The sequence below is a fragment of the Aliiroseovarius crassostreae genome, assembly GCF_001307765.1.
In the GTDB taxonomy this organism is placed as follows: Bacteria; Pseudomonadota; Alphaproteobacteria; order Rhodobacterales; family Rhodobacteraceae; genus Aliiroseovarius; species Aliiroseovarius crassostreae.
Genome location: NZ_LKBA01000001.1, coordinates 1 through 56,453 on the forward strand (window position 1 = coordinate 1; position 56,453 = coordinate 56,453).

The 56,453-nt window shown below is 58.2% G+C and carries 55 protein-coding genes (1 of these 55 running past the window's edge); 28 read left to right on the forward strand and 27 right to left on the reverse strand.

The features are described from left to right. Positions 1-161 precede the first annotated feature (161 nt). Entirely contained in the window at positions 162-668 is a 507-nt protein-coding gene (locus AKJ29_RS00115) for an FxsA family protein (protein WP_055187165.1), read from the reverse strand. 105 nt (positions 669-773) lie between these two features. Here AKJ29_RS00115 and AKJ29_RS00120 point away from each other — a divergent pair, with 105 nt between their 5' ends. The 3 genes from AKJ29_RS00120 to AKJ29_RS00130 are packed head-to-tail and all read left to right on the forward strand — an operon-like array spanning position 774 to position 3,085. Continuing rightward, positions 774-1,433: a Tim44/TimA family putative adaptor protein gene (locus tag AKJ29_RS00120; protein ID WP_055187166.1), complete on the forward strand. Its 660-nt coding sequence runs from the start codon at positions 774-776 to the stop codon at positions 1,431-1,433. Further along, entirely contained in the window at positions 1,430-2,488 is a 1,059-nt protein-coding gene (mltA, locus tag AKJ29_RS00125; protein WP_055187167.1) for a murein transglycosylase A, read from the forward strand. The genes AKJ29_RS00120 and mltA overlap by 4 nt, the downstream gene beginning before the upstream one ends. A 3-nt stretch (positions 2,489-2,491) precedes the next feature. Beyond that, positions 2,492-3,085 (forward strand): Smr/MutS family protein, encoded by a 594-nt coding sequence (locus AKJ29_RS00130; protein WP_055187168.1) that lies wholly within the window; start codon positions 2,492-2,494, stop codon positions 3,083-3,085. Here the strand turns inward: AKJ29_RS00130 and AKJ29_RS00135 are convergent. From AKJ29_RS00135 to AKJ29_RS00155, 5 genes are all read right to left on the reverse strand, one after another. Continuing rightward, positions 3,082-4,185, reverse strand: a complete 1,104-nt coding sequence (locus AKJ29_RS00135) for an alpha/beta hydrolase (RefSeq protein ID WP_139231425.1) — start codon at positions 4,183-4,185, stop codon at positions 3,082-3,084. The two genes, AKJ29_RS00130 and AKJ29_RS00135, sit on opposite strands and share 4 nt — an antisense overlap. Before the next feature lie 230 nt (positions 4,186-4,415). Further along, positions 4,416-5,723 carry an ATP-dependent protease ATPase subunit HslU gene (hslU, locus tag AKJ29_RS00140; protein ID WP_055187170.1) on the reverse strand — a complete coding sequence of 436 codons (1,308 nt, stop codon included), beginning with the start codon at positions 5,721-5,723 and terminating at the stop codon, positions 4,416-4,418. After that, positions 5,720-6,277 (reverse strand): ATP-dependent protease subunit HslV, encoded by a 558-nt coding sequence (hslV, locus tag AKJ29_RS00145; protein ID WP_055187171.1) that lies wholly within the window; start codon positions 6,275-6,277, stop codon positions 5,720-5,722. The genes hslU and hslV overlap by 4 nt, the downstream gene beginning before the upstream one ends. Positions 6,278-6,382: 105 nt before the next feature. Then, positions 6,383-7,417 carry a ferrochelatase gene (hemH, locus tag AKJ29_RS00150; RefSeq protein WP_055187172.1) on the reverse strand — a complete coding sequence of 345 codons (1,035 nt, stop codon included), beginning with the start codon at positions 7,415-7,417 and terminating at the stop codon, positions 6,383-6,385. A gap of 70 nt (positions 7,418-7,487) precedes the next feature. Next, complete coding sequence (locus tag AKJ29_RS00155) at positions 7,488-8,318, reverse strand: methyltransferase domain-containing protein (protein ID WP_055187173.1); 831 nt, start codon at positions 8,316-8,318, stop codon at positions 7,488-7,490. 30 nt (positions 8,319-8,348) lie between these two features. Between AKJ29_RS00155 and AKJ29_RS00160 the strand changes: the two genes are divergently transcribed. From AKJ29_RS00160 to AKJ29_RS00175, 4 genes are read left to right on the forward strand one after another with little or no spacing between them, the layout of a single operon-like run. Next, positions 8,349-9,065: a ComF family protein gene (locus AKJ29_RS00160; protein ID WP_055187174.1), complete on the forward strand. Its 717-nt coding sequence runs from the start codon at positions 8,349-8,351 to the stop codon at positions 9,063-9,065. A gap of 37 nt (positions 9,066-9,102) precedes the next feature. Then, a complete protein-coding gene (gene grxC, locus AKJ29_RS00165) occupies positions 9,103-9,366 on the forward strand; it encodes a glutaredoxin 3 (protein ID WP_055187175.1) in 264 nt (87 codons plus the stop codon). Continuing rightward, positions 9,366-10,184: a carbon-nitrogen hydrolase family protein gene (locus AKJ29_RS00170; RefSeq protein WP_055187176.1), complete on the forward strand. Its 819-nt coding sequence runs from the start codon at positions 9,366-9,368 to the stop codon at positions 10,182-10,184. The genes grxC and AKJ29_RS00170 overlap by 1 nt, the downstream gene beginning before the upstream one ends. After that, the gene (locus tag AKJ29_RS00175) at positions 10,185-10,643 is read left to right on the forward strand and encodes a MarR family winged helix-turn-helix transcriptional regulator (protein ID WP_055187177.1); all 459 of its coding nucleotides are present in this window, start codon (positions 10,185-10,187) and stop codon (positions 10,641-10,643) included. It begins immediately after the preceding gene. 90 nt (positions 10,644-10,733) lie between these two features. Here the strand turns inward: AKJ29_RS00175 and AKJ29_RS00180 are convergent, their stop codons facing one another. Both AKJ29_RS00180 and ubiG read right to left on the reverse strand, forming a co-directional pair. Further along, positions 10,734-10,934: a hypothetical protein gene (locus tag AKJ29_RS00180; protein WP_055187178.1), complete on the reverse strand. Its 201-nt coding sequence runs from the start codon at positions 10,932-10,934 to the stop codon at positions 10,734-10,736. 96 nt (positions 10,935-11,030) lie between these two features. Next, complete coding sequence (gene ubiG, locus AKJ29_RS00185; RefSeq protein WP_055187179.1) at positions 11,031-11,777, reverse strand: bifunctional 2-polyprenyl-6-hydroxyphenol methylase/3-demethylubiquinol 3-O-methyltransferase UbiG; 747 nt, start codon at positions 11,775-11,777, stop codon at positions 11,031-11,033. Between the two features lie 50 nt (positions 11,778-11,827). On the opposite strand from ubiG, the gene pip reads away from it, so the two are divergent. Beyond that, positions 11,828-12,814 carry a prolyl aminopeptidase gene (gene pip / locus AKJ29_RS00190; protein WP_055187180.1) on the forward strand — a complete coding sequence of 329 codons (987 nt, stop codon included), beginning with the start codon at positions 11,828-11,830 and terminating at the stop codon, positions 12,812-12,814. A gap of 119 nt (positions 12,815-12,933) precedes the next feature. On the opposite strand, the gene AKJ29_RS20645 is transcribed toward pip, so the two are convergent. Then, positions 12,934-13,122 (reverse strand): hypothetical protein, encoded by a 189-nt coding sequence (locus tag AKJ29_RS20645; RefSeq protein WP_235477215.1) that lies wholly within the window; start codon positions 13,120-13,122, stop codon positions 12,934-12,936. 162 nt (positions 13,123-13,284) lie between these two features. Between AKJ29_RS20645 and AKJ29_RS00195 the strand changes: the two genes are divergently transcribed. The 6 genes from AKJ29_RS00195 to infB all read left to right on the forward strand — a co-directional run bounded on the left by AKJ29_RS00195 (position 13,285) and on the right by infB (position 20,513). Further along, positions 13,285-13,899 carry a class I SAM-dependent methyltransferase gene (locus tag AKJ29_RS00195; protein ID WP_055187181.1) on the forward strand — a complete coding sequence of 205 codons (615 nt, stop codon included), beginning with the start codon at positions 13,285-13,287 and terminating at the stop codon, positions 13,897-13,899. A 74-nt stretch (positions 13,900-13,973) separates the two neighbouring features. Further along, positions 13,974-14,999, forward strand: a complete 1,026-nt coding sequence (gene rhuM / locus AKJ29_RS00200) for a RhuM family protein (protein WP_055187182.1) — start codon at positions 13,974-13,976, stop codon at positions 14,997-14,999. A gap of 159 nt (positions 15,000-15,158) precedes the next feature. Further along, entirely contained in the window at positions 15,159-15,743 is a 585-nt protein-coding gene (gene rimP, locus AKJ29_RS00205) for a ribosome maturation factor RimP (RefSeq protein ID WP_055187183.1), read from the forward strand. A 2-nt stretch (positions 15,744-15,745) separates the two neighbouring features. Continuing rightward, positions 15,746-17,362, forward strand: a complete 1,617-nt coding sequence (gene nusA, locus AKJ29_RS00210; protein ID WP_055187184.1) for a transcription termination factor NusA — start codon at positions 15,746-15,748, stop codon at positions 17,360-17,362. A 23-nt stretch (positions 17,363-17,385) separates the two neighbouring features. Beyond that, entirely contained in the window at positions 17,386-18,024 is a 639-nt protein-coding gene (locus tag AKJ29_RS00215) for an RNA-binding protein (protein WP_055187185.1), read from the forward strand. Beyond that, complete coding sequence (infB, locus tag AKJ29_RS00220) at positions 18,021-20,513, forward strand: translation initiation factor IF-2 (RefSeq protein WP_055187186.1); 2,493 nt, start codon at positions 18,021-18,023, stop codon at positions 20,511-20,513. Before AKJ29_RS00215 ends, infB begins: the two co-directional genes overlap by 4 nt. A gap of 158 nt (positions 20,514-20,671) precedes the next feature. On the opposite strand, the gene AKJ29_RS19790 is transcribed toward infB, so the two are convergent. The 4 genes from AKJ29_RS19790 to AKJ29_RS00235 all read right to left on the reverse strand — a co-directional run bounded on the left by AKJ29_RS19790 (position 20,672) and on the right by AKJ29_RS00235 (position 23,862). Beyond that, entirely contained in the window at positions 20,672-20,812 is a 141-nt protein-coding gene (locus tag AKJ29_RS19790) for a hypothetical protein (protein WP_175502291.1), read from the reverse strand. A gap of 265 nt (positions 20,813-21,077) precedes the next feature. Then, positions 21,078-21,476 carry an 8-oxo-dGTP diphosphatase MutT gene (gene mutT / locus AKJ29_RS00225; protein ID WP_055187475.1) on the reverse strand — a complete coding sequence of 133 codons (399 nt, stop codon included), beginning with the start codon at positions 21,474-21,476 and terminating at the stop codon, positions 21,078-21,080. Positions 21,477-21,658: 182 nt separating this feature from the next. Then, positions 21,659-22,960, reverse strand: a complete 1,302-nt coding sequence (gene argJ / locus AKJ29_RS00230) for a bifunctional glutamate N-acetyltransferase/amino-acid acetyltransferase ArgJ (protein WP_082392462.1) — start codon at positions 22,958-22,960, stop codon at positions 21,659-21,661. 11 nt (positions 22,961-22,971) lie between these two features. Then, positions 22,972-23,862 carry a peptidylprolyl isomerase gene (locus AKJ29_RS00235; protein ID WP_055187187.1) on the reverse strand — a complete coding sequence of 297 codons (891 nt, stop codon included), beginning with the start codon at positions 23,860-23,862 and terminating at the stop codon, positions 22,972-22,974. Between the two features lie 179 nt (positions 23,863-24,041). Here AKJ29_RS00235 and secA point away from each other — a divergent pair, with 179 nt between their 5' ends. The 3 genes from secA to AKJ29_RS00250 all read left to right on the forward strand — a co-directional run bounded on the left by secA (position 24,042) and on the right by AKJ29_RS00250 (position 29,806). After that, entirely contained in the window at positions 24,042-26,735 is a 2,694-nt protein-coding gene (gene secA / locus AKJ29_RS00240) for a preprotein translocase subunit SecA (protein WP_055187188.1), read from the forward strand. 214 nt (positions 26,736-26,949) lie between these two features. After that, on the forward strand, positions 26,950-28,131 hold the full coding sequence (locus AKJ29_RS00245; RefSeq protein ID WP_055187189.1) for a hypothetical protein: 1,182 nt from the start codon (positions 26,950-26,952) through the stop codon (positions 28,129-28,131). Between the two features lie 115 nt (positions 28,132-28,246). Further along, entirely contained in the window at positions 28,247-29,806 is a 1,560-nt protein-coding gene (locus AKJ29_RS00250) for a phosphate ABC transporter substrate-binding/OmpA family protein (RefSeq protein WP_055187190.1), read from the forward strand. Between the two features lie 83 nt (positions 29,807-29,889). Here AKJ29_RS00250 and radC read toward each other — a convergent pair whose 3' ends face one another. From radC to dnaK, 3 genes are all read right to left on the reverse strand, one after another. Further along, a complete protein-coding gene (gene radC / locus AKJ29_RS00255) occupies positions 29,890-30,630 on the reverse strand; it encodes a RadC family protein (RefSeq protein ID WP_139231427.1) in 741 nt (246 codons plus the stop codon). A 105-nt stretch (positions 30,631-30,735) separates the two neighbouring features. Continuing rightward, positions 30,736-31,881 carry a molecular chaperone DnaJ gene (gene dnaJ / locus AKJ29_RS00260; RefSeq protein ID WP_055187192.1) on the reverse strand — a complete coding sequence of 382 codons (1,146 nt, stop codon included), beginning with the start codon at positions 31,879-31,881 and terminating at the stop codon, positions 30,736-30,738. Positions 31,882-31,944: 63 nt separating this feature from the next. Then, positions 31,945-33,867, reverse strand: coding sequence for a molecular chaperone DnaK (gene dnaK, locus AKJ29_RS00265; protein ID WP_055187193.1), 1,923 nt, complete (start codon positions 33,865-33,867; stop codon positions 31,945-31,947). A gap of 206 nt (positions 33,868-34,073) precedes the next feature. On the opposite strand from dnaK, the gene AKJ29_RS00270 reads away from it, so the two are divergent. After that, positions 34,074-34,676 carry an alpha-ketoglutarate-dependent dioxygenase AlkB family protein gene (locus tag AKJ29_RS00270; RefSeq protein ID WP_055187194.1) on the forward strand — a complete coding sequence of 201 codons (603 nt, stop codon included), beginning with the start codon at positions 34,074-34,076 and terminating at the stop codon, positions 34,674-34,676. Positions 34,677-34,690: 14 nt separating this feature from the next. Here AKJ29_RS00270 and AKJ29_RS00275 read toward each other — a convergent pair whose 3' ends face one another. Together AKJ29_RS00275 and AKJ29_RS00280 are read right to left on the reverse strand one after the other, a co-directional pair. After that, positions 34,691-35,308, reverse strand: coding sequence for an SH3 domain-containing protein (locus tag AKJ29_RS00275; protein WP_055187195.1), 618 nt, complete (start codon positions 35,306-35,308; stop codon positions 34,691-34,693). Beyond that, a complete protein-coding gene (locus AKJ29_RS00280) occupies positions 35,305-36,126 on the reverse strand; it encodes an ABC transporter permease (RefSeq protein WP_055187196.1) in 822 nt (273 codons plus the stop codon). Before AKJ29_RS00280 ends, AKJ29_RS00275 begins: the two co-directional genes overlap by 4 nt. A 141-nt stretch (positions 36,127-36,267) precedes the next feature. On the opposite strand from AKJ29_RS00280, the gene cysQ reads away from it, so the two are divergent. From cysQ to AKJ29_RS00315, 7 genes are all read left to right on the forward strand, one after another. Next, positions 36,268-37,065, forward strand: a complete 798-nt coding sequence (gene cysQ, locus AKJ29_RS00285) for a 3'(2'),5'-bisphosphate nucleotidase CysQ (RefSeq protein WP_055187197.1) — start codon at positions 36,268-36,270, stop codon at positions 37,063-37,065. A 28-nt stretch (positions 37,066-37,093) separates the two neighbouring features. Beyond that, positions 37,094-37,897 carry a 3-deoxy-manno-octulosonate cytidylyltransferase gene (locus AKJ29_RS00290; protein WP_055187198.1) on the forward strand — a complete coding sequence of 268 codons (804 nt, stop codon included), beginning with the start codon at positions 37,094-37,096 and terminating at the stop codon, positions 37,895-37,897. 259 nt (positions 37,898-38,156) lie between these two features. Then, the gene (gene galU / locus AKJ29_RS00295; protein ID WP_055187199.1) at positions 38,157-39,050 is read left to right on the forward strand and encodes a UTP--glucose-1-phosphate uridylyltransferase GalU; all 894 of its coding nucleotides are present in this window, start codon (positions 38,157-38,159) and stop codon (positions 39,048-39,050) included. Positions 39,051-39,056: 6 nt separating this feature from the next. Beyond that, positions 39,057-40,115 carry a glycosyltransferase family 2 protein gene (locus AKJ29_RS00300; protein ID WP_055187200.1) on the forward strand — a complete coding sequence of 353 codons (1,059 nt, stop codon included), beginning with the start codon at positions 39,057-39,059 and terminating at the stop codon, positions 40,113-40,115. A 153-nt stretch (positions 40,116-40,268) separates the two neighbouring features. Beyond that, positions 40,269-41,279 (forward strand): glycosyltransferase family 2 protein, encoded by a 1,011-nt coding sequence (locus tag AKJ29_RS00305; protein WP_055187201.1) that lies wholly within the window; start codon positions 40,269-40,271, stop codon positions 41,277-41,279. Continuing rightward, entirely contained in the window at positions 41,276-42,973 is a 1,698-nt protein-coding gene (locus AKJ29_RS00310; protein ID WP_055187202.1) for a DUF5927 domain-containing protein, read from the forward strand. The genes AKJ29_RS00305 and AKJ29_RS00310 overlap by 4 nt, the downstream gene beginning before the upstream one ends. 26 nt (positions 42,974-42,999) lie before the next feature. Then, positions 43,000-44,415 carry a sulfotransferase family 2 domain-containing protein gene (locus tag AKJ29_RS00315; protein ID WP_055187203.1) on the forward strand — a complete coding sequence of 472 codons (1,416 nt, stop codon included), beginning with the start codon at positions 43,000-43,002 and terminating at the stop codon, positions 44,413-44,415. A gap of 69 nt (positions 44,416-44,484) precedes the next feature. On the opposite strand, the gene AKJ29_RS00320 is transcribed toward AKJ29_RS00315, so the two are convergent. The 9 genes from AKJ29_RS00320 to AKJ29_RS00360 form a co-directional block, all read right to left on the reverse strand. Continuing rightward, positions 44,485-44,949 (reverse strand): PTS sugar transporter subunit IIA, encoded by a 465-nt coding sequence (locus AKJ29_RS00320; protein ID WP_055187204.1) that lies wholly within the window; start codon positions 44,947-44,949, stop codon positions 44,485-44,487. A 36-nt stretch (positions 44,950-44,985) separates the two neighbouring features. Further along, entirely contained in the window at positions 44,986-45,561 is a 576-nt protein-coding gene (hpf, locus tag AKJ29_RS00325; protein ID WP_055187205.1) for a ribosome hibernation-promoting factor, HPF/YfiA family, read from the reverse strand. Between the two features lie 231 nt (positions 45,562-45,792). Beyond that, positions 45,793-46,569, reverse strand: a complete 777-nt coding sequence (lptB, locus tag AKJ29_RS00330; protein WP_055187206.1) for an LPS export ABC transporter ATP-binding protein — start codon at positions 46,567-46,569, stop codon at positions 45,793-45,795. Continuing rightward, positions 46,569-47,066, reverse strand: coding sequence for an LptA/OstA family protein (locus tag AKJ29_RS00335; protein WP_409360013.1), 498 nt, complete (start codon positions 47,064-47,066; stop codon positions 46,569-46,571). The genes lptB and AKJ29_RS00335 overlap by 1 nt, the downstream gene beginning before the upstream one ends. Further along, positions 47,066-47,680: an LPS export ABC transporter periplasmic protein LptC gene (lptC, locus tag AKJ29_RS00340; protein ID WP_055187207.1), complete on the reverse strand. Its 615-nt coding sequence runs from the start codon at positions 47,678-47,680 to the stop codon at positions 47,066-47,068. The genes AKJ29_RS00335 and lptC overlap by 1 nt, the downstream gene beginning before the upstream one ends. Positions 47,681-48,075: 395 nt before the next feature. Next, positions 48,076-48,687 (reverse strand): ribonuclease D, encoded by a 612-nt coding sequence (locus AKJ29_RS00345; protein ID WP_055187208.1) that lies wholly within the window; start codon positions 48,685-48,687, stop codon positions 48,076-48,078. A gap of 78 nt (positions 48,688-48,765) precedes the next feature. Then, entirely contained in the window at positions 48,766-49,638 is an 873-nt protein-coding gene (locus AKJ29_RS00350) for a dimethyl sulfoxide reductase anchor subunit family protein (protein ID WP_055187209.1), read from the reverse strand. After that, on the reverse strand, positions 49,638-50,372 hold the full coding sequence (locus tag AKJ29_RS00355; protein ID WP_055187210.1) for a 4Fe-4S dicluster domain-containing protein: 735 nt from the start codon (positions 50,370-50,372) through the stop codon (positions 49,638-49,640). Before AKJ29_RS00355 ends, AKJ29_RS00350 begins: the two co-directional genes overlap by 1 nt. After that, positions 50,372-53,197: a molybdopterin oxidoreductase family protein gene (locus AKJ29_RS00360; protein ID WP_055187211.1), complete on the reverse strand. Its 2,826-nt coding sequence runs from the start codon at positions 53,195-53,197 to the stop codon at positions 50,372-50,374. The genes AKJ29_RS00355 and AKJ29_RS00360 overlap by 1 nt, the downstream gene beginning before the upstream one ends. Before the next feature lie 230 nt (positions 53,198-53,427). Here AKJ29_RS00360 and AKJ29_RS00365 point away from each other — a divergent pair, with 230 nt between their 5' ends. The 3 genes from AKJ29_RS00365 to lpxK form a co-directional block, all read left to right on the forward strand. Further along, a complete protein-coding gene (locus AKJ29_RS00365; protein ID WP_055187212.1) occupies positions 53,428-54,363 on the forward strand; it encodes an alpha/beta hydrolase in 936 nt (311 codons plus the stop codon). 84 nt (positions 54,364-54,447) lie between these two features. Then, positions 54,448-55,677: a 3-deoxy-D-manno-octulosonic acid transferase gene (locus AKJ29_RS00370; RefSeq protein WP_055187213.1), complete on the forward strand. Its 1,230-nt coding sequence runs from the start codon at positions 54,448-54,450 to the stop codon at positions 55,675-55,677. Positions 55,678-55,688: 11 nt separating this feature from the next. Next, positions 55,689-56,453, forward strand: partial view of a tetraacyldisaccharide 4'-kinase gene (gene lpxK / locus AKJ29_RS00375; protein ID WP_055187214.1) — the 5' portion only. It continues 225 nt past the right edge of the window; only the first 765 of its 990 coding nucleotides appear in the window; its start codon is at positions 55,689-55,691; the stop codon falls past the right edge of the window.

The window sequence follows — 56,453 nt, forward strand, 5'->3', positions numbered from 1 at the left end:
GGCCGCCAACAACCTTGCCCGGCTGCCGAGGTTGCTGGCGGTATGAAGGGAAAGATGGCCCCAGAAGCGAGCCGTGGGCGCGCCGACAGACATGACACTTCAGTCGAACCGGACCTGACGACGGGAAAGCGTTCCGGCTCAGCGACTATTTCAGCGACCTGTTAGTGCTTGGTCCAGCCCGAGGGGTCTTTTTCGACATGATGGGTGGGGCGTTTGTCGGGGGACACATCGGTAAATTCGCCATCAATCACATCGTCGCCACGGCCTGACTGTGGGCGGGTTTCGCTGAATTCAGTCTGGGCTCCCATGGTGAAGCTTTGAACTTTCACTTTTGATTTCAGATGGTTGAAAACTGCGCGCCGCACCGCAGGGATGAGAAGCGCAAAGCCAACCGTATCTGTGAAAAACCCCGGCGTGAGCAGAAGCGCCCCGGAAAACAGGATCATCGCACCATGGGCCAGAGGTTCGGTCGGGTCCTGTAGCTGACCAAAGCTGTTGCGCAGATCCGCCATCGCCATCGCCCCCTGCGCGCGCATCAACTGGGTGCCGATCACCGCAGTCAAAACCACGATCAGAAGGGTCGGCCACAGACCAATCAGACCTCCAACCTGAATGAACAACGCGATTTCGATCAGCGGAACCGCTATGAACAGGGCAAAGAGCCACATGATACACCTCGTTTATTCGTTTGGCGTGGTGGACTTGTCCGCCAGCAGTACTTACATATGTTTCCGGTTAACGTGTTTCCAGAGCGTCCAGAAAATGAGGTCCCTATGAGTTCTCCCCTGATCCAGCTTTTGGTGCTGGCCGGCATTGCGCTATTCCTGATCCTGCGCCTGCGCGATGTGCTGGGCACACGCGAAGGATATGAAAAACCGCAGGTAACGCGGCAGGACAATCCACGCACTACGCGGGAGAGTTTCGAGGTCATCGAAGGTGGAGCGGACAGTGATATCACCGACCACGTAGAAGAGAACTCGGAGGCCGCCCGTGCGCTGGTGGCGATGAAGGCGCTTGAGCCTGATTTCTCGGTCGGAGAGTTCCTGGGCGGGGCGCGCGGCGCTTACGAAATGATCCTGATGGGATTCGAAGCAGGTGAAATGGCGGATATCAAGCCGTTCCTGTCGGACGATGTTTATGAAAGCTTTGCCATGGTGGTCGAAAGCCGCCGTGAGCAGGGTCTGACAATCGAAGCCAGTTTTGTTGGCCTGCGCGAGCTGAAGCTGGAAGATGCCACCTTTGATCCCGCCACAAATGAAGCTGAAATCACGGTGCGATTTGTAGGCGAGCTGACCTCGGTTGTGCGTGACAATGGCGGTGAGATCATCGAAGGCAACCCCAATGAGGTGAAGCGCCAGAAAGATATCTGGACCTTTGCCCGCAAGATGGGCACCGACAACCCGAACTGGCAGCTGGTGGCCACTGGCGGATGATCTTTCGGGGGCTGGCATGTGCGCTGGCCCTTTGGGGCGGCCCTGCGTTTGCAGGTCTCGGGGATCAATTGCCCAGCGATGCGCGCGTATCCGTGCTGGAGTTCACCGAGCTGAAAGGCTGGGCCGCTGACGACCATGATGCGGCCCTTTCCGTTTTCATCGACACTTGCATTGATCTGGATGAACCGCTTTGGGCGCCGCTTTGCGCGGTGGCACAGCGCCATTCGCTGAGCGGAGGGGCCGGCCGCGCTTTCTTTGAGCTGTTTTTCCGCCCGGTGCTGATCGAGAACGGGATGGATCCGCTGTTCACCGCTTATTACGAGCCGGAGATTGCGGGATCGCGCCTCAGGACCGAGACCTATCGCTATCCTGTCTATCGCAAACCCAGCGGTCTTCCCAAAGGGCAGGCCTGGCACACCCGGCGCGAGATCGAGGAAGGCGGCGCGCTGGTTGGGCTTGGGCTGGAAATTGCCTGGGTGGCGGATCCGGTTGACCTGCAATTCCTGCAGATCCAGGGCTCGGGCCGCATTCGCCTGACCGATGGCAGCGCCATCCGTTTGGGATATGGGGGAAATAACGGCCACGCGTTCAAATCGCTTGGGAAAGAGATGGTGCGGCGCGGGATTTATAATCCACATCAGGTTTCGCAGGCGGTGATCCGCAACTGGGTCAAACGCAATCCGGTGGACGGGCATGATCTTCTCATGTCCAACAACTCTTATGTATTTTTCCGTGAACTGGAACAGCTGCCCCGTGACAAAGGCCCTCTGGGGGCGATGAACCGATCCATCACCGCGCAGCGGTCGCTGGCGGTTGATCCGAAATATACGCCCCTGGGGGCGCCAGTCTGGCTGGAGAAATCGGGGACAGAGCCATTCAGCCGTCTGATGGTGGCGCAGGATACCGGGTCGCGGGTCAAGGGCGCGCAGCGGGCGGATATTTTCTGGGGCACGGGGAAACAGGCGGGCATTCTGGCGGGTAAGATCCGTGACGGTGGGCGGATGTATGTTCTGATGCCGATCCAGCGCGCCTTTGCGCTTGAGGTTGAAGAGTGATCCATGGCCCGACGTCCGCGCAAGCTGAATGAAGAGGAAAAGGCGCTTTGGCAGAAAGTGGCTGAGAACACGCAGCGCCTGCACCCTGCCCGACCGGAAATAGGCACTCTTCCTGCGGAAAACACAAGGCCGGCCCCGAAACCCCCTGAGGTCAAGGCCCCTCGTTTTCGGATTGGAGAGGCCGCAAATCCCCGCAATGCGGGGCATGATCTTGCCCCCCCTGTGTCGGATCAGATCGCGCAGCAACGTCTGGCCATGGACAAGAAAACCTTTGGACGGATGAAGAAGGGGCGCCTGTCACCCGAAGCCCGGATTGACCTGCATGGCATGACAATCGCCCAGGCCCACCCGATCCTGACCCGCTTTATTCTGGAGGCGGTGGCGGATCAACGGCGGCTGGTTCTGGTGATCACCGGGAAGGGCAAGCACCGGGACGAGGGCGGACCCATTCCCGTGCGTCACGGGGTGCTGCGTCATCAGGTGCCGCATTGGTTGCATATGCCGCCGCTGAAACAGCATGTGTTGCAGATATCAGAGGCGCATCTGAAACATGGCGGCCAAGGGGCCTATTACGTCTATCTGCGCCGGTTGCGTTAGCCATCGTCCGGCTGGCTGGGGTTGCCAATCACCAGCTTGGTGGCGTTCTGCACAACAAGAACCGTTCCCGGCAACAGGTTCGGACCGCGTGTCTTGCCGATTGTCCCAACCAGATCAGGAACCGAGAGGATCAGTTTGAGAAATCCGGGGGAGGACAGCGCGACATTGTGATCCGCCAGCCCGTCCGAAAAGGCGGAGATATCGACAAGTGTCACATCCAGATCCGCAAGGAGGCCAATATCTTCGGCATTTCCGAGCCGGGCAGTTTGCCCGGTCAGCCCGGCCGACAGGCGCAGCGCCTTATCCTTGGTTGAGCTAAAAATATAGAAAGGCTGCGGCAGTTTCCCGATCCGCTTGGCCTGCTGGCGAAACAGGTCAATATCAATATCCGGTGACAACAGAAGGACACCGCCAATCCGCCGCATCACCGATGTTTCATTGGAAATTGCCAGCTGACGCAGGCTTTCCATGGTCAGAAGTGCGCCCATCGAATGACCAATCAGGATCACCTCTTTCACGCCGGAACGCAGCGTGGCGCGGATCAGCTCTTCCAGCCCGTCGCGGGCATAGAGCATGCTGTCCCGATCATAGCCATATCCCAGCGGGTGCCCGGCGCTGGGCCAGGAATAGTGGATTGGCAGAAAGGGCAGATCCAGGTCTTCGACCAATTGGGCAAAACGATAGAGCCCTTCGGAGAAAGTGTTGTTGAACCCATGCACAAAGATGGTCGCAACCCGCTCATCCCCCGTGCGACCCTGCAGCGCCTTTTGCAGTGCCTTGGTAAAGCTGCTGCTGTCCCGGTAGCTGGCGAAATCGTCGACGAGGAAATGCTTGGCGGGGTCCGGCGTTGCATTGTAAGGCCAGGTCACGCTGCCGGTTTCACGCTCGGGGGGAACGGAGACATCCACCCGCCCAAAGACCAGTTCTTCGCTGCGACTTCCAGTAGGACGGCCAATGAGCAGGTCGAACTCACGCGTGGTGCCGATAAAGATCTTCTGCACATTTCCGACCTCACCCGCGCCGGCATATAGGGTGATTTCACCCCGTGGGGCGCAGGCCATCAGTGGAAAGAAGATGAAAACCAGAATGAGGCGGCGCACGGTCAATCACTCTCTAAAGTGTTTCGGAACAGGCAAGAGATACAGGAACATATCGAAATGCCCACGTTATTGATCTCTTTCACCGCGTTCCGGTCTTTCCCTGCGACAGGTTAAAACCGAAACGCATTCAGCGGAATAGAAATGAGTATAGCTGAGAAATGAAAAAACGCCGCCCTGATCCGGGCGGCGCGTTCATTTGTCTGAAACTTGTGCCTGATCGGGCGCAGATGTCAAAGGACGTACCGGCTCAGATCTGCGGATTTCATCAAGGAGCCCAGGTTGTCATCGACAAAGGCACGATCCACGGTGACAATTTCGCCGCTGCGATCCGGGGCCGAGAAGCTGAGCTCCTCAAACACGCGTTCAAGCACGGTATAAAGGCGCCGGGCACCGATATTTTCCACGTCCCGGTTCACGTCAGCGGCGATCTTGGCAAGGGCCGCGATACCGTCCTTGGTGAACTCCACATTCACGTTTTCCGTGCCCATAAGCGCGGTGTATTGCAGCGTCAGGGCATTGTCGGTTTCAGTCAGAATGCGCACGAAATCTGCTTCGGTCAGGGCGCGAAGCTCAACCCGGATCGGAAGACGCCCCTGCAGTTCCGGCAGCAGGTCAGAGGGTTTGGCAATGTGAAATGCCCCCGAGGCGATGAACAGGATATGGTCGGTCTTGACCGCCCCGTGTTTGGTCGAAACGGTGGTGCCTTCGATCAGCGGCAACAGGTCGCGCTGCACGCCTTCGCGTGACACATCCCCGCCGCGGGCCTCCTGACGGGCGCAGACCTTGTCGATTTCATCAAGGAAAACAATGCCGTTCTGCTCCACCGCTTCCAGGGCGGCCTTGGTGACGGTTTCGTCATCCAGAAGCTTGTCGGCCTCTTCCCCCAACAGCACGTCATAGCTTTCGCGCACGGTCATCTTGCGCCGCGTGGTCCGCCCGCCAAAGGCCTTGCCGAACATATCCCCAAGGTTCAGCATTCCCATGCCCTGCCCCGGCTGTCCCGGCATGTCGATCATCTGCATCGGGTTGGAATTGTCCACCACGTCCAGCTCGATCATCGTGTCGTCAAGCAACCCGTCCCGCAGTTTCTTGCGAAACATCTCGCGCGTGGCATCGCGGGCATCACTGCCGGCAATTGCTTCGATCACCCGCTCTTCGGCGTTTTCTTCGGCCCGCGCGCGCACATCTTCGCGCATATGGTCACGGGTCTGGATGATGGCCGCATCCACCAGGTCTCGGATGATCTGTTCCACATCCCGGCCCACATATCCCACCTCGGTGAATTTCGTGGCTTCGACCTTGATGAACGGTGCGCGCGCCAGCTTTGCCAGCCGACGCGAAATCTCGGTTTTGCCGACGCCGGTCGGCCCGATCATCAGGATGTTTTTCGGATAGACCTCATCGCGCAGATCTGCAGAAAGCTGCTTGCGGCGCCAGCGATTGCGCAGCGCCACGGCAACCGCGCGCTTTGCATCGTTCTGGCCGATGATGAAGCGATCCAGTTCGGATACGATTTCACGGGGGGTCAGGTCGGTCATTTGCTGATTTCCTCAACCGTCAGATTGCCATTTGTATAGACGCAGATATCCGCCGCAATCGCCATGGCCTTGCGCGCGATGCTTTCCGCGTCCAGATCGCTTTCCATCAATCCGCGGGCCGCCGCGAGGGCAAAATTGCCGCCAGATCCGATGGCCGCCACATCATGTTCCGGCTCCAGCACATCCCCTGCCCCGGTGATCACCAGAAGCTCGCTCCCGTCGGTCACGATCAGCATCGCTTCGAGTTTTTGCAGGTATTTGTCAGTGCGCCAGTCCTTGGCCAGCTCAACAGAGGCGCGCGCCAGTTGTCCGGGCGTGGCTTCCAGCTTGGCTTCCAGACGTTCAAGCAGGGTAAAGGCATCGGCGGTTGATCCTGCAAAGCCTGCCACCACATCAAATCCGCCGGGGCTGAGCCTGCGCACTTTGCGCGCGGAGCCTTTGATCACGGTCTGTCCCAGGCTGACCTGCCCGTCGCCTGCCACAACCACCTTGTCCCCTTTGCGCACCCCAATGATCGTGGTGCCGTGCCAGCCGGGAAAGTCCGTATCCGCCATAATGCCTCCAAATCCGTTTCCTCCTATATGGAGGTGGGGCACGGGGCAGACAAGTTCTTGTTCCTGAAAAGCTGTGTCGCGAACCGGGGGTGGCCGTGATACGCCTTAGTCGAGCCAACCCCGCAGGTTGCGTTCCGCCACACCGACCAGCGCCTTGATATGGGCGTCATCATCATTCAGGCAGGGGATATAGGTGAACGTTTCACCGCCCGCCTCAATGAAGGCTTCCTGGATCTCTTCCTGAATTTCCTCAAGGGTTTCAATGCAATCAGCCGAGAAGGCCGGAGCGATCACCGCGATGTTTTTCTTGCCGGATTTTGCCAGCCGCGCCACTTCTTCGACCGTATAGGGTTTCAGCCATTCCTCGGGACCGAACACGGATTGAAAGGTGGTTGTGATGTCTGTGTCGCTCCAGCCCAGCCGCTCGCGCAGCAGGCGGGTGCTTTTCTGGCACTGGCAATGATAGGGGTCGCCTTCGGTCAGGTAGCGGATCGGCATGCCGTGATAGGACACAACCAGAAGATCTGGCCGTGTGTCGAGCGCCGCATATCCCCGCTCAACTGACTGCGCCAGCGCGTCGACATAGGCCGGGTCGTCGAAATAGGGCTCGATGGTGCGCGATGCAGGTTGCCACTTCTCTTCCATCAGGGCGCGGAAAAACTGGTCATTTGCGGTGCCCATCGTGGCCCCGGCATATTGTGGGTAAAGCGGGAAAAACAAGACCCTATCACAGCCGTTAGAGACCATTTCAGACAGTTTCGACTTGGTGGATGGATTGCCATATCGCATACAGAAATCCACCATCACCCGATCGCCGTAAAGTTCTGCCAGTTCAGCCTGCAGCTTGGCCACCTGCTGCTTGGTGATGGTCATCAGCGGGCTTTCCCCAAGCTCCTCATTCCAGATCGACTTATAGGCTTCGCCCGAGGATTTCGGACGTTTGGTCAGGATAATGGCCTGCAGAATCGGCTGCCATTTCCAGGCCGGGTAATCAATCACCCGCTTGTCAGACAGAAATTCGTTCAGATACCGACGCATTGACCAGTAATCATAGCCATCCGGGGTGCCCAGATTGGCAAACAGAATGCCCACTTTCCGAGGTTTGATGGCGGGGTGGTCTGTGGGTTTCTCCATGATCATTGGCTTGCTCCTGCGCGCATATTCTTGATCTCAGATAGCGGCTTTTCGGGGTGGGTCAATTGCTTCGGCTCTATTTCGGGAGTTTTGTCTCATCTGTGCCAAGGGCATCGGCCAGCCTTGCGGCGGCGGATCCCGGTCGAAGCGGTTTGGGTTGGCTGTCATCCGGCGCCCATCCGGTCAGGGTGATGAATTCGAAAGTTGCCGAAATGCGACCCTGTTCTGCCGGAAAATGCGATTTGTAATGCTGATCGGCGGCGATGAAAAAGCGGCGCGGCAGTGGCTGGGGGTTGCGGGCGGCAAGCGCGTTCCGCTCTCCCATCAGGCGCAGATCCGCCATCAGTGCAAACAGGTCCTTATAGGATACGGTTCGCGGGGCGCTGTCTGCCACCGGAAGGGCGAACCCAGCGCGCTGCAGCAAGGCTCCCAAATCGCGGATTTCCCCCATGGGGGCCACACGAGGAGAAAGCCCGCCCATCATTTTGGTCTCTGTTTCAGCCAAGACAGCGCGCAGTTCGGCCAGGGTTTGCCCGCCGAAACACACGCCGAGAAACAGGCCATCGGGTTTTAGGGCAAGCCGTGATTGGATGAGTTGTCCAACCGGATCATTGGCCCAGTGAAGCCCCATCGCGTGGATCACCAGATCATAGTGACCCGCCTTCAGCGGCAGATCATCCCGGTCATCGACAAGGGTGGCTTGGGGGAAGGCGGGCCCCCAGATCTGTGGGAAACCGGTGACAATGGCGATGTTTTTAAACGTTCTGTTAACCATATCCAGGCGATCATGGACCTCGTCCACTGCAAGGGATTGCAGGAACATCCCATCCGCATGGGACCGGGCCCGGTTGCGGGCCAGGCGTTCGGGGTCGGTAAGGGCGTGGGGCATCTGGCTTGCTCTGGTCATAAGCTGGGACCATAGAAGGAGAAACAGGAAATGCAATCCGCGCTTCGTCTGTTGTATCCGCCTCAATGCGTGTGCTGCGGTGATCAGGTGGAAAGCGAGTTTGGCTTATGTGGCGCCTGTTGGCGGGACACCCCGTTTATCGAAGGGGTGGTGTGTGATCTGTGTGGTGCCCCCCTGCTGGGAGAAGACGACCATCATGTCAGCCATTGTGATGATTGCCTGAAAACGGACCGCCTCTGGGCGCATGGGCGGTCGGCCTTGCAGTATCGGGACAATGCCCGGCGCATGGTGTTGGCATTGAAACATGGCGATCGGACCGATCTGTCGCGCCCGGCGGCGGGTTGGATGGCGCGGGCAATTGCCCCTGTCCTGCCCCAAAATGCGCTGATTGTGCCAATTCCAATCCACTGGACCCGCCTTCTCAAACGACGGTTCAATCAGGCGGCGGAGCTTGGCAGGGCCCTGTCGGACCGGCTGGACCTGGAGTTTGCGCCCGATCTGCTGATCCGCCCGCGGCGCACATCTGTCCATGATGGGCTGTCGACGGATGAAAGGTTTGAAAACATGAAAGGCGCGATCAAACCCCATCCGAAACGGCGGCGCACCCTGTCTGGACGCCACATCCTTCTGGTGGATGACGTGATGACATCCGGGGCCACTTTTTCTGCAGGAGCGGACGCTTGCCTTGATGCCGGGGCCGCGTCGGTCACCGTCTTGTCATTGGCGCGCGTTGCGAAAGAGCCCTGACATCCTATATATCCTTGGCAACAGACCGAGGATAGTCATGCAACCCGTTACCATTTACACCAGCGCCCTATGTGGCTTCTGTCACGCGGCAAAGCGCCTTTTGAAGCAGAAAGGCGTGTCCTTTGATGAGATCGATGTGGGGTTTGATCCGGCGCGTCGGCAGGAAATGATGGCGCGTGCAAATGGGCGTCATACCGTGCCGCAGATCTTTATTGGCGACAATCATGTTGGCGGATGTGACGACCTTTATGATCTGGATCGCGCCGGTAAGCTGGATGGCGCCCTGACCGGGGGGCTGTGATGAAAATCGGGTTGGTGCAAATGACCTCGGGTGAGGATATGGGCGCCAACCTGACCTCAACCCGCAATGCCTTGCGCGCGGCGGCGGCAGGTGGGGCCGGGTTTGTGTTGACGCCAGAGGTCACCAACCTGCTTTCCTCATCGCGCAGAACGCAGGAAGCGCAGATTTCCCACGAAGAAGACTGTGCATTCCTGCATGAAATTCGGGAGGAGGCCCGGGCGCTGGGCATCTGGGTGTTGCTGGGATCGCTTGCGGTGAAAACCCATGACCCGGACGGGCGGTTTGCCAACCGATCCTTCCTGATTTCGCCGCTTGGCCAGATCACGGCCAGGTATGACAAGATCCACATGTTTGATGTCGAGATCAATGCGCAGGAAAGCTATCGCGAAAGTGCCCATTACAGGCCCGGTGAGCAGGCCGTTCTGGCCGAGACGGATTTCGCGCGGATCGGCATGACGATCTGTTATGATATCCGGTTTCCGCATCTCTACCGGCAATTGGCGCAAAACGGTGCCGAGATCCTGACCGTGCCCGCTGCCTTTTCCCCGGTAACGGGTGCTGCCCATTGGGAAACGCTGCTGCGCGCGCGGGCGATTGAAACCGGTTGTTTCGTGCTGGCGCCCGCTCAATGTGGGCAAAATACTGAAAAGCGTGCGACATTTGGACATTCACTGGTGGTTGCGCCCTGGGGGGAAATTCTGGCAGATGGGGGGAAGAAACCCGGCGTCACTCTGGTCGATATCCACCTGAATGAGGTAAAGCGGGCCCGGGCGCGTGTGCCCTCTTTGACCCATGATCGCAAATATGAAGGCCCCTGAATGTCCGACCAAAGCACAAATCAAAGCAGGGATAACCTTTCTGTCGCGCTGTTCAGCGAGATGTTCATGGCTGATCAGCTGGCCCGCAACCGCCTGTCGAAAGCTCTGCCCAAGGGGATGGAGCTGAGCCATTTCTCTGTTCTGAATCACCTGGCACGGTCAGGGGAAGAGAAAAGTCCGGCGCAGCTGGCCAAGGCGTTCCATGTGACCCGTGGCGCGATGACCAACACGCTGAACAAGCTCGAATGGGCGGGGCATATCCATATCCGCCCCGACTGGGATGATGCGCGGCGTAAGTTCGTTACCATCTCTCCTGCCGGGCGGGCGGCGCGGGATGCGGCGCTGCAATCCATCACTCCGATCATTGGCAATATGGTGACAAAAATCGGCAAGGACCGGGTGAAGCAGGCCCTGTCGGTGCTGCGTGAAATGCGGCAATTGCTGAGTGAGGCGGAATGACGTCGCTGGCGTTTTCCAGCGATCTCCCCGCGATCTCATGATGCATTTCGGTTGGTGCGTGTTTGCGACACTGCCCGGTCGCGCAACGCCTTAGTCCTTTCCAGCCTTGCGCCGCATGCGCCGGATTGACCGGCTCATAATTTTCTGACGCTCCGCGATCGTTTCGTCCAGACTGCGTCGCTTGCGTTCAATCCGTTCTTCCAGAACCAGCAACCGCGCGCGCTCTTCCGGCGTGACATGGTCGCGCCAGGAGCTGTGGGTGCGGATCAGGTTCTCGGTTTTGTCGCTCATCTTCTGTGGGTGTATGTGTACAGTGAGTGGCGCTGTACAGAAAGCAAACAGTTTTACTTGAGTTCATGGAAAGCCGTTTGTTTTCAAGTTATTACACTAGTATTTCCTGGGCTTCACACTGGCAGTCACATAATTCACCGACAGGTCCCGATCCGAGATCGACCATTGCCAGGAAACCGGGTTGAACACAAACCCCTTGCGGTCCACCACCCGCAACATGCTTTCTGCCAGCAGGTCCTCAAGCTCATCAGGGGTGATGAATTTCGACCATTCATGTGTGCCTTTGGGCAGCCAGCGCATCACATGTTCGGCGCCGACGATGGCGACCATGAAACTTTTCGGATTACGGTTGATGGTGGAGCACAGGAGCAGCCCGCCGGGTTTGAGCAGGTTCTGGCAGGAGATCAGGAACGCCAGCGGATCGGCCACATGTTCGATCACTTCCATATTCAGCACCACGTCGAACCGTTCGCCCGCCTCTTCGATCGCTTCGGCGGTGGTGTGGCGATAGTCGATCTCAAGCTCCATCTCTTCCGCATGCGCCCGGGCCACCGGGATATTGCGTTCGGTGGCATCCGCCCCCACCACATCCGCACCCAGCCGCGCCATCGGTTCCGACAAAAGCCCGCCGCCACAGCCGATATCGAGAATGCGCAGCCCGGCAAAGGGCTTGTCATCGGACAGGTCCCGGCCAAACTCTGCCGCGATCTGGCTGGTGATGTAATCCAACCGCACCGGGTTCATCATGTGCAGCGGTTTGAACTTACCGGTCGGGTCCCACCACTCCGCTGCCATGGCGGCGAATTTCTCCACTTCGGACGGGTCAACAGAGCTCTGGGTCATCTCACGTCTTTCTGATAGCAGGGGCCTGAATGGCGTTATATAGTATTTCCATGGACAAGGCCGCAGGAAAAAACAGCACAGCCGGAGGGCTGTATCCCCCGATTGAACCATATGATCGGCATATGCTGGATGTGGGGGATGGTCACAAGCTTTATGTTGAGCAAAGCGGCAATCCGCAGGGGATGCCGGTGGTGGTGTTTCACGGTGGACCGGGGGGTGGCAGCTCCCCTCAGATGCGCCGGTTTTTTGACCCGAATGCCTATCGGATTGTCCTGTTTGACCAGCGCGGATGTGGCCGGTCGCGCCCGCATGCCGAGATTGACGCCAACACCACCTGGCATCTGGTGGCTGATATCGAGCATATCCGCCTGACCCTTGGCATTGATCGCTGGATTATTTTTGGCGGCAGCTGGGGCGCAACGCTTGCGCTGATCTATGCGCAGGCCCATCCGTCACGGGTGGCGTGGCTGGTGTTGCGCGGGGTGTTTCTGGCGCGCAAGGCTGAGCTGGATTGGTTTTATGGGGGTGGCGCGGGGCGGTTCTGGCCTGAGCTGTGGGATGACTTCACGGCGATGGTGCCGCCTGACGAACATGAGGATCTGATTGCTGCCTACAACCGCCGCCTGTTTTGCGGCGATTACGCGCAGGAGGTGCGGTTTGCCAAGGCCTGGGCCGGGTGGGAAAACGCACTTGCCTCGATCCAGAACCGGGGCCACATGGTGGATGCGCCGGCAGATTACGCCCGTGCCTTTGCCCGGCTTGAAAACCACTATTTCGCCAATGGGGCCTGGCTGGAAGAGGGGCAGATCCTGCGCCATATGCCAAAGATTGCCCATGTGCCCGGCACGATTGTGCAGGGGCGTCATGACATGATCTGTCCGCCCGTATCGGCTTATGAATTGCACAAACGCTGGCCCAGCTCGACCCTGCGCATGATCCATCTGGCCGGGCACGCGCTGTCAGAGCGTGGGATCACGGATGAGCTGACTTACACGATGGACAAGCTGGCGCGCCAACGCGACACGCTGGGTGTCTGACGCTGGCTTTGGTGCGCCCGCGCAGGCCATTCTGTGCGCCCTGCCCTATTGTGCAAATCCGCCTCTCTGCGCAGACTGGTGGGGCAGCCAATCTGGATGGGAGGAGAGACCATGGCAGATCAGCCCAAAATCGAGGCACGTGACAACGGCCCCTTGTGGCCAAGGGTCTCAGCAGCCTGGAAACCGCAGCCGGTCAGGCGGAAGAATGCAAGCCGGTCATGGGCCTCTGCCGTTGTGGCCTGTCGGGCAACAAACCCTTCTGTGACGGGTCGCACCGCGACGCGGGGTGGAAAAGCGATGACTGACACCCATCTCCTCTGCAAATTGCATTTGCAGCTTGATTAAAGCGTTTCGACTTATTGTTGGGTCACCACAATAGGTCGAAACGCCCACTACATATAATTGTTTCGCGCGTTTCGAGTTCACGCTGTGGCTCAACGTAAACTCGAAACGCTTTAAAGGAGAGGCGCATGATCGCGGCGGATAAATTCTGGAACAAGGTTGCCGAGAAGTATTCTCGCGATCAGATCAAGGATATGGCGAGCTATGAATACAAGCTGGCCAAGACGCAGGAACATATGCGGCCGGACATGAAGGTGCTGGAATTTGCCTGCGGCACCGGGTCGACCGCGCTGATCCATGCGCCCCATGTGGCCGAATATCACGCAGTGGACCTGTCGTCCGAGATGATCCGTATCGCGCGGGCCAAGGATGGCGCGGACAAGATCAGGTTTGAGGTGGGCGATTTCACCACCATGGCGCTGGAGCCGGAAAGCGTGGACATGGTGCAGGGCCATTCGATCCTGCACCTGCTGGACGATCCTGCCGCCGCGATCCGCAAAGCCTATGACACGTTGAAACCCGGCGGGGTGCTTGTCACCTCCACCGCCTGCCTGGGCAAGCTGTGGTGGCTGAAACTGGCCCTGCCGATTGCGCAGATGCTGGGCAAAGCACCCTCCGTGACATGGTTCACCGAAGACGCCCTGCGCCAGATGATGCGGGACGCGGGGTTTGAGATTGTCGAAGACTGGAAACCCGAAGGGGGCATTACCGCACTATTTCTGATCGCGAAGAAGCTGGGGTGACGAGCGATATCGGCCTTTTCTATCTTTAAGAAAGCCGATAATGTTCACTTAAAGTTCCTTAGGAGTTTCATCGTATGACCACCCCGGATGAGCCAATTCGCCTTGTTGAGGATGAAGGCACCGGAGACCGGTTTCTGGTTTTTGGAACGGATAAGGGTATTCAGCTTGATATCCGTTTCGAAGGCGAAACCCTGTGGATGACGCAGGCGCAAATTGCGGAGTTGTTTGGTCGGGATCAGTCGGTGATTTCTCGTCACATTATCAATGTGTTCGAGGAGGGTGAGCTTGATGAACAGACTTCTATGCAAAAAATGCATAGAAGTCTGGGGCGTCCAGCGACGATCTATAATTTGGACCTTGTCATTTCAGTTGGTTACCGAGTGTCCTCTGCTCAGGCGACCCTATTCCGGCGCTGGGCCACGGGCATCTTGGTGCAATATGCCAAGAAGGGTTTTGTGGTTGATGCTCGCCGTTTGAAAGATCCTGAAAACACGGATCGCCTGAAAGAACTGCGCGAAATCATTCGGGACATTCGTTCGGATGAGGCCAATGTTTATCGAGAACTTAAGCAGATCTGCGCGATGTGCTCTGATTACGAGGCTGGATCTGCAAAATGGGTCGAATTCTACAAAAATACCCAAGCCAAACTGATCAATGCCGTGGTGTCGCATACGCCTGCAGAGGTCATTATGGATCGCGCAGACGCAGATCATCCAAATATGGGGCTGACCCATTGGACACATGACAATATTCGCAAGTCCGATGTAACCGTGTCCAAGAACTATTTGGCGGAGGCGGAGCTTAAAGAGCTGAACCGCCTGACCACAATCTTGTTGGATATTTTTGAGGACCAAGTTGACCTTGGCCGCTTGGTTTCCATGGATGATGCAGAGGTGCTTTTGGTTAATCAGCTTAAAAATCTGGGGCGTGTGGTGTTGCGTGGTGGTGGTTCCGTCAGCAAGCAAAGTGCGGATGCGCATGCCCATCGGGAATATGCCAAGTACAAAGAGGTGAAAAAGCTGGCGCGTCACAAAAAGGCTGATAAAGAGATTGCAGAACTTTCCAAGGAGGCAAAGCGGCTTCCCCGTACGAAACGTTGACCCCCCTTGCATTTCCCGCCAATCCCGCCTATATCCCAATTCAACAGCGGCGCGTCGGGGTCCAAACTCGAAGCTCCACCGGTAAGACGAACGGGCCTGCTGGCCCGTTTTTTGTTTTTGGGGGATTGGTATCCCGATGACCCCCGATAGGAGAATACAGTGACCGAACTGGTTGCCAAAACCGCAATGGATCAGCGCCTCGCCGGCATCGTCGGCCCGGTGATCGAAGGCATGGGATTTGAACTGGTGCGCCTGCGTCTGCAGGGCGGCAATACGCCGATGCTGCAGATCATGGCCCAGCGTCCCGATGGCGGGATCGAGGTGGATGAATGCGCCGAGATCTCAACCGCGATCAGCGCCGTGCTCGACGTGGAAGACCCGATCGAGGATAATTATACGCTTGAGGTCGGATCCCCCGGCATCGACCGCCCGCTGACCCGGCTCAAGGATTTCGACGCCTGGCAGGATTACACCGCCAAGATCGAAACCACCGAACTGATCGACGGGCGCAAGCGCTTTAGGGGCACCCTGATGGGCACCGAAGGCAATGAAGTGCTGATCGAAATTGAAAACCAGGGCGAGATGGTCACCATCGGCCTTGACTTTGACTGGCTGGCGGAGGCCAAGCTGATCATGACCGATGAGCTCATCCGTGATGTGCTGCGTGCGCGCAAGGATGCGGGCCAGATCGACGAAGCCCAATTTGACGAAATTCAGGAAATCACCGGTTCCGAGGAGGACTGACCATGGCAATCACGTCTGCCAACCAGCTTGAACTGCTGCAAACCGCCGAGGCCGTGGCCCGCGAAAAGATGATCGACCCGGCGCTGGTGATCGAAGCGATGGAAGAAAGCCTCGCACGGGCCGCCAAATCGCGTTACGGCGCGGAAATGGACATCCGCGTGTCGATCGACCGCAAGACTGGCCGCGCCACCTTTACCCGCGTGCGCACCGTTGTGGCGGATGAGGAGCTGGAGAATTACCAGGCCGAACTTACCGTCGATCAGGCCAAGCAATACATGGAAAACCCGCAGGTGGGCGACGTGTATTCGGAAGAGGTTCCGCCGGTTGAGATGGGCCGCATCGCCGCCCAGTCCGCCAAGCAGGTGATCTTGCAGAAAGTGCGCGAAGCGGAACGCGATCGTCAGTTCGAAGAATTCAAAGACCGCGTTGGCACCATCATCAATGGTCAGGTCAAACGCGAAGAATATGGCAATGTCATTGTCGACGTGGGCACCGGCGAAGCGATCCTGCGCCGCAATGAAAAGATCGGTCGTGAAAGCTATCGCCCGAATGACCGCATTCGTTGCTATGTCAAGGATGTGCGCCGCGAAACCCGTGGTCCGCAGATCTTCCTGTCGCGCACCGCGCCGGAATTCATGGCTGAGCTCTTCAAGATGGAAGTGCCGGAAATTTATGACGGCGTGATCGAAATCAAGGCCGTGGCCCGTGACCCCGGTTCGCGCGCCAAAATCGCCGTGATCTCCTATGACAGCGGCATTGATCCGGTGGGGGCCTGTGTTGGTATGCGCGGCTCGCGCGTGCAGGCGGTTGTGAACGAGCTGCAGGGTGAAAAAATCGACATCATCCCGTGGAACGAAGATCAGCCGACCTTCCTTGTGAACGCGCTGCAACCGGCCGAAGTGTCGAAAGTGGTGCTGGATGAAGAAGCCGGGAAGATCGAAGTTGTTGTGCCGGATGAGCAACTGTCGCTGGCCATTGGCCGCCGCGGTCAGAACGTGCGTCTGGCGTCCCAGCTGACCAACCTCGATATCGACATCATGACCGAGGCAGAAGAGAGCGAGCGCCGCCAGAAGGAGTTTGCCTCCCGCACTGCGCTCTTCATGGATACCCTGGATCTGGACGAGTTCTTTGCCCAGCTTCTGGTGGCTGAAGGCTTCACCAACCTCGAAGAGGTCGGCTATGTCGAGCTGGATGAACTGCTGGTCATTGACGGCGTTGATGAAGGCACCGCACAGGAATTGCAGGCCCGCGCCCGTGATTATCTGGAAGCTCAGGCTGCCAAGGCCCTCGAAAACGCCCGCGCGATGGGGGCTGAGGACAGCCTGATTGCATTCGAAGGTCTGACCGCGCAGATGGTTGAGGCCCTGGCAGAAGACGGTGTGAAGTCGCTGGAAGATTTCGCAACCTGCGCTGACTGGGAACTGGCCGGTGGTTGGACCACCGTGGATGGCCAGCGCGTAAAGGATGATGGCTCGCTTGAGAAATTCGGCATCTCGTTGGAAGAGGCACAGGATATGGTCATGACCGCCCGCGTCATGCTGGGCTGGGTGGACCCGGAGGAACTGTTGCCCGAAGCCGAGGAAGGTGACGAGGAAACCACCGAGGAGTCTGAGGCCTGATTTCAGGTCTCAGAGGTCGGCGCATGACGCGCGGTGGATCAAAATCGCGGCCCCAGGAGCCGGAACGCAAGTGCATCGCCACGGGCGAAAGCCAGCCAAAAGCGGGGCTGATCCGCTTTGTGGTGGGGCCTGACGGCATGGTGGTGCCTGACCTTCTGGGCAAGCTGCCCGGGCGGGGCATTTATGTGGCTGCCAACCGGGCGGCCATTGCCACGGCGATCAAGAAAGGGCTGTTTTCGCGCGCTGCGCGCCAGCCCGTGACGGTGCCGGATGGGCTCCTGGATCTGCTCGAAAAGGGCTATGCCGACCGGGTGGTCCATCTGATCGCCATGGCGCGCAAAGCAGGTCAGGCGGTGGCCGGATATGAAAAGGTCAAGGACTGGCTGGCCAAAGATGAGGCCAAGGTTCTGATCCAGGCAATTGACGGGTCCGACCGTCAGAAATCGAAATTACGCCCCCCACGGGAGCGTGACCGTTACATCAACTGCCTGACCGGGGATGAGCTCGGATTGGCGTTTGGACGGGAAAATGTGATACATGGTGCTCTTGCTGCTGGTGGTTTGGCCTCTCGTGTTGTAGAGGAAGCCAAGAAATTGACAGCCATGCGGGCGCTAGACAGCGGCGGTGACAAGGGTCACCGGAAAGGTACGAAGACCAGATGAGCGATAATGACGGCAAAAAGACCCTCGGCCTGCGCGGAAGCCGCCCAGGTCAGGTGAAGCAGAGCTTCAGCCACGGGCGCACCAAGAATGTCGTGGTCGAAACGAAACGCAAACGCGTTGTTGTCCCCAAGCCGGGTGCAGCTGCGGGTGGTGCTGCCTCGCCCGCAAAAGGTGATCCCAAGAAACGCCCCGGTGGAATTTCCGATGCGGAAATGGAACGCCGCCTGAAGGCGCTGCAGGCTGCCAAGGCCCGCGAAAGCGAAGAGGCCGCCAAGCGTGCGGCTGAGGAAAAGGCCCGCGAGGAGGAGCGTCAGCGCCGCCGCGAGGAGGCCGAGGCCAAAGAGCGTGAAGAGCGCGAGCGCGAAGAGGCGCTGAAAGCCAAGGCTGAGGAAGAAGCCCGCAAGAAACGCGAGGCCGAAGAGGCCGCCAAGCGTGCCAAGACGGCTCCGAAACCGGATCCTGCTGCGGCGCAGGCTGCCGAGGCGCGCACGGCCAAGACCCCTTCTTCGACCACCCGGTCCAAGAAAGATGATCGTGGCAATGCCGACGCCGCCCGCCAGACCCGCGGCAAGGGTAAAGGTGACGACAACCGCCGTTCAGGCAAGTTGACGCTGAACCAGGCCCTGTCCGGTGATCGCGGTGGCCGCCAGAGGTCGGTTGCTTCGATGCGCCGTCAGCAAGAGCGTGCCCGTCAGAAAGCCATGGGCAATGTTGAACGTGAAAAGGTCGTGCGTGACGTGCAGGTGCCTGAGGCCATCGTGGTGTCAGAGCTTGCCAACCGGATGGCGGAACGCGTGGCGGACGTGGTCAAGTCGCTCATGAAAATGGGCATGATGGTTACGCAGAACCAATCCATTGATGCGGATACTGCGGAACTGATCATCGAAGAATTTGGTCACAAGATTGTTCGCGTTTCGGACGCTGACGTTGAAGACGTGATCGATCAGGTGGAAGACAAAGAGGAAGACCTGCAGCCGCGCGCTCCGGTCATCACCATCATGGGCCACGTTGACCATGGTAAGACCTCGCTTCTGGACGCCATTCGCGATGCGAAAGTGACCGCCGGTGAAGCTGGTGGCATCACCCAGCATATCGGTGCCTATCAGGTGAAAACCGATGATGGCGTCACGCTGAGTTTCCTCGACACGCCGGGTCACGCGGCCTTTACCTCGATGCGCGCCCGTGGGGCCCAGGTGACGGATATCGTTGTTCTGGTTGTGGCCGCGGATGACAGCGTCATGCCGCAGACAATCGAAGCCATCAACCATGCCAAGGCCGCTGAAGTGCCGATGATTGTGGCGATCAACAAATGCGACAAACCCGCTGCCGACCCGGACAAGGTGCGCGCTGAGCTTCTGCAATATGAAGTGATCGTTGAGAAAATGTCGGGTGAAGTGCAGGATGTTGAAGTGTCCGCCATCACCGGTCAGGGTCTTGATGAGCTTCTGGAAGCGATTGCGCTGCAATCTGAAATCCTTGAGCTTAAAGCCAACCCGGATCGTGCCGCCGCAGGCGCCGTGATCGAAGCCCAGCTGGATGTTGGGCGTGGTCCGGTTGCCACCGTTCTGGTGCAGAACGGGACGCTGAAACAGGGTGATATCTTTGTTGTGGGCGAACAGTGGGGCCGTGTGCGTGCGCTGGTCAATGACAAAGGTGAGCGCGTGAAAGAAGCTGGCCCGTCAGTGCCGGTTGAGGTGCTTGGCCTCAACGGGACCCCGGAAGCCGGTGACGTTCTGAACGTTGTGGAAACCGAAGCGCAAGCCCGCGAGATCGCGGAATATCGCGAACAGGCCGCCAAGGACAAACGCGCCGCCGCCGGTGCTGCGACCACGCTGGAGCAGATGATGGCCAAGGCGAAAGCCGATCAGGATGTGGCGGAACTGCCGATCCTGGTGAAGGCCGACGTGCAGGGCTCTGCCGAGGCGATCGTTCAGGCGATGGAGAAGATCGGCAATGAAGAGGTGCGCGTGCGCGTGCTGCACTATGGCGTGGGCGCGATCACGGAAACCGATATCGGCCTTGCCGAAGCGTCGGGTGCGCCGGTGATCGGCTTTAACGTTCGTGCCAATGCGCCAGCCCGCAACAGCGCCAACCAGAAGGGTGTGGAGATCCGTTACTACTCGGTCATCTATGACCTTGTGGATGATGTGAAAGCGGCGGCCTCGGGTCTTCTGTCTGCGGAAGTGCGCGAGAACTTCATCGGTTACGCCGAGATCCGCGAAGTGTTCAAGGTGTCGGGTGTCGGCAAGGTTGCTGGCTGTCTGGTCACCGAAGGTGTGGCCCGCCGGTCCGCTGGTGTGCGCCTGCTGCGCGACAACGTGGTGATCCACGAAGGCACGCTGAAGACGCTGAAACGCTTCAAGGATGAGGTCAAGGAAGTGTTGTCCGGTCAGGAATGCGGTATGGCATTTGAGAACTACGACGACATCCGTCCGAATGATGTGATCGAGATCTTCGAACGCGAAGAGATCGCCCGCAGCTTGGACTGATCCGGTTTGATACCAACGCAAAAGGCGCCCCGTTGAGGGCGCCTTTTTTGTTTCAGCAGCGCATTCCGTCAAAGGCAGTGATCAGTTCCCTGCATTTCGCGCCAGGCTTTTGTGACAAGCCTTTCACGAAACGCTTTGCGTGACGCAGGCCGGATATGTCAGGCCGCTTTGTCCTGCGTCACGGGATGCCCGACCATCAGCCTGCCATCAACACGCACGACCATGCGCCCATCTGTCAGCATTTTCACATATTGGCCCTGTGCCATGATACGGCTGCCAATCATAATTGTTCTCAACATGACCACATCCCCCATAGTCATTCTGGCACCTTTGGAAAAACGCGTGGCATGCGTTTGTTCCGAAAGGTCGCAATATTAAATCCTTCACACTCTATCGGTTTTTCCGGGTCTCAGGATGAAACCAATACGCCTTGGGTTGATGGAGTTGGTGTAATACAAAACCTAGCGTTGTGTAGGGTTTTCTTAAAATTCGCTATTTGGGGGGGTATTGAGCGGAAATTCGCGCCAATTCGGGGCATTGGCAGCGATTTTCGGAGAGGTCGGGTCACAACCAGTCGCGCAAAATGGGAATCAACGGCAGGTCCGCTGGCGGCATGGGGTAGTCGCGCAGGGCTTGCGGGCGCACCCATTTCAGCACTTGTCCCTCACGGGGGTGCGGTTGCCCGTTCCATTTGCGGCAGGCAAAAACCGGCATCAGCAAGTGGAAATCATCATAGGAATGGCTGGCGAAGGTCAGGGGCGCGAGGCAGGAAGACCAGGTGTCAATGCCCAGCTCCTCATGCAACTCGCGGACCAGCGCGGCCTCCGGCGTTTCCCCTGGCTCGACTTTGCCGCCGGGAAATTCCCAAAGACCGGCCATGGATTTGCCTTCCGGGCGCTGTGCCAACAGGACCCGCCCGTCAGCGTCAATCAGGGCCACGGCAGATACGAGGACGGTTTTGATGCTCATCTGATTTTCCAAATACGCGGTAACAAAACCAGAATACTAGTTTTCTGGTTTTGTTAAGCAAAGGTTAAAGCGTTTCGATTTTAACCTGAGGCGGGGAAAACCGAAACACTGTCTGAGATCTCAATCTCGTGGGCGTTTCGAAATAAACATGTGTCACAAGTTTATCCCGAAACGCTTTAAGACCGGTAGTCGGCGTTGATCTGGATATAGGCATGGGTCAGATCGCAGGTCCAGACCGTGCTTTTGCCGTCCCCAAGGCCGAAATCGACGGAAATCACGATCTCATCTCCTTTGAAGCAGGCTGCACCGTCTTCCTCGCGGTAATCCGGAGAGACCCAGCCTTTTTCAGCAACCAGCACATCGCCAAAGGAAATCGACAGCTTGTCGCGTTCCGCATAAGCGCCGGATTTTCCGATCGCTGCCACGATGCGGCCCCAGTTCGGGTCCTCACCAGCGACCGCGGTTTTGACCAAGGGTGAGTTGGCAATGGCCAGTGCGTGGGTCTTTGCGTCGGCGTCGTTTCTGGTGCCGGTCACGCGAATCTCGACGAATTTGGTGGCCCCTTCGCCATCGCGCACCACCTGATGCGCCAGATCCAGCATCACCTCGTTCAGCGCAGAGCGGAAAGCCGCGTTGCTCTGGTCAACCTCAATGTCAGACGCGCCCGTCGCCGCCAAGAGCAGCGTGTCCGAGGTCGAGGTATCGCTGTCCACCGTGATGGCGTTGAACGTGGTGTCGGTCAGGTCCGACAGCATCGCCTGCAGGTCATCCTGCGCCACTTTCGCATCGGTGAAGATGAACACCAGCATGGTGGCCATGTCCGGGGCAATCATGCCTGATCCCTTGGCGATACCTGCGATATGCACGATGCGATCACCGATTTTCACCTCGGCCTTGGCGCCCTTGGCAAAAGTATCGGTGGTGCGGATGGCCTGGGCGGCGCTTTCCATCGCATCCGGAACCAGCAACCCTTTCAGTTCATCAATTTTGGCAATGATCCGATCATGCGGCAGCGGCTCTCCGATCACGCCGGTGGAGGCGGTGAACACGCGGTTGGCCGGGACGTTCAGCGCGTTTGAAACCGCCCCGGTGATCGCCTCGACCGAGCCGGTGCCTGCTGCACCGGTAAAGGCGTTGGAATTGCCCGCATTGACCAAGAAGGCCGCCCCTTCAGCCGTGTCTCCGCCCAGCTTGGACTGGCAATCCAGAACGGGAGCCGAGCGGGTGGAGGATTTGGTGAAGGCACCGGCAATGGTGGTGCCCGGTGCGAGCTCCGCCAGCATCACATCCAGACGGTCCGCATATTTCACACCGGCCTTGGCCGCTGCAAACCGCACGCCTGCGATAACCGGAAGGTCAGGAAAGCTGGCCGGTGCAAGCGGTGAGATTGCATTCACGTGGTTCTTTGCGGCCGCAAGCTTTTTCTTCAGCTTTTTGACCTTCTTTTTCAATGCTTTGATCTGGTCTGACTTGCCCATGATACTTCCCTTTATTTCCCGAGCAGAGACAGGTTGCCAAGTGTTTCGGGATCAACGGTTTCCAGGTCGATCCGTTTGATCGTGGCCGCTTCGAGCAGGCCTTGCACCGCCTGTTCGACCGCGTCGTTTTCGATTTTCGCAGTCAGTTCCTCACGCACTTCATCAAGGGTGGGGGCCCCTTTGACGCGACTGTCATTCAGCTTGACCACATGCCAGCCAAACTGGGTTTCAACCGGGGCTGAGACCTGACCGGGTTCAAGGGCCACCACGGCCTCTTCGAACGGTTTGACCATCATACCCAGCCCAAACCAGCCCAGCTCGCCACCATTGGGACCCGATGGGCCGGTGGAAAACTCCTTGGCCAGTTCGGCGAAATCCGTGCCGGCTTCCAGCTTGGTGAGCAGTTCCTTCGCGGCCTCTTCGGTCTCAACCAGAATATGTGAGGCGTTGTATTCCGGGCTGGGCTCGGCGTTGGCAAAGACCTCGTCATAAGCGGCCTGAAGGGCCTCTTCGGTGACGGCAGTTGCAATCACCGCGTCGATTTTTTCTTCGGCCACCATGGCGCGGCGCTGGTTTTCAAGCTCCAGCTCGGCGCGGCGGCTGAGTTCGCCCATGGCCTGCCCCAGAACGGTCTGCTGGATCACCTGTTCCAAAAGCCCCTGCAGCAGCACTTCGTTGGGCAGGGTCTGATATTGCTGTGGCAACGCCTGACGGGCGACGATCAGGTGGCCGAGGGTGATGTCATCGCCATTCACTGTGGCCAGAACGGTGGATCCGGTGGCGTCGATCTTTGCCACTTCCGGGGTCTCCTGCGCGTCGCTTGCAGTTTCTTGTGCAAGGGCCGGAACCGCCAGCATGGCAGCGAGGGCGGTTCCCAGCAGGATTGCGTTGCGTTTGACCATGGAATTCTCCTTCCAAGCGCGCCGGGGGCCCCGGCAACATTGACTATTTTGCACCTGACGCTTACATCGCTTTGAGGCTTGAGTGCGCTGGTTCTCATGCCCCTAGATAGGGGGCGGAGCGGGGACGGGCAAGAACCCTCTGGTCTGACCAGCGACAAACCGTATTGAGGCACAAAAATATGCTTGGAAAAATCGCGCGCGCCGTGTTTGGCACCCCTAATGATCGCAAGATCAAGGCGATCCGCCCGATCGTGGCAAAGATCAACGCGCTTGAAGAAGAATTTGCAGCCCTTTCGGACGATGAGCTCAAGGCAAAGACCGAAGAATTCCGATCCCGCGTGGCGGAGGGCGAGAAACTGGATGCCCTGCTGCCCGAAGCCTTTGCCAACTGTCGCGAGGCGGCCCGGCGTGCGCTGGGGCTGCGCGCCTTTGACACCCAGCTGATGGGTGGGATTTTCCTGCATCAGGGCAATATCTCGGAAATGAAAACCGGTGAGGGGAAAACCCTCGTGGCGACCTTCCCGGCCTATCTGAATGCGCTGAGCGGCAAAGGTGTGCATGTGGTGACGGTGAACGATTACCTTGCGCGCCGGGATGCTGAATGGATGGGCAATGTCTTTGCCGCGCTGGGCATGACCACCGGTGTGATCTATCCCCAGCAGGAGGACAAGGAAAAGCGCGCCGCCTATGCCTGTGACGTGACCTATGCCACCAATAACGAGCTGGGCTTTGACTATCTGCGCGACAATATGAGGTCCGACCTCAAGGAAATGGCGCAGCGCGGTCACAATTTTGCGATTGTCGATGAGGTGGATTCGATCCTGATCGACGAGGCACGCACACCGCTGATCATTTCCGGCCCGTCCGAAGACCGGTCCGAGCTTTACGTGACCATCAATGGCCTGATCCCGGAACTGAGGGAAGAGCATTACACGCTGGATGAAAAAGCGCGCAGTGCCACCTTTACCGAGGAAGGCAACGAGTTTTTGGAAGAGCTGGTGCATGTGAAGGGGCTGCTGCCGGAAGAGCAGTCGCTTTATGACGCGGAAAGCACCACCATTGTGCACCACCTGAACCAGGGCCTGCGGGCGCATAAGCTGTTTGCGCGCGACAAGGATTACATCGTGCGCAATGGCGAGGTGATGCTGATTGACGAATTCACCGGCCGGATGATGGAGGGGCGTCGCCTGTCCGATGGCCTGCATCAGGCGATCGAAGCGAAAGAAGGCTGCAAGACCCAGCCGGAAAACGTGACCCTCGCCTCGGTGACGTTCCAGAACTATTTCCGTCTTTACGACGTGCTGTCCGGCATGACCGGTACCGCACTGACCGAGGCCGAGGAATTTGAAGAGATCTATGGTCTGGGTGTGGTGGAAGTGCCCACCAACCGCCCGATTGCCCGGATTGACGAACATGATGCGGTGTATCGGACCAGCGCCGAGAAATACCAAGCCATCGTGGAAGAGATCAAGAAGGCGCATGAAAAGGGGCAACCGACCCTGGTCGGCACCACCTCGATCGAGAAATCGGAATACCTGTCGCAGCTTCTGGATCAGGCCGGTGTGAAGCACGACGTCCTGAATGCTCGCCAGCACGAGCGTGAAGCGCAGATCGTGGCGGATGCCGGTAAGCTTGGCGCCGTGACCATCGCCACCAACATGGCTGGCCGCGGGACCGACATCAAACTGGGTGGCAATGTCGAATTCAAGATCATGGAAGCGATTGAGGCCAACCCGGATGCGGATCCCGCTGATATCCGGGCACAGGTTGAAGCTGCCCACAAGGATGACGAACAGGCGGTGAAGGATGCAGGCGGTCTGTTTGTGCTTGCGACAGAGCGCCACGAAAGCCGTCGGATCGACAACCAGCTGCGGGGTCGTTCGGGGCGTCAGGGGGATCCGGGGCGCTCGGCGTTCTTCCTGTCGCTTGATGATGACCTGATGCGGATCTTCGGTTCTGAGCGTCTGGAAAAGGTGCTCTCGACCCTGGGTATGAAAGAAGGCGAAGCAATTGTGCACCCTTGGGTGAACAAATCGCTGGAACGCGCGCAGGCGAAAGTGGAAGGGCGCAACTTCGACATCCGCAAGCAGCTGTTGAAATTCGATGACGTGATGAATGATCAGCGTAAGGCGATCTTTGGTCAGCGCATGGAAATCATGGAGGCCGAAGACCTGTCAGAAATCGTGTCTGACATGCGTCACCAGATGATCGACGATATGGTGGATGGCTATCTTCCGCCGAAATCCTATGCGGATCAATGGGATACCGAGGGCTTGTATGCGGCTGTCATTGAAAACCTGAATTCCGATCTGCCAGTGATCGACTGGGCAAAGGAAGAGGGGGTGGATGGCGATGTGATCCGCGAACGGCTTTGTGACGCCTCGGATGAAATGATGGCCAAGAAAGCCGCTGATTTTGGTCCCGAGAACATGCGCTCGATCGAAAAGCAGATCCTGTTGCAGACCATCGACACCAAATGGCGTGAACACCTTCTGACGCTGGACCACCTGCGTTCGGTTGTCGGCTTCCGCGGGTATGCCCAGCGTGATCCGCTTAATGAATACAAGAATGAGGCGTTCCAGCTGTTTGAAAGCCTGCTGGATGGCCTGCGTCTGGATGTGACCAAACGCCTGTCGCAAATTCGCCCGATGAGCGAAGAAGAGCAGGCGGCCATGATGCAGCAGATGATCCTGCAGCAGCAACAGAACATGGCGGCAGCGGACGCGGCTGAGCAGGCGATGGAACAGTCCCAAATTCAGGAGGCTGAAGGGTTTGACGAAACGAACCCGGCCACCTGGGGCAACCCGTCTCGTAATGATGCCTGCCCCTGCGGATCGGGCAAGAAGTTCAAGCATTGCCACGGTAAACTCTGAGCTTTCCATAACCGTTTCATGACACGCCCCGGTGGCTTTCCGCGCCGGGGCGTGTTTTTGTTTCAGATCTGGCAAAAATAAGACGTGATTGTTTAGTATTCTGAAAATAAATCAAAAAATCCGTTCAGAAAATCTTAAAACTCCTCAGAACCTCCTAAAAACCGGCACAATCCCCTGACATCTTTAGGCTGAACAAAACTCATGGGAGGCCATCATGCGAGAGCTTTTGGGCCAGCTGAAAGAGATTGACCTGAAAAGCATTGATTTTCAGGGACTGAAAAAGATCGACCTTCAGGGGATCGATAAAAAACGCCTTGGAACGGCAGCAGCCACTTTGGTGATTGCGCTGGGGGCCGGGTATTATATGCAGAGCGGACAATCCCAATCGCAGGTTGCGGGCCCAGTTGTGCAGCCTCAGCCGGTGCAAACCGCTTCAGTTCTGCCGACAGCTCCAGTTGAGGCGCAGGCCGAAGCACAGGTTGAGGCATTGGCGCCCGAGGCTGACCCGCTGCCGCAAGTTGAGGAGGTTGACCTGGTCGAGGACCTTCCTGATCCAGACCCTGAGGTAACGCCCGCACTTGTGCAGCCGGAACCAAACGCTGTTGCCGAAACCTTGCCGGAGGTGGCGCTGCAGCCTGAGGAAAGCTTCGACATCGCCGCGCTGGATCTCTCGCCAAGTGCCGAACCTGTTGTTGCGCAGCCAGCGCCACTGGCAACCGATCACTGCACCCCGTCCCTGACTGGACGGGTTGAGGAACTGGCCATGATGACACTGACGGTAGAGGCACCGTGCAATGCCAATGCAGAGGTGGAATTTTCGCATGAAGGGCTTCGCTTTACCGAATATCTGGACGAGGAGGGGCGCGTAGAGGTCACGGTGCCTGCGCTGACGCGTGACGCCAAGGTTTCTGCCTACCTCTCCGAGACCTCCGTCGCGCATCTTGAATTGACCGTTCCTGAGGCGGCGCAATATCGCCGGGCGGCTCTGGTTTGGCAGGGCGCCACGGGGCTTCAGCTTCATGCGTTTGAAGAGGGCGCAGATTATGGGGACGAAGGCCATCTTTGGGCGGACCATCCCGGCGGGTTGACCCGCACCATGAGCGGGCAGGGCGGCTTTTTTACCGTGCTGGGGTCGGTCGCGCAGGGCTATGCGGCGGATATCTATACCTTCCCGGCCTATATGATGCGCTCGCTGTCTGGTCCTGAAATGTCGATCGAGGCACATGTTCTGGAAACCACCTGCAACAGCGAAATCGAAGGGGTTTTCCTGCGTGCCAATGGAAAGGACCACCCCAGGGAAATGCCGGTCCGGATCGCAGCCCCCGGCTGTGACAGTGTTGGCGAATATCTGGTGTTCAGCGACATGGCGCAAGAATTGACAATCGCTCTGAACTGACGCGGAAAGTGCAGCTTGGCAACAGGCTGCACCTCCCCACTTCTGGGGCCTGTTGCCCCCGAAACAGTTGCGGCATACTTCGCCCCAGTTGAACCGGATCGCTCAGGGGCACATCATGACATATCTGCGTGCGGCCATTGGTGCCGCACTTTTTCTCGCCATGCAGGCTGGGCAGGCTGGTGCAAACGACATCTCGTTGATTGCACGGGATGGGGCAATGACGCTGTCCGGGAAACTTGTTGGATATGACGGCGCGTTTTACCGGATCGAAACCGAATATGGCATCCTGACAGTTGATGGGTCCGGTGTGCGTTGCGAAGGGCCGGGATGCCCCAATCTGGGCCCTTATGTTGCCGATCTCGTGATCTCTGGTGCGCATGAAATGGCGTCGGTTCTGAGCCCGGCTCTGGTTGAGGGGTTTGCGCTGCGTCAGGGCTATGCGTTGACCCGAGAAGAGCTGCCGGAAACCGCCCTACGCTACACGCTTTATGAAGGGGACAGCAATCAGGAAGCGGCGCGGATTACGATCCGGGCAACCTCGTCCGATGAAGGGTTTGCCGATCTGTTAGGACATGAAGCGGATATGGTGTTGTCCCGGCGTGAAGTGACCTCGCGGGAGCGTGTCATGGCCTATGAGGCGGGGCTTGGAGACCTGACAAGTCGCCGACAGGAACGTGTGCTGGCGCTGAATGCCCTGGTTCCGATCGTATCGCCGGGCAACCCCGTGCGCCGCCTGTCCATGGCGCAGCTTGCCGCGATTTACGCAGGCAAGATCACCAATTGGAAGGAGGTTGGCGGGGAAAATGCGCCAATCACACCCTATTTGCGGGCGCGGGGTGCGGGGTTCACACCTGTTTTTGCGCGGAAAGTGATTTCGGCACAGGGAAGCCAGATGTCCGAACGCGTTGTGTCTTTGGGAAGCGACCGGGCCGTTCTTGATGCGGTTGCCCGTGACCCGTTCGGGATCGGGATCGCCGCCTTCACCAATCCCGGCAGCAATGAGATCGTGCAGCTTTCCGGGAGGTGCGGTTTTGGTGTCGATGCCAGTGAGCTGGCCATCAAGGCCGAAGATTACCCCCTGACCACGCCAATGTATCTTTACCTGCCCGAACGCCGCCTGCCGCAGGTCGGGCGGGAGTTTCTGAGCTATCTGCGCAGTGATGCGGGTCAGCTGGTGATCCGCCGGGCGGGGTTTGTGGACCAGGCAATGTCCGTGGTGCCGCTGTCTCATCAGGGCGACCGGCTGGCAAATGCCATTGCAATGGCTGGGGAAGAAGTGACATTGGAAGAGCTGCAACGCCTTTCCGGTTTTGTCACCCGGCAAAGCCGCCTGTCCCTGACGTTTCGATTTGAAGGTGGGTCAACGCTTCTGGATGCGCCGTCGCGTTCCAATGTTCAGCTTCTGGCCCGGAGTCTGGAGGCAGGGCGTTTTGATGGTCGCCGCCTGAGCTTTGTTGGTTTCTCGGACGGGCAGGGGGCTGCGGCGCAAAATCTCTCGCTTGCCCGCAAGCGCGCTGAGGCCGTGCGTCAGGCCGTGCTGGCGGAAGCTGAAACTCTGGATCCCACAAGGGTGGAGACGCTGGTGGAGGCCTTCGGAGAGGCCCTTCCCATGGCATGTGACGAAACGGCTTGGGGGCGCGGCGTGAACCGTCGGGTGGAAATCTGGGTCAAGTGAGGTTGGGGGCGTAGCAGCCCGCATGTCGCGCTGCTTTGATGCGTTCCGGTTCGTGTTGGATCACAGCCGCAACTGGAAACAACTTACAGATAGCCATGCGCCCGAAAGCTGAGCTGATCCGATTTTCCGACCACAAGATGATCATGCAGCGTGATCCCCAGGGCTGATGCGGCCTGTTCCACCTGACGGGTCATCTGCATGTCGCTGTCTGACGGGGTTGGGTCCCCGGAGGGATGGTTATGCACCAGGATAAGGGCCGAAGCGTTGAGCTCAAGCGCCCGTTTCACCACTTCGCGCGGATAAACCGGCACGTGGTCCACCGTGCCTTGCGCCTGTTCCTCATCCGCAATCACCACGTTTTTCTTGTCGAGATAGAGCACCCGGAACTGTTCGGTTTCCCGATGTGCCATGGTGGTGTGGCAATAATCAATCAGGCTATCCCAGGAAGAAATGACATGGCGCTGCAGGATGCGCGATCGGGCCAGCCGGTGGGCGGCGGCCTCTACGATCTTCAGCTCCTGAACGACTGAGGCCCCAACCCCGTGCATTTCCTGAAGTCGGGAAGCAGGGGCCGATATGACACCGTTGAAATCCCCAAACCGGTCCAGCAGGCGTCGCGCCAGCGGTTTGACATCCTGACGCGGGATGGCGCGAAACAAAACCAGTTCCAGCATTTCGTAGTCTGGCAGGGCGGCAGCCCCGCCTTTCATGAATCGATCCCGCAGGCGTTTTCGGTGGTCCTTGATATAGGAAGGCAGGCGTCCTTTTTCCGGTCTGACCGGAACGGGCAGGGCCTCGTCGCTGTCAAAAAGCGTTTGGGGCATTTCGCCAAAGGAAGAGGGGCCAAAAGAAGAGGGTCGGTGCGTCATACACCAACCCTCACATGTTTTGGTAAAGCAATGGTTAATCGAGGACGAACACCCAGTGCTTTATGAGGTCATCCCGTCCCAGAAGCTGCGCACTTTCGAGAAGAAGTTCGAGCTTTCCGGGTTGTTTTCCTCGGACAGTTTTTCAAACTCCCGCAACAGTTCTTTCTGTTTCGAGGTCAGGTTGACCGGGGTTTCCACGGACAGTTCGATATACATATCACCAGTGGGGCCACCACGAAGGCCGGGCATCCCTTTGCCGCGTAGACGCATCTGACGACCGGACTGGCTGCCGGATGGGATCTTCACCCGCGACCGACCACCGTCGATGGTGGGCACTTCGATGTCCCCGCCCAGTGCGGCAGAGGTCATCGACACGGGCACACGGCAGTGCAGATGATTGCCTTCACGATCAAAGATCGCGTGCGGCGTGACCTCAATAAAGATATAAAGATCGCCCGCTGGACCGCCACGCAGACCGGCTTCGCCTTCGCCAGCCAGACGAATGCGGGTGCCGGTTTCAACACCTGCCGGGATGTTCACAGAAAGCGAACGTTCCTTTTCCTTACGCCCCGCCCCGCCGCAGGATTTGCACGGGTTCTTGATCATCTGCCCCATGCCCTGACAGGTCGGACAGGTGCGTTCAACGGTAAAGAAGCCCTGCTGCGCACGCACCTTACCCATGCCGGAACAGGTCGGGCACATGGTGGGTTCCGCGCCGCTTTCCGCACCGGTGCCGTCACATTCGTCACAGCTGACCGAGGTGGGCACATTGATGGTTTTCTGCAGGCCGGTGAAGGCATCTTCCAGCGAAACACGCAGGTTGTAGCGCAGGTCAGAGCCGCGTTGCGCCCGTGACCGGCCGCCGCCACGCTGGCCACCCATGAAGTCCCCAAACAGGTCGTCAAACACGTCTGAGAACGCGCTGGCGAAATCACCCTGCTGGCCATAGCCGCCACCGGGACGACCACCCCCCATGCCGCCTTCAAACGCTGCATGACCATAGCGGTCATAGGCCGCCTTCTTGTCGGCGTCCTTCAGAACGTCATAGGCTTCGTTCACTTCCTTGAACTGGGCCTCGGCGTTGGGATTGTCGGAATTGCGGTCGGGGTGCAGCTCTTTTGCCTTCTTGCGATAGGCTTTCTTGAGCTCATCTGCGGACGCGCCTTTTGCGGCCCCCAGCACCTCGTAATAATCACGTTTTGACATAGCTACTCCTTTGAGGAGGGGGCGGCCCGCCGGGGGGCGGACCTGCCCGTTACCTAAGGAGACTTACGACCGTTTGTCGTTGTCCAGATCTTCGAAATCAGCGTCGACGATGTCGTCATCCGCAGCCCGTGGGCCGTCGGCTTCTTCCGGTGCCTCGTCGCCTTCTGCTTCGGCCTGTTGCGATTTGTAGATCGCTTCGCCCAGCTTCATGGCGGCTTCGGTCACGTTCTGAACGCCCGATTTCAGTTTCTCGGCGGAGACATCCTCTTTCTCGAGGTCGTCTTTCAGCGCGGCAATGGCCAGTTCGATCGCCTCGATCGTGGTCGGGTCCACCTTGTCAGCGTGCTCTTCCATCGACTTTTCGGTCGAGTGGATCAGGCTTTCGGCCTGGTTGCGGGCTTCCACCAGCTCCTTGCGCTCTTTATCGGCCTCGGCATTGGCTTCGGCGTCTTTCACCATGGCTTCGATATCCTCATCCGAGAGGCCACCCGAGGCCTGGATGGTGATTTTCTGCTCTTTGCCGGTGCCTTTGTCCTTGGCGCCCACTTCCACGATGCCGTTGGCGTCGATGTCAAAGGTCACTTCGATCTGCGGCAGGCCGCGCGGAGCCGGCGGGATGTCTTCCAGGTTGAACTGGCCGAGGATCTTGTTGTCGGCAGCCATTTCACGTTCACCTTGGAACACGCGCAGGGTCACGGCGTTCTGGTTGTCTTCCGCGGTCGAGAAGACCTGCGACTTCTTGGTCGGGATCGTGGTGTTGCGGTCGATCAGGCGGGTGAACACGCCACCCAGCGTCTCGATGCCCAGCGACAGCGGGGTCACGTCCAGAAGAACCACGTCTTTCACGTCACCTTGCAGAACGCCGGCCTGAATGGCGGCACCCATGGCAACCACTTCGTCCGGGTTCACACCTTTGTGCGGCTCTTTGCCGAAGAACTTGGTGACCTCTTCGATCACTTTCGGCATCCGGGTCATACCGCCAACCAGAACCACCTCGTCGATGTCGCCGGTCGAGAGACCTGCGTCTTTCAGTGCGGCCTGACAGGGTTTGATTGAACGCTTGATCAGGTCTGACACGAGGCTTTCCAGCTTGGCGCGGGTCAGTTTCATGACCATGTGCAGCGGCGCACCGTCTGAGCCCATCGAGATGAAGGGTTGGTTGATCTCGGTCTGCGAGGACGACGACAGTTCGATCTTGGCTTTTTCAGCGGCTTCTTTCAGGCGCTGCAGGGCCATCTTGTCTTTCGACAGATCAACCTGGTTTTCCTTTTTGAACTCATCGACCAGATACTGAACGATGCGCATGTCGAAGTCTTCACCGCCAAGGAACGTGTCGCCGTTGGTCGATTTCACTTCGAACAGGCCGTCGTCGATTTCCAGGATGGTCACGTCGAAGGTACCACCACCAAGGTCATAGACCGCAATGGTTTGGGTTTCGGCTTTGTCCAGACCGTATGCCAGAGCGGCTGCGGTCGGTTCGTTGATGATGCGCAGCACTTCCAGACCGGCGATCTTGCCGGCGTCTTTGGTGGCCTGACGCTGAGCGTCGTTGAAATATGCGGGCACGGTGATCACGGCCTGAGTGACGTCTTCACCCAGATAGCTTTCTGCCGTTTCTTTCATCTTGCCCAGAATGAAGGCCGAGATCTGCGAGGGCGAATATTTCTGCCCGGCAGCTTCCACCCATGCGTCGCCATTGCCGCCATCCACGATCGAATAGGGCACCAGCTTTTTGTCTTTCTCGACGGCCGGGTCGTTCATGTTGCGGCCGATCAGGCGTTTCACGGCGAACACGGTGTTGTCCGGGTTGGTCACGGCCTGACGTTTGGCCGGTTGGCCGACAAGGCGTTCGTCGTCTTTGAAGGCAACAATCGAGGGGGTCGTGCGCGCACCCTCGGAATTTTCGATGACCCGCGGCTGCGAGCCGTCCATGATGGCGACACAGGAGTTGGTGGTCCCGAGGTCAATACCAATGACTTTAGCCATGTTTCTATCCTCTTCCAGGCGATGTTGTAGGAACCGACCTTGCAAAGCATCGGTCCCTGATCCCAATTTCAAGCCGGTTGCGGATCGTCCGTCCCCGGCGTCGAAGCGTATATAAGTAGGCTGATAGGGTGCTGCAAGCGTCCAAAGCGGGGGATTGACGCAAAAAACGAGTCATTATCAGGGTTTTGGAAAGGAAAGCGTAAGGAATGGCGGGAATGGATCTGGGGGGAGCGAAGATTTTCAAGGGGATGCTGGATGGTGACCAGCAGGCGCGCCTGGTGGATGGGGTCCGCGCTGTTGTGGCCTGTGCGCCACTGTTCCACCCGGTCACGGCATCGGGCATACAGATGTCGGTGCGGATGACCTCTTGCGGGCGGTTGGGCTGGGTGAGTGACCGGCGGGGCTATCGTTACGACCCTCGCCACCCGTCAGGTGTGGCTTGGCCGCCAATCCCGGACGAGGTGCTGGCGATCTGGCGCAAGGTCTCGGGCTGTGATGTGCCCCCGGACAGCTGTCTTGTGAATTTCTATGGAGAGGGGGCCAGGATGGGGATGCATCAGGATCGGGACGAGGGGGATTTCTCGTACCCCGTTGTGTCGATCAGCCTTGGTGATGACGCCCTGTTTCGCATTGGGGGTGAGGCGCGGGGTGGCCGGACGCAATCGGTCTGGTTGAGTTCCGGGGACTTGCTTGTGCTGACAGGCGCGGCCCGGCTGGCCTATCACGGGATAGACCGGTTGCGTTTCGGTTCAAGTGATCTTTTGCGGGATCACGGGCGGATCAATCTGACATTGCGCGTGGTGCGATGACACTCAGATGTGACTCAGCGCGGCAGGATCGAGCAGCAGCCAGACAGGGCGTATGGTCCGTTTCCATGGTCAATCAGGCTGTCCAGGCTCAGCCCATAGGCCCGGTCAGACATGCCGTCATGACATTCTTCACGGCGCAGGGTCAGCAAGGCCTCACCCGCCTCGTTTTCGCCACGGATCCAGAAACGATCCGACCGCCCGACAACGCCGGTGGTCATGGTGATGAGAAAGCGTGTTTTCTCTGTGTTCATATGCTTAAGCACAAGTTCGTTTTCGCCGTCTGTGAACAGATCCCAGAACGGTTCGGTCCCGTAACAGGAAAGCGGCCAGGGCATTTGCCCCCAGTCCTGTCCCGGCTGGCGCATCAAATAGCGCAGAGAGACCCATCCCGCCTGTTCGCCGGCATTCACCTGTCCCCATTTCAGATCCTCGGAAACTGTCGTGACTTCGATCCCGGTCTGATCGGGGGCGAGTGTTCCGATTATCTCTGATCCGGCATCTGGCATGGCGCGCACATTCAGAACGTCATCTGATGTGACGTCCACCACGTCAAACAGGGCGGGCAGGGGATTGGCGGTTGCGGGCAGGGGCCCCCATCCAATCATCAGCAGGATAATCCATTTCAGTTTCAATTACGGGCTCCCCAACTGGCAGATGCGTGTTTGCGAGTGTAATTTTCCCCAAGCATCCCGATCATCAGCAATACCAGAGAAACGATGGCGGGGTATGAGGCGCTGGAGTAATGCGGATTGTAATTCACAAAGGCAAAGCCGCGGGCCTGGTCAATGATGTGAAACAGCGGGTTCCACGTAAACATGACCAGCATGTGAAATGGCAGCGTATTGGCCAAGAACATCTTGCCGGATGCCAGCATATTGGCGCGCGAATAGATTTGAGTCGAGATCGACGTGAATTGCGGGAACCATGGTTTCAGGGCGAGGAATACCGTGCCGACGCAGACCCCGGAAAGCCACGCCAGGATGAACATGCCAAAGACCCCTTTGACATCATAAAACTCTACATTTCCGGTCCAGAGCTCATAGATACCCAGCACGACCACCACCGATAGGAACTGGGTATATAGCGCGCTCAAGGCCGAAGAGGCGATGGAGATGAAAGTGTTCATCGGCGCATGCAGCATCATCGCGGTTGTGGGGCCGTCAGAGCCTGCAACCGCCCCCATGGATTTCACATGTGTCATGTAAAGAAAGATCCCGGACATGATATAGAGCAGGAAATCGCCTTGAATGCGGACCGTGCGGCCAATGATCGAAGACATCAGGTAAAACACGGCAACCAGCAACATTGTCTGGAACATATTGATCAGCAGACCGATAAGCGCGTTTGAATGGGTGGCGCGCACAGAACGCACCGTGGCCACATAGATGACTTCAGCCATGGAAAGCGCCGCTTGCAGGCGCGATGAGTTCTGCTTGGTATTCTGAAACATCAGATGACCTTTTTGCCTCGGTTATATATTAATTTACCGGGGAATTCTTGCTGTTCCTTTACCTTGGAACCATAAGTGAGGAAGAAAATTATGGCAACAACGCCGATATCGCAGAGTTGGCGCGTGAAAAGGAGCAGGTCTTTGGATTTCGATCGTTTGGAAGAAGTGATGCGCAGGCTGGCGCTGGAAGCCGGGGATGTGATCATGGAGATCTACAACTCGGATGATTTCGAGGTGAAATCGAAATCGGATGACAGCCCGGTCACCGCAGCGGATGAAGCAGCGGATGTGTTGATTTCCAAAGGTCTGCGCGCGGCCTTCCCGGATGTGCTTCTGGTCACTGAAGAACAGGCCGACAGCCATAATCAGCAGGCGGATGAGTTCCTGATCGTGGATCCGCTGGATGGCACCAAGGAGTTCATCCACCGTCGCGGTGACTTCACCGTGAATATTGCGTATGTCAAGGACGGCACCCCCATTCGCGGCGTGGTCTATGCGCCTGCCCGTGACCGGATGTTCTTTACCCGTGCGGATGGTCAAAGTGTCGAAGAGCTTGGCCCGTTTCGCAAGGAAAGCCGGGGGGATGTGAAAGAAATCCATGTCTCCACCCCTGATAATGATGCGCTGATGGTGGTGGCTTCAAAATCGCATCGCGATCAGGCTACGGATGATTACATCAATAAATACAATGTGAAAGACAGCAAATCAGCAGGTTCCAGCCTCAAGTTCTGTCTGGTGGCAACCGGTGAGGCGGACCTTTACCCGCGGGTCGGGCGCACGATGGAATGGGACACTGCCGCGGGCCATGCTGTCCTGAACGGGGCCGGTGGCGCCGTGGTGCGTTTTGACGATCATTCTCCGCTGACCTATGGCAAGCCGATCTATGAAAACCCGTTTTTTATCGCCTACGCCAACGGCGTGGATCTGAAGCCGGCCTGACGGCCCTGACCCAAGAAGGCGCAGCCCTGTGAAAACCCTGATTGTCATCCCGGCCCGCTATGCCTCCACCCGTTACCCGGGCAAGGCGCTTGCCCCCTTGCGAGGGGCGAGCGGGCTGACCCGGCCTCTGGTTCAAAGAACATGGGATGCGGCGCAGGCCGTGTCGGGGATTGATCGGGTGGTCGTGGCGACCGATGATTGTCGGATTTCGGATGTTGCCCAGGGGTTCGGTGCCGAGGTGGTGATGACCTCGTCTGATTGTCGGAACGGAACCGAGCGCTGCGCGGAGGCGCTGGATGCGCTGGGCGGTGGATATGATGTGGTGGTCAACCTGCAAGGGGATGCGCCCCTGACCCCGCATTGGTTCGTCGAAGACCTGGTGCAGGCCATGGTGGATCATCCGGCCGCCGAGGTGGCCACCCCGGTTCTGCGCGCAGACGGGCGGGCGCTTGCGGGTTTTCTGGAAGACCGCCGCGCGGGGCGGGTTGGTGGCACAACCGCTGTGTTCGGTGCCGAGGGCAAGGCGCTTTATTTCTCGAAAGAAGTGATCCCCCATACCGATGGAGCCGAGATTGCCGCAGATGCGCCAACGCCTGTGTTCCACCATGTGGGGGTCTATGCCTATCGCCCGTCGGCGCTGGCCGCCTATCCGCGCTGGGCACCCGGTCCGCTGGAAATGCTGGAGGGGTTGGAGCAGCTGCGTTTTCTGGAACGCGAACGCCCGGTCCAATGTGTCGAAATGCAGGCGCGTGGGCGAGAGTTTTGGGAACTGAACAACCCGGAAGATGCTCCGCGTATTGAACGGATCCTGAAGGTAATGGGGGTTGAATAGGATGTCAGGGGGAATACTCGCCCAATTCGCCCCTGGATAGGGTGTGAATGGTGTCGCATACAGTGTTTCTGCGCCAACTGTTGCAAATGCCGCCATTCTGCCGGGTAAGTATGACACAGGCGTAAACAACAGGTTACAAATCAGGCGGGCGAAGGTTATTGTTAATGAAAATGCGGTTTAGTGTATCAAGACTGTTAAACGGGTTGGCAAGCCTGGCGGGCAGATTGACATGCACAGGTGTAAAATGAGTGGGACAGCTATGAAACGGAAAGTCACGAAGGCCATTTTCCCAGTCGCAGGCTTGGGGACGCGCTTCCTGCCCGCAACGAAATCCATTCCGAAGGAAATCATGACTTTGGTGGATCGACCGCTGATCCAATACGCCATTGACGAAGCCAGGGCCGCCGGGATCAAGGAATTCATCTTTGTCACGTCACGTGGCAAAGGGGCCTTGGAAGACTATTTCGACATTTCCCCCGTGCTTGAGCAGGAGCTGCGCAAGAAAAACAAGGATGAGCTGCTTGAGGTGCTGAAAGACACCAATATGGACAGCGGTGCGATTGCCTATATTCGTCAGCACAAGGCGCTGGGCCTGGGCCATGCGGTCTGGTGTGCGCGGCGGCTGATTGCCAATGAACCTTTTGCGGTGATCCTGCCCGATGACGTGATCGCGGCCGAAAAACCCTGCCTGCAGCAGATGGTTGAAGCCTATGAAGATACCGGCGGCTGCATGGTTGCGGCGATGGAAGTGCCGCCTGAAAAAACCTCTTCTTATGGTGTGCTTGATGTCAAGGAAGATCACGGCAGCCTCGTCTCGACCCGCGGGATGGTAGAGAAGCCGGCGATGGAAGATGCGCCCTCCAACCTGGCCGTGATTGGCCGCTATATCCTGACACCAGATGTGCTGCGCAGCCTGAACAAGATGAAAAGTGGCGCAGGCGGGGAAATCCAGCTGACCGACGCAATTGCAGAAGAACTGAACCAGCAACGGGATGTCTTCGGCTACCGGTTCCGGGGGCAGCGATATGATTGCGGGTCCAAGGCAGGGTTCCTGCAGGCGACCGTTGCCTTTGGTCTGGCCCGTGAAGAGCTGCGCGAGGAGTTTTCGGGGTATCTGAGCGATCTGGTTGCCCAGCAAAAAGCGGCTGAGTGAGGCTGAATGGCAGGTCGCGCATCTAGCCTGTGGTCTGCCTACCGGATGCGCCTCAAGCGCCGTCGCCTGTTGTTTCGCTCCCTCCGATCCCGTCGGCAGCTGACACCTGTCGCGGATAGGACAGGGCAGATCCGGCCCGGACACATCCTGTCTTTCACCACGTTGCGCAATGAAATCACGCGCCTGCCCTTTTTCCTGTCCCATTATCGCAAGATGGGGGTCGATCATTTTCTGATCGTGGCGAATGATTGTGATGATGGCAGTGTCGCCTTTCTGGCGGATCAACCGGATGTGTCTCTCTGGCAGACGGATGATAGCTATAAGGCGGCGCGGTTTGGCGTTGACTGGCTGACCTGGCTGCAGTTTCGCCATGGCCACGGGCATTGGTGCCTGACGGCTGATGCGGATGAGCTGTTGATCTACCCCCACTGGGACTCGCATGGCCTTAAGGACCTGACCCATCATCTGGACCAGACAGGGGCATTGGCGCTGGGGGCACTGATGCTGGATCTGTATCCCAAGGGGGCCATTGGACAGGGCAAATACAGTCCGGAGCAGGATCCGACCGAGGTGATCGGGTGGTTTGATCCGGGACCGTATCGCTGTCAGCGCCAGCCCAGAATGCAGAACCTCTGGGTGCAGGGGGGCGCGCGTGAACGGGTGTTTTTTGCGACGCAACCGGCACGAGGCCCGACGCTGAACAAGCTGCCTCTGGTCAAATGGAACCGACGATATGCCTATGCCAATTCTTCGCATTCCTTGCTGCCGCCACAGATGAACCTGCAATGGGATGGGCCTGAAAATGTGTCCGGCGATTCCCGTTTGTCCGGGGTGTTGCTGCACACGAAGTTCCTTCCCGGCGTGCTTGATCGTTCATCTGAGGAGAAAGGGCGCAAGGAGCATTTCGGCCAACCCGACCAGTTTGACGCCTATTACAATCAGGTGGTCGCCGCCCCGGACCTGTGGTGTGATCGCTCCGCACGGTATCAGGGCTGGCAGCAATTGGTGGCGCTGGGGCTGATGTCATCTGGAAACTGGGAGCCCGGCAAAAACGATGTGTTCTAAAGAGTTTACCGTCAGATCTGTCACATGTATGGATTATTTTAAGGCATTGTTCGTGAAATGCGATCAATATGGATAGGATAGCGGTATCTGTTGTCTCGAAACCAGCGTGGTTTCATGGGATGTGTGGCGGGATAAAATAGGCAGGATACGGGATTGGGCGTCTGGACATCATATCGCCTGCGGTTGAAGCGTAAGCATCGAAAGCTACGTGCATTTCGCAAGAGACGTGAGCTGAGTGAGGTTGAGAACCGCACACGGGTCATTCGTTCCGACGATATTCTTGTTTTTTCCACCTTGAGGAATGAGCGCATCCGTCTGCCCTATTTTCTGAAATATTACCGTGACCTCGGCGTCAGCCACTTTCTGATCGTGGATAACGGGTCGGATGATGGTGGGCGGGAATATCTTGCCGAACAGGAAGATGTTTCGATCTGGAGCACCGATGCCAGCTACAAGAAATCCCATTTCGGGGTGGATTGGCTGAACTGGTTGCAGTGGAAATATGGTCATGGCCATTGGACGCTGGTTGTCGATCCGGATGAGTTTCTGGTTTATCCCTTCTGCGACACCCGCCCCCTGCGCGCGCTGACGGATTGGCTCGATAGTTCCGGCGTGCGATCTTTTGGGGCGATGCTGCTGGATATGTATCCAAAAGGGCAGCTGGATGCGCAGCCTTACCGTGCGGGGCAGGATCCGTTTGAAATTGCCTGCTGGTTTGACAGTGGCAACTACATGATCAAGAAAAATCCCTATTACGGGAACCTCTGGATCCAGGGGGGCGCGCGCACCCGTGCCTTTTTCCGCGATGATCCGGCCAATGCGCCAGCCCTGAACAAGATCCCGCTGGTGAAATGGGATCGCGCCTATGCCTATCTCAGTTCGACCCATACAATCCTGCCACGCGGCCTTAATCAGGTTTATGACGAATGGGGCGGGGAAAAGGCGTCGGGCTGCTTGCTGCATGCCAAGTTTCTCGACACGTTCAGCGCAAAGGCCGAAGAGGAGCTCAAGCGCCGACAGCATTACGCCGGTGGGCATGAATACCGCGCATATCACCAGCATATGAAGGACAACCCGGATTTGTGGTGCAAGTGGAGTGAGAAATATATCAACTGGCGACAGCTGGAAATTCTCGGGATCATGTCGAAGGGGAACTGGGCATGAAGCTTGGGGTTGTCATGCTGGTGCACGATACGCTGGACCGCGCCGAGCAGCTGGTGCGCCACTGGTCTGCCCATGGCTGTCCGGTGGTGATCCACGTGGATAAACGCGTCACGCGCCGCACCTATGCCGGGTTTGTCAATGCACTGCGGGACCTGGAAAATGTGCGCTTCTGTGGGCGGCGCAAATGCGAATGGGGCACCTGGTCACTGGTGGGCGCCAGCCAGACCGCGTCTGAGCTGATGTTGAAAAGTTTCCCGGATGTCAGCCATGTGTTTCTGGCCTCGGGATCCTGTCTGCCGCTGCGTCCGGTCCCGGAGATGCTGCGCTATCTCGAAGCCCGGCCACGCACCAATTTCATCGAAAGTGTCACCACCGAGGACGTTCCGTGGACGGTTGGGGGGCTCGACCATGAACGGTTCACCTTGCGGTTTCCCTTTTCCTGGAAACGTCACCGCTGGCTGTTTGACCGGTATGTCGCCCTGCAGCGCAAGCTGAGGTTTAAACGCAAGATCCCGGACGGGCTGGTCCCTCATCTTGGCAGTCAATGGTGGTGCCTCACGCGAAGGACCCTGTCCGAGATCCTGAATGACCCGGATCGGGAAACCTATGACCGGTATTTCAAGAAGGTCTGGATCCCCGATGAAAGCTACTACCAGACTTTGGTGCGTCTGCATTCGACCGATATCGAAAGCCGGTCCCTGACCCTGTCGAAATTCGACTATCAGGGCAAGCCGCATATCTTTTACGATGACCACCTGCAGCTTTTGCGCCGGTCAGACTGTTTTGTTGCACGTAAAATCTGGCCTAAGGCAGTAAAGCTTTACGACAGTTTTCTGTCGGATGCGGCGGCCATCATGACCGGGGCCGAACCAAATCCGGGTAAGATTGACCGGATCTTCTCCAAGGCGGTGGAGCGGCGCACCCGGGGCCGCCCCGGCCTGTTCATGCAGAGCCGTTTCCCGCGAATGGGGTTTGAAAACGGTTTGACCGGAACGCCTTATGCGATCTTTGAGGGCTTTACTGAGGTGTTCGAAGAGTTTGAACCTTGGTTGGAGCGCAGCATAGGTGGGCGGGTGCATGGGCATCTGTATGACAAGGAAAGGGTCCAGTTTTCCGAAGGGCAACGGGATTTCAGTGGCGCTCTGACCGACAGCGCGACGCTGCGCGATTATAACCCCCGGGCGTTCCTGACCAATCTTGTCTGGTCCACCCGGGGCGAGCGGCAGAGCTTTCAGTTCGGACCGGCGGACAATCAGGCCATCAGCTGGGATGTGGCCAAGGACCCCAACGCCTATATCAGCGTGATTTCCGGCGCCTGGGCTGTGCCATTGTTTCATTCGTCCCGCAATTTCACCGATATTCGGCGCGAAGCCGCCCGGTTGCAAAGGATCGAAAGCGATCACATCGACATCCTGCGCTCGGGATATGCGCGTGCGCGGGTGCGGATCTGGACCTTGGCGGAGTTCGTGCAAAACCCGATGGAACCCTTGCAGCTGATCCTGGACGAGATCGGAGGGCGCATGAATACACGCCTGACCGAAGTGCCGAACCTCAAACGGCTTGATGGCTTTGGGCAGTTTTTGCAAAATCTCAAAAACCAGGGGATGCAACCTTACCTGATGGGCGACTATCCTTCTGGCGCGGACCCGCAGACCCCGACACGGGACACACGGAAACCCTATTTGATTAAGTAACCCAAGCGGGTTGAACGGGAAGGCAGATGGCACGAAACTTCGATTGCTTCATTATTTTTGCAGAAATGCGCACCGGATCCAATTTCCTGGAAAGCAACCTGGATCAATATCCCGGCCTGAAATGTTATGGGGAGGCATTTAACCCCTATTTCATGGTCTCGCCCAAGACGGACAGCCTGTTTGGTGTCTCTACCCGTGAACGCGATCGCGATCCGATGAGGCTTCTGGAGGCGATGAAAGAGGGCACGGAGGGCATCCCCGGATTTCGGTTTTTCCACGACCATGACCCCCGTGTATTTGAGGCACTGATTGATGACCCTCGCTGTGCCAAAGTTGTGCTGACCCGAAATCACGTGGAAAGCTATGTGTCGCGCCGAATTGCCAATGAAACCGATCAGTGGCAGCTCAATAACGTGAATGATGTGATCAAGAAGCGCGCGCGCTTTCTTGGGTGGGAGTTTGAGCGGCTGTATTACCGGATGAAGGATTTCCAGCTGACCATCAAGGGCCGGTTGCAGCGCAGCGGTCAGACCGCGTTCTATATCGACTATAATGACGCGCAGGATCTGGATGTGGTCAATGGGCTTGCGCGCTATCTGGGGGAAGAGCACCAGCTGTCCGCCTTTTCCGGGAAGTTCAAGAAGCAAAACCCCGAGACCATCGAAGACAAGGTCACCAACTTTGAGATGGTTGAACAGACCGTTCAGCGGATAGATATTTTTGATCTGTATCGTATCCCGAATTTTGAAACCGGACGGCCACCCGCGGTGACCACCTATGTGTCATCTGACGCCATGCGGGCGGTTTTCATGCCGATCAAGGGCGCGCCAGCGGCAAGCATCGTGCATTGGATGAACTGCTTTGGCGACACGTCCACGGATTTTACCCAAAAAGCGTTACGGCAATGGAAGCGCCAGCATAAGGGCCACAGGACGTTTACCGTTTTGCGCCACCCGGTTGCGCGGCTGCATACGGTGTTCTGCCGGCATCTTGTTGCCGAGGGACCGGAGACATATCACGAGATCAAGGCGGCTCTCCGGCAGAGCTATGGGGTTGATCTGCCGGATGGGGCGCCTGATGAGCGGTGGACGCTGGAAGAGCATAAACGGGTGTTTTCCCAGTTCATTGATTTTGTCGACCGGAACCTGAAGGGGCAAACCGGTATCCGGGTGGACGCGGCCTGGGCATCGCAGACGGCGGTGGTGCAGGGGTTTGCGGGGTTTGCCCTGCCGGACCACCTGCTGCGAGAGGATCAGCTGACGCAAGGTTTGCGCGGTCTGAAAGATGAATTGGGCATTGACGACAGCCCTTTTCCTGAGGCGGAACAGGCTGACCAGCCTTTCGCTCTGGCGCAGGTCTATGACACGGATCTGGAACAGAAACTGCGCAAAACCTACCAGCGCGATTACATGATGTTCGGCTTCAAACCCTGGGGGAAATGATCAAAAGGGAACAGGGCCCGCAGGGTTGCGGGTCTGCATGATCTTGCCGAACTTCCCTGAAATCGTGCCTTATGCGGCCTTGTTGGACAGGCTGTCGGTCAATAGGGCGTGCAGCGTTGCCGAATCGTTGTTGGCGCGCAGCTTTGTGCAGATGGACTGATCGCGCAGGGTGCGCGACACAAGTGCCAGTGCCTTGAGATGATCCACGCCGCTGTCTTCCGGTGCAAACAGCGCAAAAATCAGGTCCACCGGCTGCTTGTCGACAGAGTCAAAATCGAACGGTTTTTCAACGCGGATAAAGCAGCCGACCACGCGTTCAAGGCCGGTCATCCGGGCATGCGGCAGGGCAACACCATGCCCCACGCCGGTTGGCCCAAGCGTTTCGCGTTCCTGCAACGCGGAAAAAGCACCACTGGCGTCGATCTGGTAATTCGAGGCTGCGATCTCTCCAAGCTCTTGAAACAAGCGCTTTTTTGAAGACAGATTCGTCAGGACCTTGACGGCCGAGGGTTGAAGTATGCTCGAAAGCTCCATCAATTTTACTCCCCGCCCGTCAAGAATGCGGGCGGTTTACGCGTTGTTTTGTGGGTCGACCCAGCCAATATTGCCGTCATCACGGCGATAGACCACGTTCACCCCTTCGGTTTTCTCATTTCGGAACACCAGAACCGGGGCATGCGCCAACTCCATCTGCATGACCGCTTCGCCAACGGACAACGACGGGATCCGTGTTTCCATTTCAGCGATGATCATGGGCTCGAGTTGAGCGTTGTCGGCTTCTTCCGGACCTTCCTCTGATGCAAGGATATAAGAGGAGCCACCGAAAACTTCAACCGGGTCCACGCGGTCACGGTGATGATCTTTCAACCGGCGCTTGTAACGGCGCAGCTGCTTCTCCATTTTCTCGGCGCATTGGTCGAAAGCGGCGTAGATTTCCGTTGCGTGCCCCTTGGCTTGTGCGGTCAGACCGGTGGAAAGGTGAACGGTGGTTTCACATACAAATTCATGTGCGCTTTTCGAGAAAACCACCTGAGCGTCAGTTGGGCGTTCAGCATATTTCTGAACAACACCGCCCAGCTCATCTTTCACGTGAACTTGCAGGGCATCGCCGATGTCGATTTGCTTACCGCTGATTTGATATTGCATCCTACCTCCTATGGTATTTGCAGGTTACAACTGGCCCGGCCCCCAGATAGGACAGGGCGGAAATTCATGTTTTTTGCAGAAAATGGGGCGCCGTTTTGCGGTGCCGGTCTGGGTGCATGCCCTGTTTTCAAGGCGGCACGACGAAGAGTCGTATTGTCTTTCATCCCCACCATTCGATGCCACATCGCCGGGGGTGTCAAGCGGATCGCTGGAATTTTGTCAGGTATTCGGTCAATTGATTGAAAAATTATGCCCGAGGTAAACACGCTTGACGTTTTCATCCTGCACCACCTCATCTGTGGTGCCATTCATTATCATATGGCCATCATGCAGGATGTAGGCGCGATCGACGATTTCAAGCGTTTCGCGGACATTGTGATCCGTGATCAGCACCCCGATGCCACGATCTTTCAGGTCATGCACAAGGCTTCGAATCTCGCCAACGGCAATGGGATCCACACCCGCGAAAGGCTCATCGAGCAAAAGGTATTTGGGGTTGGCGGCCAGAAGGCGGGCAATTTCAACCCGACGACGTTCGCCCCCGGACAGGGCAAGGGCGGGGGCCTGACGCAGATGGCTTATTGAGAACTCGTTCAAAAGCTCTTCCAGACGCTCGCGTCGCTTGTGTTGCCCCTGGGTCGAGATCTCTAGGATCGACATGATATTGTCTTCGACATTCATGCCGCGAAAAATCGACATTTCCTGCGGCAGGTACCCGATCCCGTATTTGGCACGGCGATACATCGGCAGCAGCGTGACATCGCGCCCGTCAATGGTCACCTGGCCAGCCTCTGGCGTGACCAGCCCGGCAATGGAATAAAATGTGGTGGTCTTGCCGCAGCCATTTGGCCCGAGCAGGGCAACCACTTCCCCCCGGTTCAGTTCAAGGGTCACATCGCGGATCACGGTTTTCTTGCGATAGCTTTTGCGCAGCCCGGTGACGCGCAACCCCTGCTGATCTTCCGGCTTGTCCGCTTGGGTGCCATTATCTACCGCAAGCTCTGGCATCAGTTGCCCCCGGTCTGAATGATGGACTTCACATTGCCATCCATGATGCCGGTGCCGGTGTTCAGATCAACGGTCAGTGTGTCCGAGGAAAGGGCATTGTTGCCCTGGGTCAGCAGGACATTTCCAGTCATTACAATCCGCCCGCTGTCGATTGTATAGGTGGCCTGATTGGCCTCTGCCGCCTCAGCGCCATTGACCAGGATCACATTTCCGCTGGCAAACAGCCGGGAAATCTCTCCGGTGCTGTCCGCGCCGGTCGCATATTCCACACGCACCTGACTGGCAGACAGGCGCATATCGCCCTGACCCACTTTGACATTGCCCTTGAAAATGGCCGTGCCATCAGCCTGGTCCACCTGAAGCTGGTCTGCGGAGACTTCGATCGGGAGCGAGCTGTCATGTTTGAGGCCGCCAAACGCGATCTGCGATTGCGCCATCGCATGCCCCGCCGCCAGCAGCGATATCAGGACGGTAAGTGACTTAACCAAATTCAGCACTATTCAACTCCCTTTTCTGGGGGATGATATATCAGTTTTACGCCATCTTGAAATACCAGAAGATAGCTTCCGGATTGACGGCCCTGTTGTGAAATTCGAGCCTGCCCGGCGGTGAGTGTTCCAAACGGCCCCTCGGCGGAAACCGGTGTTGTTGAACGAATATCGGTTGCGTCGATTGACGCGGTCAGCGCATCGGTGTGGATGGTGTAATTCGTTGATGTCAAAAGGGTTACGCCGCCGCTGAGGTCGATAAGATTTTCAGCGCCGTTGATCAATGCGTGCTGTGCGTCAATTTTCACATTGGCGCCATCCGGTGTTTCGATCCGCGCTTTCATCTCTTGGGCAGAGAAAGTGTTCTCACCTTCGGGGATGGCGCTTTTTGCGGAAAAGGTGATGGCGGCCCCATCTCGGGTGACCGAGGAAAAGGTCGGCTCGGCGATTTTTTCCTCTCGCATGATCGCATCCAGATCTATGCGCGCATAGCTCAGCGACTTGGTCGGGTCGATGGATTTCGAGATCAGGAAGATGGTGGAGAGCAGCCCAAGCGCAATCAGTGGCAGAAGAACTTTCAGCCAGGCAACCATGCGTGAATAACTGTTGTTATAAGGGGGCATTCCACGTCCTTTCCCCTCCTATCTAGCAACTTCACGCCCGTTGCCAAGGTCATGGCTGCATTCCGCCGCGCTTTCTGCCGGTTTCATTTGATGAAACAGACCTAGGGGCGTCCTAGAACAGCGACAGCAAGATGCGGAGCAGCACAATCCACATGGGGATTGCCAGGGCGGCCACCGGCAGGATCTACCAGCCTGAGATCAGGCGGCGATCCCGATGGTGCGCCTTCCGGGTTTGGTCCTGGGGTTCGGCATTGCGAGAGCTGCAATCAGCGTCATGAGGAAAATCCCTGTAACTGTCACATGAAAGCAGTAGGGCAGAAAAGGGCTAACAAAGCCTCACCGGTGAGGCTTTTTCCAACAAGTCTCACAAGAAGGGCGTGTTGCCCCGGCTGGGTCTAATGGGCGAAGATATCCTGTTCCGGCCAGCCTGCCAGATCAAGTTGCGCGCGCATCGGCAGAAAATCAAAGCAGGCCTGAGCCATCTCTGTGCGCCCTTCGCGTGCCAGGCGCGCGTCCAGCTCTTCTTTCAGACGATGCAGGTAAAGCACGTCCGAGGCAGCATAGTCGAGCTGCGCGTTGGTCAGCTCTTCCGCGCCCCAGTCGCTCATCTGCTGCTGTTTGGAAACATCCACCTTCAGCAGCTGATCCAGAAGGTTTTTCAGCCCGTGTCGATCAGTATAGGTGCGCACCAGTTTCGAGGCGATCTTGGTGCAATAGACAGGTGCCGTGACCACGCCAAAGGCATTCAGCATGGCGGCGATATCAAACCGGCCGAAATGAAAGATCTTCAGCACATTGGGGTCGGTCAGCATACGTTCCAGGTTGGGGGCAGAGGTCTGACCCTTCTCGATCTGAACCAGGTGCGCGTTGCCATCCCCCCCGGACATCTGCACCACACACAGCCGGTCACGGTGCGGGTTCAGCCCCATGGTTTCACAGTCGATGGCCACCACCGGCCCAAGATCCAGCCCATCCGGCAGGTCACGTTTGTAAAGCGTGTTGGTCATGTCAGCCCTCAAATTCCCAAGAAAACACCTGTCCTACCTAGCGGTTTTTGGGGGAGGAGTGAAAGGGGGGAAGCGGGGTTATTTTCCGTAGTAGAGCCCAACCACATGGCGGGCCTCGGCAAAGAACAGCCAGCGACCAACCGCAATCCCCACAAGGTGCAGCAGGAAGGCCACCGCGCTGACCAGATGCCCGGCAGGCAGTGCCAGCAGCACGATTGCAGGCAGAATGCCGATCAGAACCGCGGCGATTTTGCGCAGTTTCTCGGCATGTTTGCGGCCAACCCGGTGGATCATTTCATCCATGACATAGTTGCGGGCGGTGTGGGCGCTTTCATACATCCGGACCTTGCCGATGGTGCCCAGCCCGGTGGCGCTTTCCATCGTGTCCGCCCCGTCTGCTTCGCGCCGGTCCCCCTCGCGCCACATCCAGATCATGACACCCGTCAACGCCAGCAGAAGGAGGCCCGCAAACAGGCTCTGTCCCGCCAAAAGCGCCCCGCCGGCAAGTGCGTGCAACAGAAACATCACCGGCACGATCGGCTGATGCCAGCGCGGGATCGTGCGCAGCTGGGCATAGATCATCGAAGTGGTGAACACCGTGGCCAGCGCAGAGATTGACCCGATTGCACCAAGCGGGCCCAGGTTGGTCTCAAGGAAAACACGGCCAAACCCCACTGGCGCAAACAGGAGCAGCGTCAGGACGGCGGCACACCCCTCGCGCGACAGCCAGCTGCTCCGCCACTGGCTGAAGGCATAGATAGCGTTTTTCTTGTTGCCGAGGTGAAAGGTTGAGGTCAGCAGCCCGCCCACCGCCAGCGCATAAGCCAGCACAAAAAAGGCCAGGGCCGTGCCCCCCCGAACGGAAGGAATGTCCAGCCCCAGGAAGGCAAGAAGGCCAAAGCCCAGACCGGACAGGGTGGTAAAAAGGATAACGCTGGGTGCGGGATGCATCAGATACGCTCCAAAGCTTTGTCGAGCCAGCCAAGGAAGCCCTTGGGTTCATCTTCGGTCACGGGGGTAAGGGCCGGTGTGTCCAGCCGGTCTTTCAGGCGCGGTGGCAGGTATTTGTTCACCGGTTTGTTGCCCTGATCCGGCATCAGGTCAAACCCGCCGCGCTCAGCCACCAGTTTCGAGACATCGGATGTCGGATCCCCCAGATCACCGAAATGCCGCGCGCCCGCCGGGCAGGTGCGCACACAGGCGGGCACCCGGTCCTCTTCCGGCAGGTTCTCGTTGTAGATCCGGTCCACGCAGAGGGTGCATTTCTTCATGATCCCGGCGTCTTGATCCAGCTCGCGCGCGCCATAGGCGCAGGACCAGGCGCAAAGACCGCAGCCGATGCAGCGGTCTTCGTTGACCAGAACGATGCCATCCTCGGCGCGTTTGTAGCTGGCCCCGGTCGGGCAGACCGTCACACAGGGGGCATCTTCGCAATGCAGGCAGGATTTAGGGAAATGCACGGTCTGGGCGGCGCCCTTTTCGGGTTGAACCTCATAGCTGAAAACGCGGTTCAGAAACGTGCCTGACGGATCGGCGCCATAGGCATCGACATCTGAAAGCGGCGCGCCATAATTCTGCGTGTTCCAGCCTTTGCAGGCGGTGACGCAGCCGTGACATCCAACGCAGGTGTCAAGATCAATGACCAGACCCAGCTTTTTCTGAGTGGTGGAGGGCAAACAGGTCATCAGATCTTCCTCGCAACAACATGCGGGCCCTTGCCCACCGGGGATTTGATCGGTGGATGAGCGGGCTGCGCTTCGGCCGGCTTCGGGTCGGCCTTGCGGATCTTCACCCGCAGGTCAAACCAGGCGGCTTGCCCTGTAATAGGGTCTGAATTGGCCCATCTCATCCCGTCCCCTTTGGGGGGCTGAAGTTCGTGAATGAGGTGATTGAGCAAAAAGCCTTCGCGGGCCTCCGGGGCATTTTCATCCAGCGCCCAGGCCCCTTTGCGTTTGCCGATCGCGTTCCAGGTCCAGACCGTGTTTTCATTGAGGGCGGCGTGATGGGCCACCGGGACCGTTATGGTGCCATTGACCGAGCTGACCTCGGCGTAGTCGCCCTCTTTGAACCCGTTGGCCTCCCAGATCTTGGTGGGCAGATACAGATAGTTCTTGCCGGTGATCTGCCGCAGCCACGCATTTTGCGTGCCCCATGAGTGATACATGTGCATCGGGCGCTGGGTCAGGGCGTGGATCGGGTATTCCTCAATGTCCACATTGCCATCCTCAAACGGTTCATACCAGATCGGCAGCGGGTCCATGGTCTGGCGGACCCTTGCGCGCAGATGCTCTGGCGGCTGGATGTCACCATGCCCCTCGGCGGCAATCTGAAATTTACGCATCGGTTCGACATACAGGTTGAACACATAAGGCGCTTCGGCATCAAAAATGCCGCGGGCAACGGCCCATTCCTGATAGGCTTTGTTCCAGGGTTTATAGAACGCCGCTTCGTCTGGCACATGGGAAACCCAGAAGCCGCCATTTTCGATATATTTGTCGATTTGGGCTGGATTAGGCTCTCCTCGCCCGTCGCCATCGCCGTTTTTGCCCCGGAACCCGGCCAGCGGGCCAACGCCGGGTCGACGCTCATGGTTCACGATGTAATCGGCGTAATCTTTGTATTTTGCGCTGCCGTCTTCCTTCACAAACCCGGGCAGGCCGAGCTTGGTGCCCAGCTGGATCAAAGCGGTCTGAAACCCGCGCACATCCCGGTCGGGCTCAACCACTGGCCAGCGAATGGCATCCGCTGCGCCATCAGCCTCACAAATCGGGCGATCAAGCAGCGAGATGCAGTCATGGCGCTCCAGATAGGTCGTGTCCGGCAGGATCAGGTCCGCATAGGCCACCATTTCCGAGCTATAGGCATCTGAATAGATGATACGCGGAATCACATAATCGCCGTTTTCATCCTTGTCGGTGAGCATCCGCATCACCTCGGATGAGTTCATTGACGAGTTCCACGCCATATTCGCCATATACATGAACAGCGTGTCGATCTTGTATGGATCACCGGCATGGGCGTTTGAAATCACCATATGCATCAGGCCATGCGCCGAAAGCGGGTTTTCCCAGGTGAACGCCTTGTCGATGCGCTTGGCGTTGCCGTCCTCGTCCAGCAGAAGGTGTTCCGGCCCCAGCGGATAGCCCAGATGGGGGCCGTCAAGCGGCTGTCCGGGGGTGACACCTGCATGTGGCTTTGGATGTGCCTCTGGCGGTTTGGGGTAGGGCGGTTTGAAACGGAACCCGCCGGGCACCTCAACCGACCCCAGCAGGATTTGCAGCAGGTGCAGCGCGCGGCAGGTCTGGAAACCGTTTGAATGGGCTGAAATACCGCGCATGGCATGGAACGCCACCGGGCGGCCAATCATCTTGTCGTGTTTTTGCCCCTTCCAGTCCGTCCATGGCTGATCGAGCACGATCTCTTCCTCAAAGGCGACACGGGCCAGTTCGGCGGCAATAGACCTGATCTTGGCGGCGCTAACGCCGGTCCGCTCCGCCACGGCTTCAGGCGCATATTCTGCGCCCAGATACCGTTCCGCAATCAATTGGAACACGGTGCGATGGGTGATGTCACCCTCGACCATCTGCGCGGCGAGATTGGGGGTGACGCCTGGGCAGTCATAGTCCATCAACTTGCCGGTGTCGCGGCAGATCACCTGTGGCTTGCCGCTGGATCCCCGGATAAAAAGACCCTTTTCAGGCGAGTTAGGGTCTTCATCAATGATGAAACCCGCATTGGTGTAGCGTGCCAGATAGGCCAGGTCGACCTGCCCTGCGCGCAGCAATTCGTGCATAAGGGCCATGATGAACAGCCCATCCGTGCCCGGTGTGATACCCACCCATTCATCCGCCACCGCGTTATAGCCTGAGCGGATCGGGTTCACGCCAATCACCTTGGCGCCGCGGTCTTTCAGCTTGCCCAGCCCGATCTTGATCGGGTTGCTGTCGTGGTCTTCGGCCACGCCAAACAGCATGAACAGCCGGGTGCGCTCCCAGTCGGGCTGGCCGAATTCCCAGAAGGCGCCACCCATCGTGTAGATGCCTGCCGCAGCCATATTAACCGAGCAAAACCCGCCATGGGCCGCGTAATTCGGAGTGCCATAGGCCTGGGCAAACCAGGACGTAAAGCTTTGTGACTGATCGCGCCCGGTGAAAAACGCCAGTTTCGAAGGATCTTTCTCGCGCAGCGGGGCCAACCAGCCAGCCGCGATTTCAAGCGCCTCTTCCCAGCTGATCTCCTCGAACTCGCCAGATCCGCGTTCCCCCACGCGCTTCAGGGGCGCGCGCAGGCGCGAGGGTGCGTAATGCTGCATGATCCCCGAAGATCCCTTACCGCACAGAACGCCCTGATTGACAGGGTGGTCCCGGTTCCCTTCGATATAGGCGACCTGGCCGTTTTTCATGTGCACATTGATTCCACACCGGCAGGCGCACATGTAACAGGTGGTCTTGCGCACCTCATCGGATACGGCAGGTGAGGTGTCGATCTGGGGTTGGTCGAGCTTGGGCATACTGTCCTGTCGCTGGCTGGTATGATCAGTTTCGGGTTTCGCGAGCGTCAACTGTCTGACCCGCTTTGCCGTCGGTTCTGAACCCAACCAGCAGGACCCCGTTCAGTGTAGGGCCAGATGGAAATCGGAAATAGGACCAGTGTCAATCTTTTTGCCTGATCTGAACATGTTGCGTGATCCGGCGTCGGGCATGTATTGCCAAACCTGTCGGGTGCTCCTACCGTTTCGCCATGGATTACGAAAATATCATTGATGCCGAGACTTGGGCGTTCATTCACAAGACGGAAGACTATTATTCGCCGGATGCGATTAATCTGACGATTGCGGAGCAGAGATCTATCTATGACCGCATGTGCCGGGCCTTTTTTGAGGGCTACCCGGAGGGGGTCTCGGCGCATGACGCAATGGTCGATGGCGTGCCGGTTCGAATTTACGAAGCGGCCCCCGCTTCGGGAACAGTGGTTTATTTCCATGGTGGCGGGTTTGTGGTCGGCGGGTTGGAAAGCCACGATGATGTCTGCGCTGAAATCTGCGCCCGTACCGGGTTGCGTGTTGTCTCGGCGGATTACCGGCTATGCCCGGAGCATACCCATCCGGCAGCCTATGAAGATGCACTGTCTGTGGTGCGATATGCGTCTCTAACATGGCCCGGAGTGACTGTTCTTGCCGGGGATAGTGCGGGTGGAAACCTTGCAGCAGCCGTCGCCCATACCCTGCGCCGGGAGGTCCCGCTGGCCGGTTTGGTGATGATCTATCCCGGACTTGGTGGAGATCCCGGACTTGGTGGAGATATGACACAAGGGTCCTATCTGGCGCATGCAAACGCCCCGATGCTGACGCTTGAGGATGTGAAATTTTACGCGAAGCTGCGCCACGGGGCACAGGATTTCCCCGATGATCCCACCGCATCCCCGCTGCGGGACCGGGACTTTGCCGATCTGCCGCCGACCTATGTCGTAACGGCGCAATGTGATCCGCTTTCGGATGATGGGCGGGTGTATTGCGATGCGGTCCGCGATGCGGGCGGGCGTGCCGTTTGGCGTGAAGAGGAGGGGCTGGTGCATGGCTATCTGCGTGCCCGCACCAGCGTGGCGCGCGCCGGGCGGAGTTTTGACCGGATTATCGCCGTTCTGACTGCATTTTCGCAGGGAAAATGGCCGTTCTAACCTTTTCCCCCGTCCCGTGCTGGCTTAGATTGACGTGCAGGATCCAGTCAGAGATCGCGCGAAAGACGGGCGGAAGGGCAGGCCATGTTGCCTCCGGGAATTTATCTGCATCAACTGATGCATCATTTCGTCGGGCGCAGGTCCGAGGGCGAGGTTTGCGATGGGCTGAGCCGCCCCGAAGGCGGCCCGTTGATCTGGTGTCAGGTTGGGGATGGCGGAGAGCTGCCCGCCTTGGAGGATTTCATCCGGCAGGTTGTTCGCACCAGGGATGATCTTTGCTTCCTGATCACTCTGCCGAGCGGACACGCGCCTTGGGATCCCCCGGAAGACCTTGGGGACGTGCTGCTTTCCTGCGCGCTTCCTGATGGCGGCCTGAAATCGGCCAAACAGTTTCTGGATATCATGCGCCCGGATCTGGTTCTGTGGATGGATCAGAAGCTGGACCCGCCCCTGCTGGGCCTTGTGCATCAGCGCAGTATCCCGGCGCTCTGGATCAACGCGCGTGCGCCTGTCTCAAGCGGGGGGGCGCTGCCTTGGTGGCATGGGACAATACGTGCCTTGGCCTCAGGATTCGATACTATTCTTGCTGAAAGCGAGGCTGCGGCATTGGTGCTGTCCCGACTGGGGGTGTCGACGGGAAAAATTCGCGTGGTCGGGGCGTTGCAGCGTCAGACGCAACCCCCAAGCTGCAACATGGCCGAACGGGACGACATGGCGCAGGCGCTTGGTGCCCGGCCGCTTTGGCTGGCGCTCAACACAGCGGCAGAGGAGGAGGCGCTGCTGGTCGAGGCGCATCGGCAGGTCATGCGAAAGTCACACCGCTTGCTGTTGGTCATCGTGCCGGATGATCCCGCGCGCGCGCCCGTTCTGGCGCGCAAGCTGGAGCAGGACGGCTGGGTTGTGGCATTGCGTTCCGAAGATCAGACCCCCACACCCGAGGCGCATATCTACATTGCCGACCTGCCCGAGGAAGAGGGGCTTTGGATGCGCCTGTCGCCAATCACCTTTATTGGTCACACGTTGAGCGGAGGGGGGTGCCTGTCACCCAACGCGGCAGCATCTCTCGGCTCCGCCGTGGTGTTTGGCGCTGCTTTGGGTCAGGATACCGACGCGTTTGAGCGTCTGGAGGCGGCGGGCGCTGCGCGTCGGGTGGCAAGCCGCGAACACCTTGCACAAGAGATCGAATACCTGTTGCAGCCCGAACATGCAGCGCAGATGGCCATGGCGGCATGGGAAATTATCACCAGCGGCGCCGAGTTGTCAGGTATGGTCGAGGAAATGGTTCTGGATCTGCTTGATAAAAACGGTCTCTAGGGAAGGTTGCTATGAAAACTCCGTCTTTCTGGTTTACCCCGCCGAACCGTCCGCATTGGCGGGCAAGATTGCTTGCCCCTCTGGGCTGGCTTTATGGCATGGGCACAGCGCGCCGGGTGCAGGCCAGCGGATATCGCGCCCAGGTGCCGGTCATCTGTATTGGCAATATCAATGCGGGCGGAACCGGCAAGACACCAACCACCATTGCCGTGGCGCAGTACCTGATGGCCAAGGGGCTTGTGGTCCATATCGTTTCGCGTGGGCATCGGGGCAGTTTGGAAGGCCCCGTGCAGGTTGACGAGCGCCGACATCAAGCCGACGAGGTTGGGGATGAGCCATTGCTGATGGCGGCTTTCACCAGCACCTGGGTTTCCAAGGATCGGGCCGCGGGGGTGCGTGCGGCGGAAAATGCCGGTGCCGATGTCATTTTGATGGATGATGGGTTCCAGAACCCCGATGTGGAAAAAAGCCTGTCCATTGTGGTTGTGGATGCGGTGAAAGGGTTTGGCAATGCGCGCTGCATTCCGGCGGGTCCGCTGCGGGAACCGGTGCAGGAGGGGCTGAAACGCGCGGATCTTTTGCTGTCTATCGGCCATGATAGAGCCCAAAAACGCTTTGCCGAGGCCTGGGGTGCGCAGATCCATCTGCCGCATATGACAGGCAGGTTGGAGCCGTTGCAGATGGGGATGGATTTTGAGGGGCTGGATGTGATGGCCTTTGCTGGCATCGGCCACCCGGATAAATTCTTTGCAACATTGCAGGGGATGGGGGCCAAT

Excerpts from the sequence above, each read along its gene's own strand:
- AKJ29_RS00115 (WP_055187165.1), bottom strand. The coding sequence starts at position 668 with ATGTGGCTCTTTGCCCTGTTCATAGCGGTTCCGCTGATCGAAATCGCG.
- AKJ29_RS00120 (WP_055187166.1), top strand. The coding sequence starts at position 774 with ATGAGTTCTCCCCTGATCCAGCTTTTGGTGCTGGCCGGCATTGCGCTA.
- mltA (WP_055187167.1), top strand. The coding sequence starts at position 1,430 with ATGATCTTTCGGGGGCTGGCATGTGCGCTGGCCCTTTGGGGCGGCCCT.
- AKJ29_RS00130 (WP_055187168.1), top strand. The coding sequence starts at position 2,492 with ATGGCCCGACGTCCGCGCAAGCTGAATGAAGAGGAAAAGGCGCTTTGG.
- hslU (WP_055187170.1), bottom strand. The coding sequence starts at position 5,723 with ATGACCGACCTGACCCCCCGTGAAATCGTATCCGAACTGGATCGCTTC.
- hslV (WP_055187171.1), bottom strand. The coding sequence starts at position 6,277 with ATGGCGGATACGGACTTTCCCGGCTGGCACGGCACCACGATCATTGGG.
- hemH (WP_055187172.1), bottom strand. The coding sequence starts at position 7,417 with ATGATCATGGAGAAACCCACAGACCACCCCGCCATCAAACCTCGGAAA.
- AKJ29_RS00155 (WP_055187173.1), bottom strand. The coding sequence starts at position 8,318 with ATGACCAGAGCAAGCCAGATGCCCCACGCCCTTACCGACCCCGAACGC.
- AKJ29_RS00160 (WP_055187174.1), top strand. The coding sequence starts at position 8,349 with ATGCAATCCGCGCTTCGTCTGTTGTATCCGCCTCAATGCGTGTGCTGC.
- grxC (WP_055187175.1), top strand. The coding sequence starts at position 9,103 with ATGCAACCCGTTACCATTTACACCAGCGCCCTATGTGGCTTCTGTCAC.
- AKJ29_RS00170 (WP_055187176.1), top strand. The coding sequence starts at position 9,366 with ATGAAAATCGGGTTGGTGCAAATGACCTCGGGTGAGGATATGGGCGCC.
- AKJ29_RS00175 (WP_055187177.1), top strand. The coding sequence starts at position 10,185 with ATGTCCGACCAAAGCACAAATCAAAGCAGGGATAACCTTTCTGTCGCG.
- AKJ29_RS00180 (WP_055187178.1), bottom strand. The coding sequence starts at position 10,934 with ATGAGCGACAAAACCGAGAACCTGATCCGCACCCACAGCTCCTGGCGC.
- ubiG (WP_055187179.1), bottom strand. The coding sequence starts at position 11,777 with ATGACCCAGAGCTCTGTTGACCCGTCCGAAGTGGAGAAATTCGCCGCC.
- pip (WP_055187180.1), top strand. The coding sequence starts at position 11,828 with ATGGACAAGGCCGCAGGAAAAAACAGCACAGCCGGAGGGCTGTATCCC.
- AKJ29_RS00195 (WP_055187181.1), top strand. The coding sequence starts at position 13,285 with ATGATCGCGGCGGATAAATTCTGGAACAAGGTTGCCGAGAAGTATTCT.
- rhuM (WP_055187182.1), top strand. The coding sequence starts at position 13,974 with ATGACCACCCCGGATGAGCCAATTCGCCTTGTTGAGGATGAAGGCACC.
- nusA (WP_055187184.1), top strand. The coding sequence starts at position 15,746 with ATGGCAATCACGTCTGCCAACCAGCTTGAACTGCTGCAAACCGCCGAG.
- AKJ29_RS00215 (WP_055187185.1), top strand. The coding sequence starts at position 17,386 with ATGACGCGCGGTGGATCAAAATCGCGGCCCCAGGAGCCGGAACGCAAG.
- infB (WP_055187186.1), top strand. The coding sequence starts at position 18,021 with ATGAGCGATAATGACGGCAAAAAGACCCTCGGCCTGCGCGGAAGCCGC.
- AKJ29_RS19790 (WP_175502291.1), bottom strand. The coding sequence starts at position 20,812 with ATGTTGAGAACAATTATGATTGGCAGCCGTATCATGGCACAGGGCCAA.
- argJ (WP_082392462.1), bottom strand. The coding sequence starts at position 22,960 with ATGGGCAAGTCAGACCAGATCAAAGCATTGAAAAAGAAGGTCAAAAAG.
- AKJ29_RS00235 (WP_055187187.1), bottom strand. The coding sequence starts at position 23,862 with ATGGTCAAACGCAACGCAATCCTGCTGGGAACCGCCCTCGCTGCCATG.
- secA (WP_055187188.1), top strand. The coding sequence starts at position 24,042 with ATGCTTGGAAAAATCGCGCGCGCCGTGTTTGGCACCCCTAATGATCGC.
- AKJ29_RS00245 (WP_055187189.1), top strand. The coding sequence starts at position 26,950 with ATGCGAGAGCTTTTGGGCCAGCTGAAAGAGATTGACCTGAAAAGCATT.
- AKJ29_RS00250 (WP_055187190.1), top strand. The coding sequence starts at position 28,247 with ATGACATATCTGCGTGCGGCCATTGGTGCCGCACTTTTTCTCGCCATG.
- radC (WP_139231427.1), bottom strand. The coding sequence starts at position 30,630 with ATGCCCCAAACGCTTTTTGACAGCGACGAGGCCCTGCCCGTTCCGGTC.
- dnaJ (WP_055187192.1), bottom strand. The coding sequence starts at position 31,881 with ATGTCAAAACGTGATTATTACGAGGTGCTGGGGGCCGCAAAAGGCGCG.
- dnaK (WP_055187193.1), bottom strand. The coding sequence starts at position 33,867 with ATGGCTAAAGTCATTGGTATTGACCTCGGGACCACCAACTCCTGTGTC.
- AKJ29_RS00270 (WP_055187194.1), top strand. The coding sequence starts at position 34,074 with ATGGCGGGAATGGATCTGGGGGGAGCGAAGATTTTCAAGGGGATGCTG.
- AKJ29_RS00280 (WP_055187196.1), bottom strand. The coding sequence starts at position 36,126 with ATGTTTCAGAATACCAAGCAGAACTCATCGCGCCTGCAAGCGGCGCTT.
- galU (WP_055187199.1), top strand. The coding sequence starts at position 38,157 with ATGAAACGGAAAGTCACGAAGGCCATTTTCCCAGTCGCAGGCTTGGGG.
- AKJ29_RS00300 (WP_055187200.1), top strand. The coding sequence starts at position 39,057 with ATGGCAGGTCGCGCATCTAGCCTGTGGTCTGCCTACCGGATGCGCCTC.
- AKJ29_RS00310 (WP_055187202.1), top strand. The coding sequence starts at position 41,276 with ATGAAGCTTGGGGTTGTCATGCTGGTGCACGATACGCTGGACCGCGCC.
- AKJ29_RS00315 (WP_055187203.1), top strand. The coding sequence starts at position 43,000 with ATGGCACGAAACTTCGATTGCTTCATTATTTTTGCAGAAATGCGCACC.
- AKJ29_RS00320 (WP_055187204.1), bottom strand. The coding sequence starts at position 44,949 with ATGGAGCTTTCGAGCATACTTCAACCCTCGGCCGTCAAGGTCCTGACG.
- hpf (WP_055187205.1), bottom strand. The coding sequence starts at position 45,561 with ATGCAATATCAAATCAGCGGTAAGCAAATCGACATCGGCGATGCCCTG.
- lptB (WP_055187206.1), bottom strand. The coding sequence starts at position 46,569 with ATGCCAGAGCTTGCGGTAGATAATGGCACCCAAGCGGACAAGCCGGAA.
- lptC (WP_055187207.1), bottom strand. The coding sequence starts at position 47,680 with ATGCCCCCTTATAACAACAGTTATTCACGCATGGTTGCCTGGCTGAAA.
- AKJ29_RS00345 (WP_055187208.1), bottom strand. The coding sequence starts at position 48,687 with ATGACCAACACGCTTTACAAACGTGACCTGCCGGATGGGCTGGATCTT.
- AKJ29_RS00350 (WP_055187209.1), bottom strand. The coding sequence starts at position 49,638 with ATGCATCCCGCACCCAGCGTTATCCTTTTTACCACCCTGTCCGGTCTG.
- AKJ29_RS00355 (WP_055187210.1), bottom strand. The coding sequence starts at position 50,372 with ATGACCTGTTTGCCCTCCACCACTCAGAAAAAGCTGGGTCTGGTCATT.
- AKJ29_RS00360 (WP_055187211.1), bottom strand. The coding sequence starts at position 53,197 with ATGCCCAAGCTCGACCAACCCCAGATCGACACCTCACCTGCCGTATCC.
- AKJ29_RS00365 (WP_055187212.1), top strand. The coding sequence starts at position 53,428 with ATGGATTACGAAAATATCATTGATGCCGAGACTTGGGCGTTCATTCAC.
- AKJ29_RS00370 (WP_055187213.1), top strand. The coding sequence starts at position 54,448 with ATGTTGCCTCCGGGAATTTATCTGCATCAACTGATGCATCATTTCGTC.